This window comes from Nostoc sp. GT001 (genome assembly GCF_030382115.1).
In the GTDB taxonomy this organism is placed as follows: Bacteria; Cyanobacteriota; Cyanobacteriia; order Cyanobacteriales; family Nostocaceae; genus Nostoc.
The window spans coordinates 115343-173013 of sequence record NZ_JAUDRJ010000002.1 but is presented as its reverse complement, the minus strand read 5'-3'; the positions used below and the strand labels follow the sequence as shown (position 1 = coordinate 173013).

At 40.5% G+C, this 57671-nt stretch carries 55 protein-coding genes and 2 pseudogenes (2 of these 57 running past the window's edge); 24 read left to right on the top strand and 33 right to left on the bottom strand.

Features of this window, described 5'->3' with window-relative positions; translation table 11 throughout:
• Together QUD05_RS02445 and QUD05_RS02440 are read right to left on the bottom strand one after the other, a co-directional pair.
• Nucleotides 1-930, bottom strand: partial view of a heavy metal translocating P-type ATPase gene (locus tag QUD05_RS02445; RefSeq protein ID WP_289794610.1) — the 5' portion only. Its footprint begins 1332 nt before the window's first position; 930 of the gene's 2262 nt are visible here — the first part of the coding sequence; it begins with the start codon at nt 928-930; the stop codon falls past the left edge of the window.
• 279 nt (nt 931-1209) lie between these two features.
• A complete protein-coding gene (locus QUD05_RS02440; RefSeq protein WP_289794609.1) occupies nt 1210-1578 on the bottom strand; it encodes a four-helix bundle copper-binding protein in 369 nt (122 codons plus the stop codon).
• Nucleotides 1579-1953: 375 nt separating this feature from the next.
• On the opposite strand from QUD05_RS02440, the gene QUD05_RS02435 reads away from it, so the two are divergent.
• The 6 genes from QUD05_RS02435 to QUD05_RS02410 all read left to right on the top strand — a co-directional run bounded on the left by QUD05_RS02435 (nt 1954) and on the right by QUD05_RS02410 (nt 7329).
• Nucleotides 1954-2679, top strand: coding sequence for a DUF305 domain-containing protein (locus QUD05_RS02435; RefSeq protein ID WP_289794608.1), 726 nt, complete (start codon nt 1954-1956; stop codon nt 2677-2679).
• A gap of 309 nt (nt 2680-2988) precedes the next feature.
• A complete protein-coding gene (locus QUD05_RS02430; protein ID WP_289794607.1) occupies nt 2989-4239 on the top strand; it encodes an MFS transporter in 1251 nt (416 codons plus the stop codon).
• A 9-nt stretch (nt 4240-4248) separates the two neighbouring features.
• On the top strand, nt 4249-4887 hold the full coding sequence (locus tag QUD05_RS02425) for a plasmid pRiA4b ORF-3 family protein (RefSeq protein ID WP_289794606.1): 639 nt from the start codon (nt 4249-4251) through the stop codon (nt 4885-4887).
• The gene (locus QUD05_RS02420) at nt 4884-6302 is read left to right on the top strand and encodes an ISKra4 family transposase (protein ID WP_289794605.1); all 1419 of its coding nucleotides are present in this window, start codon (nt 4884-4886) and stop codon (nt 6300-6302) included. Before QUD05_RS02425 ends, QUD05_RS02420 begins: the two co-directional genes overlap by 4 nt.
• Nucleotides 6303-6453: 151 nt before the next feature.
• Entirely contained in the window at nt 6454-7086 is a 633-nt protein-coding gene (locus QUD05_RS02415; RefSeq protein ID WP_289794604.1) for a tyrosine-type recombinase/integrase, read from the top strand.
• Between the two features lie 12 nt (nt 7087-7098).
• Complete coding sequence (locus QUD05_RS02410; RefSeq protein ID WP_289794603.1) at nt 7099-7329, top strand: hypothetical protein; 231 nt, start codon at nt 7099-7101, stop codon at nt 7327-7329.
• Between the two features lie 240 nt (nt 7330-7569).
• Here QUD05_RS02410 and QUD05_RS02405 read toward each other — a convergent pair whose 3' ends face one another.
• The gene (locus QUD05_RS02405; RefSeq protein WP_289794602.1) at nt 7570-9795 is read right to left on the bottom strand and encodes a hypothetical protein; all 2226 of its coding nucleotides are present in this window, start codon (nt 9793-9795) and stop codon (nt 7570-7572) included.
• A gap of 558 nt (nt 9796-10353) precedes the next feature.
• The gene (locus tag QUD05_RS02400; protein WP_289794601.1) at nt 10354-11538 is read right to left on the bottom strand and encodes a ParB N-terminal domain-containing protein; all 1185 of its coding nucleotides are present in this window, start codon (nt 11536-11538) and stop codon (nt 10354-10356) included.
• Between the two features lie 521 nt (nt 11539-12059).
• Between QUD05_RS02400 and QUD05_RS02395 the strand changes: the two genes are divergently transcribed.
• Entirely contained in the window at nt 12060-12515 is a 456-nt protein-coding gene (locus QUD05_RS02395; protein ID WP_289794600.1) for a helix-turn-helix domain-containing protein, read from the top strand.
• Between the two features lie 82 nt (nt 12516-12597).
• Here QUD05_RS02395 and QUD05_RS02390 read toward each other — a convergent pair whose 3' ends face one another.
• The 15 genes from QUD05_RS02390 to QUD05_RS02320 form a co-directional block, all read right to left on the bottom strand.
• Nucleotides 12598-13104 (bottom strand): hypothetical protein, encoded by a 507-nt coding sequence (locus QUD05_RS02390; RefSeq protein ID WP_289794599.1) that lies wholly within the window; start codon nt 13102-13104, stop codon nt 12598-12600.
• Nucleotides 13105-13374: 270 nt separating this feature from the next.
• Nucleotides 13375-14640 carry a hypothetical protein gene (locus QUD05_RS02385; RefSeq protein WP_289794598.1) on the bottom strand — a complete coding sequence of 422 codons (1266 nt, stop codon included), beginning with the start codon at nt 14638-14640 and terminating at the stop codon, nt 13375-13377.
• A gap of 270 nt (nt 14641-14910) precedes the next feature.
• Nucleotides 14911-15399, bottom strand: coding sequence for an ATP-binding protein (locus tag QUD05_RS02380; RefSeq protein ID WP_289794597.1), 489 nt, complete (start codon nt 15397-15399; stop codon nt 14911-14913).
• Nucleotides 15400-15424: 25 nt separating this feature from the next.
• Nucleotides 15425-15883: a RusA family crossover junction endodeoxyribonuclease gene (locus tag QUD05_RS02375; protein ID WP_229484593.1), complete on the bottom strand. Its 459-nt coding sequence runs from the start codon at nt 15881-15883 to the stop codon at nt 15425-15427.
• The gene (locus tag QUD05_RS02370) at nt 15873-18074 is read right to left on the bottom strand and encodes a DNA translocase FtsK (RefSeq protein WP_289794596.1); all 2202 of its coding nucleotides are present in this window, start codon (nt 18072-18074) and stop codon (nt 15873-15875) included. Before QUD05_RS02370 ends, QUD05_RS02375 begins: the two co-directional genes overlap by 11 nt.
• On the bottom strand, nt 18055-18882 hold the full coding sequence (locus QUD05_RS02365; RefSeq protein WP_289794737.1) for a glycoside hydrolase family 24 protein: 828 nt from the start codon (nt 18880-18882) through the stop codon (nt 18055-18057). Before QUD05_RS02365 ends, QUD05_RS02370 begins: the two co-directional genes overlap by 20 nt.
• A gap of 26 nt (nt 18883-18908) precedes the next feature.
• Nucleotides 18909-19559 (bottom strand): M23 family metallopeptidase, encoded by a 651-nt coding sequence (locus QUD05_RS02360; RefSeq protein WP_289794595.1) that lies wholly within the window; start codon nt 19557-19559, stop codon nt 18909-18911.
• A gap of 4 nt (nt 19560-19563) precedes the next feature.
• On the bottom strand, nt 19564-19905 hold the full coding sequence (locus tag QUD05_RS02355) for a hypothetical protein (protein WP_289794594.1): 342 nt from the start codon (nt 19903-19905) through the stop codon (nt 19564-19566).
• A complete protein-coding gene (locus QUD05_RS02350; RefSeq protein WP_289794593.1) occupies nt 19905-20396 on the bottom strand; it encodes a hypothetical protein in 492 nt (163 codons plus the stop codon). Before QUD05_RS02350 ends, QUD05_RS02355 begins: the two co-directional genes overlap by 1 nt.
• A 22-nt stretch (nt 20397-20418) precedes the next feature.
• Nucleotides 20419-20988 carry a hypothetical protein gene (locus QUD05_RS02345; RefSeq protein ID WP_289794592.1) on the bottom strand — a complete coding sequence of 190 codons (570 nt, stop codon included), beginning with the start codon at nt 20986-20988 and terminating at the stop codon, nt 20419-20421.
• A gap of 4 nt (nt 20989-20992) precedes the next feature.
• On the bottom strand, nt 20993-21835 hold the full coding sequence (locus QUD05_RS02340; RefSeq protein ID WP_289794591.1) for a phage terminase large subunit family protein: 843 nt from the start codon (nt 21833-21835) through the stop codon (nt 20993-20995).
• 10 nt (nt 21836-21845) lie between these two features.
• Nucleotides 21846-22064, bottom strand: coding sequence for a hypothetical protein (locus tag QUD05_RS02335; protein WP_011316696.1), 219 nt, complete (start codon nt 22062-22064; stop codon nt 21846-21848).
• A 61-nt stretch (nt 22065-22125) separates the two neighbouring features.
• A complete protein-coding gene (locus QUD05_RS02330) occupies nt 22126-22386 on the bottom strand; it encodes a hypothetical protein (protein WP_039744742.1) in 261 nt (86 codons plus the stop codon).
• 8 nt (nt 22387-22394) lie between these two features.
• On the bottom strand, nt 22395-22946 hold the full coding sequence (locus QUD05_RS02325; protein ID WP_289794736.1) for a hypothetical protein: 552 nt from the start codon (nt 22944-22946) through the stop codon (nt 22395-22397).
• A gap of 22 nt (nt 22947-22968) precedes the next feature.
• A complete protein-coding gene (locus tag QUD05_RS02320; protein ID WP_029631351.1) occupies nt 22969-23367 on the bottom strand; it encodes a hypothetical protein in 399 nt (132 codons plus the stop codon).
• A gap of 434 nt (nt 23368-23801) precedes the next feature.
• Between QUD05_RS02320 and QUD05_RS02315 the strand changes: the two are divergent.
• Nucleotides 23802-23912 (top strand): annotated as a pseudogene (locus QUD05_RS02315) (ISKra4 family transposase); the annotation flags it as partial.
• A 39-nt stretch (nt 23913-23951) separates the two neighbouring features.
• Here the strand turns inward: QUD05_RS02315 and QUD05_RS02310 are convergent.
• Nucleotides 23952-24539 (bottom strand): HNH endonuclease family protein, encoded by a 588-nt coding sequence (locus tag QUD05_RS02310; protein ID WP_289794590.1) that lies wholly within the window; start codon nt 24537-24539, stop codon nt 23952-23954.
• A gap of 5 nt (nt 24540-24544) precedes the next feature.
• Nucleotides 24545-25789, bottom strand: a complete 1245-nt coding sequence (locus QUD05_RS02305; protein WP_289794589.1) for an AAA family ATPase — start codon at nt 25787-25789, stop codon at nt 24545-24547.
• An 85-nt stretch (nt 25790-25874) separates the two neighbouring features.
• Between QUD05_RS02305 and QUD05_RS02300 the strand changes: the two genes are divergently transcribed.
• The 3 genes from QUD05_RS02300 (at nt 25875) to QUD05_RS02290 (ending at nt 27590) form a co-directional block, all read left to right on the top strand.
• Nucleotides 25875-26675, top strand: a complete 801-nt coding sequence (locus tag QUD05_RS02300; RefSeq protein ID WP_289794588.1) for a peroxiredoxin-like family protein — start codon at nt 25875-25877, stop codon at nt 26673-26675.
• Nucleotides 26676-26904: 229 nt separating this feature from the next.
• Entirely contained in the window at nt 26905-27240 is a 336-nt protein-coding gene (locus tag QUD05_RS02295; protein ID WP_289794363.1) for a DUF5674 family protein, read from the top strand.
• Nucleotides 27240-27590 carry a hypothetical protein gene (locus QUD05_RS02290; protein WP_229500699.1) on the top strand — a complete coding sequence of 117 codons (351 nt, stop codon included), beginning with the start codon at nt 27240-27242 and terminating at the stop codon, nt 27588-27590. The genes QUD05_RS02295 and QUD05_RS02290 overlap by 1 nt, the downstream gene beginning before the upstream one ends.
• A gap of 199 nt (nt 27591-27789) precedes the next feature.
• Here the strand turns inward: QUD05_RS02290 and QUD05_RS02285 are convergent, their stop codons facing one another.
• The 6 genes from QUD05_RS02285 to QUD05_RS02260 all read right to left on the bottom strand — a co-directional run bounded on the left by QUD05_RS02285 (nt 27790) and on the right by QUD05_RS02260 (nt 32073).
• Nucleotides 27790-28722 (bottom strand): GIY-YIG nuclease family protein, encoded by a 933-nt coding sequence (locus QUD05_RS02285; RefSeq protein WP_289794587.1) that lies wholly within the window; start codon nt 28720-28722, stop codon nt 27790-27792.
• 178 nt (nt 28723-28900) lie between these two features.
• A complete protein-coding gene (locus QUD05_RS02280) occupies nt 28901-29104 on the bottom strand; it encodes a hypothetical protein (protein ID WP_289794586.1) in 204 nt (67 codons plus the stop codon).
• Nucleotides 29105-29288: 184 nt separating this feature from the next.
• Nucleotides 29289-29774 (bottom strand): hypothetical protein, encoded by a 486-nt coding sequence (locus QUD05_RS02275; RefSeq protein WP_289794585.1) that lies wholly within the window; start codon nt 29772-29774, stop codon nt 29289-29291.
• Nucleotides 29775-29982: 208 nt separating this feature from the next.
• Nucleotides 29983-30624 carry a hypothetical protein gene (locus QUD05_RS02270; protein ID WP_289794584.1) on the bottom strand — a complete coding sequence of 214 codons (642 nt, stop codon included), beginning with the start codon at nt 30622-30624 and terminating at the stop codon, nt 29983-29985.
• A 169-nt stretch (nt 30625-30793) separates the two neighbouring features.
• Entirely contained in the window at nt 30794-31078 is a 285-nt protein-coding gene (locus QUD05_RS02265; protein WP_502911373.1) for a hypothetical protein, read from the bottom strand.
• Nucleotides 31079-31461: 383 nt separating this feature from the next.
• Nucleotides 31462-32073 carry a hypothetical protein gene (locus QUD05_RS02260; protein ID WP_289794583.1) on the bottom strand — a complete coding sequence of 204 codons (612 nt, stop codon included), beginning with the start codon at nt 32071-32073 and terminating at the stop codon, nt 31462-31464.
• On the opposite strand from QUD05_RS02260, the gene QUD05_RS02255 reads away from it, so the two are divergent.
• Nucleotides 32059-32655, top strand: coding sequence for a hypothetical protein (locus QUD05_RS02255; protein ID WP_289794582.1), 597 nt, complete (start codon nt 32059-32061; stop codon nt 32653-32655). The genes QUD05_RS02260 and QUD05_RS02255 overlap by 15 nt on opposite strands.
• A gap of 217 nt (nt 32656-32872) precedes the next feature.
• Here the strand turns inward: QUD05_RS02255 and QUD05_RS02250 are convergent, their stop codons facing one another.
• From QUD05_RS02250 to QUD05_RS02240, 3 genes are read right to left on the bottom strand one after another with little or no spacing between them, the layout of a single operon-like run.
• Nucleotides 32873-33724: a hypothetical protein gene (locus tag QUD05_RS02250; protein ID WP_289794581.1), complete on the bottom strand. Its 852-nt coding sequence runs from the start codon at nt 33722-33724 to the stop codon at nt 32873-32875.
• A 14-nt stretch (nt 33725-33738) separates the two neighbouring features.
• Nucleotides 33739-34533: a hypothetical protein gene (locus tag QUD05_RS02245; RefSeq protein WP_289794580.1), complete on the bottom strand. Its 795-nt coding sequence runs from the start codon at nt 34531-34533 to the stop codon at nt 33739-33741.
• A gap of 20 nt (nt 34534-34553) precedes the next feature.
• A complete protein-coding gene (locus QUD05_RS02240) occupies nt 34554-35498 on the bottom strand; it encodes a glycolate oxidase subunit GlcE family protein (protein ID WP_289794579.1) in 945 nt (314 codons plus the stop codon).
• Between the two features lie 305 nt (nt 35499-35803).
• On the opposite strand from QUD05_RS02240, the gene QUD05_RS02235 reads away from it, so the two are divergent.
• From QUD05_RS02235 to QUD05_RS33905, 6 genes are all read left to right on the top strand, one after another.
• Nucleotides 35804-36394, top strand: coding sequence for a hypothetical protein (locus QUD05_RS02235; protein WP_289794578.1), 591 nt, complete (start codon nt 35804-35806; stop codon nt 36392-36394).
• Between the two features lie 73 nt (nt 36395-36467).
• Nucleotides 36468-37697, top strand: a complete 1230-nt coding sequence (locus QUD05_RS02230) for an Alr2735 family protein (RefSeq protein ID WP_289794577.1) — start codon at nt 36468-36470, stop codon at nt 37695-37697.
• 48 nt (nt 37698-37745) lie between these two features.
• The gene (locus QUD05_RS02225) at nt 37746-39005 is read left to right on the top strand and encodes a DNA cytosine methyltransferase (RefSeq protein WP_289794576.1); all 1260 of its coding nucleotides are present in this window, start codon (nt 37746-37748) and stop codon (nt 39003-39005) included.
• Between the two features lie 17 nt (nt 39006-39022).
• On the top strand, nt 39023-39373 hold the full coding sequence (locus tag QUD05_RS02220; protein WP_289794575.1) for an Alr2735 family protein: 351 nt from the start codon (nt 39023-39025) through the stop codon (nt 39371-39373).
• 55 nt (nt 39374-39428) lie between these two features.
• The gene (locus QUD05_RS02215; protein ID WP_289794574.1) at nt 39429-39761 is read left to right on the top strand and encodes a GIY-YIG nuclease family protein; all 333 of its coding nucleotides are present in this window, start codon (nt 39429-39431) and stop codon (nt 39759-39761) included.
• A complete protein-coding gene (locus QUD05_RS33905) occupies nt 39730-39939 on the top strand; it encodes a DUF3155 domain-containing protein (protein ID WP_354666108.1) in 210 nt (69 codons plus the stop codon). Before QUD05_RS02215 ends, QUD05_RS33905 begins: the two co-directional genes overlap by 32 nt.
• Nucleotides 39940-40245: 306 nt before the next feature.
• Here the strand turns inward: QUD05_RS33905 and QUD05_RS02210 are convergent, their stop codons facing one another.
• Together QUD05_RS02210 and QUD05_RS02205 are read right to left on the bottom strand one after the other, a co-directional pair.
• Nucleotides 40246-40620 (bottom strand): hypothetical protein, encoded by a 375-nt coding sequence (locus QUD05_RS02210; RefSeq protein WP_086834092.1) that lies wholly within the window; start codon nt 40618-40620, stop codon nt 40246-40248.
• A complete protein-coding gene (locus QUD05_RS02205) occupies nt 40617-41720 on the bottom strand; it encodes an XRE family transcriptional regulator (RefSeq protein WP_289794573.1) in 1104 nt (367 codons plus the stop codon). Before QUD05_RS02205 ends, QUD05_RS02210 begins: the two co-directional genes overlap by 4 nt.
• A 76-nt stretch (nt 41721-41796) precedes the next feature.
• Here QUD05_RS02205 and QUD05_RS02200 point away from each other — a divergent pair, with 76 nt between their 5' ends.
• From QUD05_RS02200 to QUD05_RS02180, 5 genes are all read left to right on the top strand, one after another.
• The gene (locus QUD05_RS02200) at nt 41797-42096 is read left to right on the top strand and encodes an HNH endonuclease signature motif containing protein (RefSeq protein ID WP_265277335.1); all 300 of its coding nucleotides are present in this window, start codon (nt 41797-41799) and stop codon (nt 42094-42096) included.
• Nucleotides 42097-42391: 295 nt separating this feature from the next.
• Nucleotides 42392-48766 (top strand): HTH domain-containing protein, encoded by a 6375-nt coding sequence (locus tag QUD05_RS02195; RefSeq protein ID WP_289794572.1) that lies wholly within the window; start codon nt 42392-42394, stop codon nt 48764-48766.
• A 176-nt stretch (nt 48767-48942) separates the two neighbouring features.
• Entirely contained in the window at nt 48943-50103 is a 1161-nt protein-coding gene (locus tag QUD05_RS02190; RefSeq protein ID WP_289794571.1) for a restriction endonuclease-related protein, read from the top strand.
• Nucleotides 50100-53492: a pPIWI_RE_Z domain-containing protein gene (locus QUD05_RS02185; RefSeq protein ID WP_289794570.1), complete on the top strand. Its 3393-nt coding sequence runs from the start codon at nt 50100-50102 to the stop codon at nt 53490-53492. Before QUD05_RS02190 ends, QUD05_RS02185 begins: the two co-directional genes overlap by 4 nt.
• A gap of 5 nt (nt 53493-53497) precedes the next feature.
• Complete coding sequence (locus QUD05_RS02180) at nt 53498-56287, top strand: pPIWI_RE module domain-containing protein (protein WP_289794569.1); 2790 nt, start codon at nt 53498-53500, stop codon at nt 56285-56287.
• Nucleotides 56288-56525: 238 nt separating this feature from the next.
• Here the strand turns inward: QUD05_RS02180 and QUD05_RS02175 are convergent, their stop codons facing one another.
• Nucleotides 56526-56666, bottom strand: coding sequence for a hypothetical protein (locus QUD05_RS02175; protein ID WP_289794568.1), 141 nt, complete (start codon nt 56664-56666; stop codon nt 56526-56528).
• Between the two features lie 475 nt (nt 56667-57141).
• Here QUD05_RS02175 and QUD05_RS02170 point away from each other — a divergent pair.
• Nucleotides 57142-57671: pseudogene (locus tag QUD05_RS02170) on the top strand (AIPR family protein) (it continues 676 nt past the right edge of the window).

Here is a 57671-nt window from a genome sequence, read left to right as displayed (position 1 = left end):
AGTTTTGTTAATGGTAGCTCCAATCACTTCATCGCCTGGTTGCTTTTTGACAGCCACACTTTCTCCTGTCACCATCCCTTCATCAATTGTGGATGCTCCCTCAATCACTTCCCCGTCAACAGGAATTTTCTCGCCAGGGCGAACCAGTATCACATCTCCAATAATTACTTCTTCAATTGGGACATCTACTTCTCGTCCATTGCGAATCAAACGCGCTGTTTTAGCTTGTAACCCAATTAGCTTACGGATAGCTTCTGAAGTTTGTCCTTTAGCGCGATTTTCAAATAGTCTTCCTAGCAAAATCAGGGTAATGACGACAGCAGCAGTTTCATAATATACATCTGGCATTAACCCCTGATTAATGAAAAAGCTGGGGAATAAGGTGGGAAATAGCGAATAAAAATACGCTGCACTTGTACCCAAAGCAATTAGGGTATCCATTGTGGCAGCATGGCGTTTTAAAGCTTTCCAACCATTGATGTAGAAGGAGTAACCACACCAAAACTGTACTGGGGTAGTTAGAATTAGCTGTACCCAAGGATTGTGCAACCATATAGGGATAAAGGGTAAGTGCAACCCTGTCATCATGGGCAGTGAACCTATGACCAACACAGTGCTAATAATGCCTCCTACCGCCACCTTTCGCATTAAATCGCGGGATTCTCTTAAGCGATGTCTTTTTTCAGCATCATCTTCTCCCGCCATTAGGTTTTGTTCTTGGAGCGGGTAGGCGGAATAACCTGCTACATCTACCGCCTCTTGAATAGCTTCTAAATCAGTTCGTCTAGGGTCATATTTAACTGTTGCCTGTTCTGCTCCAAAATTCACTATACATTCATTGACACCGGGGACAGAATTAATCGCATCTTCAATGCTGTTGGCACAAGAGGCACAACTCATGCCGCGCAGTTTGAGTGTGGTATTCTCCATCTGACTACTCCAATGACTAAATGGCGCTAACTAATTTCATCTTGAATGCTCCACTACACTGGAGAGTCAAGAGTCGTGCTGAAATTTTTTTTTAAGCGCATATTGATGCAGCATTATCAATGCTTACACTTAGAGATGTAGATGGTGAATATGTGGCTCAAATTGCTATCAATACCAGCAGCGAAATAAAGGCAAATACTAATGGAACCAGCTGACTGCCGCATTTCCAAGCCACTTTGTGACAATAATATCTACACGGCAGCCAGATATTGCAATGACTTATGCAGTTGCCATTGCCATTTGCCGACAAGAATCCGCGCAGCGACGGCACATTTGAGCGCAGGCTTTCATTTGAGCATCATCACCCATGCCATCGCACTCATCTGCACACCGTTGACACAATTCAGCACAAACGCCGCAGGTACGAGAATGTAAGTCAGAAGCTCGAAGCATGAAATTAGCACTTGTGTTGCAAATTTCAGCGCAGTCTAGTAGTAGCCGAATATGAGCAGGCTCGGCGTGATGACCACCCTTTTGTAGGCAGTAGGTAACGGTATTTAAACAGATACTGTGGCAGTCTAAGCAATTTTGAATACACTGTTGCATCTGTTCGTTCACTTGACTCAAGGTGAGTTCTTGTATAGCCATTTCTTCACCCTCTTGAAATTTTTTGGATTTACTAAAGGCGTTATTGCCTTTGGACTCACCTTAAAGATTTGCGGGTGCGATTGCGTCATTCCAATGAGGTAATAAATATTTCTACCTACTGAGGTATAGGGATTTCATGCAGATTTCATATTGATATGCACTCTTACATTTCTACAACTAGCACTAACCCTTGATTTCATCCTGATTTCATATTTGGCTGTCAAACTATATAGTAAGTGCCGCAGTCGCTTTGTGAATAACTAGCTATCTGGACAACTTTATTACCCAAGCAAAAGATAGATCACCTAAATGATTAATTCTCCAGCTAGCTAGAGATTTTAGAATTGAATCAGGAAATTATCTTAGATCATCCCTATGCAACTCCTTACTCTGAAAAACAGCTTTTTGACATTTGGTTTAGTAGCGATCGCTTCTTTTTCCAGCAGCGTTTTGACAGCCTGTTCTACGCCCACTTCCCAAAACCAAAGCCAAGCACCAAACCCTACTAACACTGCTATCGATACTAGCGATAAGCAACCGATGAACCATGACGGCATGATGAATCAGGGTAGTGGCATGATGAACCACAGCATGGCAATGGATTTAGGCCCTGCCGATGCTAACTACGATTTGCGCTTTATTGATGCGATGATTCCGCATCATCAGGGAGCAACGGTAATGGCGAATGTTGCACAGCAGAAATCGCAACGCCCTGAGATCAAAAAGTTAGCAGACGAAATTATCAAATCACAAAACCAAGAAATTACGCAGATGAAACAGTGGCGTAAAGCTTGGTATCCAAAAGCGGGAGATAAACCAATGGCTTATGATACCAAAATGGGTCACATGATGGAGATGTCACCTGAGCAAATGCAGTCCATGATGATGAACATGGATTTGGGTGCAGCTGATGCAGAATTTGACCTGCGCTTTATTAACGCGATGATTCCTCACCATGAATCAGCTGTAGTTATGGCGAAAGATGCCTTGCAAAAGTCTCAACGTCCAGAAATTAAGAACTTGGCTCAAGCCATTATCAAAGCCCAAGAAACCGAGATTAACCAAATGAAACAGTGGCGCAAAGCTTGGTATAACAAGTAGTTTCAAGTTTCAATGTATATTGATAAACGGGTGCAAAGTTTGCCGACGCAATTGAGAATTCTGGATGTCAAAGAAAGCTAGTTTCTCAGTTTTAAATGGCAAAGTACCAAAAGCAGTTTTTGAGCAATGATGGTTGCTACAGGAACATCACAGCTATAACTAATAAACACTACACTCCTTCAAGAAAACAGCAGAGTGATGAAAATGGTCTTGGCAAGGCAATTTTCTAGCTTTGAGAAATATGCCCCCTCCCCCCATTTCTGTTAAAATCTTGATATAAAAGACTTGTGTAACTATGCCCCCTGATAAATGAATACCTTGACATTTTTCCGCAGCTTGAGAAATCCGGTATTTGCAAGGCTGTACACTGCTCAGACCACTAGTTTATTGGGCGATGCACTTACTTGGGTGGGTTTAGCCCTTCTGGCCTTTGAGTTAGCTGGAAAAAATGCTGCGGTTGTGCTTTCAGTAGCTTTGACTCTGCGTGTCACTGCTTTTGTATTGCTGTCTCCCCTTGCAGGTGCGATCGCAGACCGACTCGACCGCAAGAAAATCATGGTTGTTACCCACATATTCAGAATGTTAATTGTGGGTATGTTGCCTTTTGTGACGCAGATTTGGCAAGTTTACGTATTAATATTTGCACTCAACGTCTTTAATGCTTTCTTCACCCCAACTTACCAAGCCACGATTCCATTAGTCACGAGTGAGAATGACTATGCAGGCGCGATTGCTCTTTCGGCTGCTACTTTTCAATTACTTGGTGTACTTGGCCCTGGTATCGCTGGGAGTGTCGCCGCCTTCATTGGTGCGAGACAAGTTTTCTTTTTGGATGCTCTCAGCTTTGCGATCGCGGCAGTCTTAATCTTCACCCTACCAGGTCGCCTCGTCGTTGCACAAAATCAACAGCCTTCCAGGACAACACGCCGAACATGGGGAGACATTAAAGACGGTACAACTCGCCTGCTTACAGATGCACCTATCCGTTACGCGCTAGGGATGCAGTTAGTCGCATCAATTGCCGGAGCGCAGATATTAGTAAATACTGTTGGCTATGTTCAAGGTACACTCAAATTGGGAGAAGTGCAGTATGGATGGGTGATGGCGGCTTTTGGGATTGGTGCAACCCTGTGTGCAGTTGCGGTTGGTACGTTCAATAGAAGTTTGCCACGTACAACGTTTGTTTTGATTGGTGCAATTTTGATCACATTGGCTTTGTTGCCCGCTAACTACGCAAATTTAGCACCACTGATGCTGTTATGGTTTGTGGCGGGTGCAGGGCAAAGTTTAGTAAACTTACCCACCCAGACATTAATTGCAGACCGCATCCGAGCTGGTGTACAAGGACGAGTTTATGGCGCACACTTTGCCTGGAGTCATCTTTGGTGGGCAATCTCCTACCCTCTTGTAGGTTGGTTGGGAAGTAACTTTGCTGAACGTGAGTTTCTTTACGGTAGTTTAATTGGCTTCATGCTGCTAGTAGTACAAATTACCCTCTCACCTCAGGAGCATGAAGGAGAGCGATTTTTTTCGGGGGAGATGGGACTGGCAATACGGTAAGATGACGCAATGTCAGATTCTGAGCAACTTGTCATCTACCAGCTTCATATTTTTATCCTGGGCATCAGCCCCATGATTTGGCGTAGAGTCAAAATCCGCAGCGACAGCACGATCGCCGATTTGCACTACATCATCCAGATAGTAATGGGATGGACTGATTCCCACTTACATCGTTTCATAATCCACGGTAAGCATTACGGGATTGCTCAAATTGGGGGAATGTGGTTTTCTGACGATCCTAAAGTTGTCAAACTATCAGATTTTGGCTGGCGAGGTAGAGAGCGTTTTTTATACGAATATGATTTCGGTGATAACTGGCAACATCAAATTAGAGTCGAAGCAATTCTCACTCCAGAATCAAATTGCTTTTATCCAGTGTGCATTAGTGGTAAACGCGCTTGCCCTCCAGAAGACTGTGGTGACTCGTGGGAGTTCATGGCACAAAAGCAGGAATACTCATTAAGATACATAGCTTCTCGGTGCAGTGAAATTCTGGAAGAAGGTGATATCCCTGGCAATATTGAAGAGATGTACGAACTACGCCAATGGTTAATGGTTAACCATTTTGACCACCAAAAAGTTAACCAACGTTTACAGCAATACGCGGCTGGGGATAAAGAGATGTTATTTGAACAGGAAATAGTGTGAAAGTCAAAATCCAAATAGTCGTGGAGTCAGATAATGGAGATTCCCAAGTTGTGCAAGAAATTATGCAGATTGAACGCGGTGCTTTACAGCCAGAAAACTTGGGACTAAAACTAGCGGAAGCCAAAACATTACTACAAAACCTCCAACACACCCTAGCCGAGCAACAAGTAGCAGAGTATTCTCAACAACAGGAGTTATGTTTGCACTGTACCAAGAAACTGTTGCATAAAGACAAACGTACAATTGTATACCGCACATTGTTTGGCAAGTTGCATCTCCAATCCCATCGACTATTTCACTGCCCGTGCCAGAAACAAGCAACCCGTAGCTTTAACCCAGTAGCCAACTTACTACCAGAACGCACTTCCAGAGAACTATTGTATCTGGAATCCAAGTTTGGGTCTTTGATGTCTTACGGACTCTCTGTGAAACTATTGCAGGAAGTACTACCAATAGAAGGTGAAATAAATACTACAGCAATACGGAATAACTTACACACAATTGGTCAACGCTTAGAAGACGAGTTGGGTGAAGAAAAAGGAGGATACATTAAAGGCTGTCCAAGAGATTGGGAAGAATTGCCCCGACCTGATTTACCCTTGGTGCTGGGAATGGATGGCGGATATGTTCGTTCCTACGACAAAAAATCGCTCTCTAAAGGTAACTTTGAAGTTATTGTGGGTAAGAGTATAAAAGCAGATGGTACATCTAAGCGGTTTGGGGGAGTTTATTGCTACGATACCAAACCCCAACGTCGGATCTTCGAGGTGTTGACTTCTCTTGGAATGCAGATGAATCAGCAGGTAACTTTCTTGTCAGACGGTGATGAGAAGATACGCGAACTACAGTTTTATCTCAATCCCAACGCAGAATATTTACTGGATTGGTTTCACATCACTATGCGGCTGACAGTGATGACTCAAACAGCAAAAGGACTTAGCAAAAAAGATACCGAATTAGATACAGACATACCCAAGGAGCTAGAACGGATTAAGTGGTATCTGTGGCATGGAAATGTGTTCAGAGCATTGCAACTGGTAAAAGACCTTGTGGACGACCTAGAAATCGTAATTTTTGATGGCAATAGCCCGCTAGAGGTAAAAAAACTGTTTAAAATGGTGCGGGAGTTTGAGAGCTATATTTCAAACAATGGGTCTTATATTCCCAATTATGGAGAACGTTGGCGAAACGGCGAAGCCATTGCTACTGGATTCGTGGAATCGACGGTTAATCAAGTCATTAGCAAGCGGTTTGTCAAAAAACAGCAGATGCGGTGGACTCCTAAAGGTGTTCATCTTCTGCTCCAGGTCAGAATTTTGCTTCTCAATGAAGAGTTAGAGAGCAAATTCCAGCAATGGTATCCTGGTTTTAGAGTAGATAGCAAGCCTTCCCAAGAAATACCTCATGTCGCTTAAATTCTCAGTATAAAAAGTAATTTAAATTACTTTTAAGTGACAATTCTCTGTAAAATGCTGGTCTGTTTTTATGTCTATGTGCAAATCCAACTTTAGAGCGTAAGTTGGTAAAATTAGCTCATATACCCCAAGGTTTTCAGGGGGTTGAGTTATGACAGCACAAACCGTCCAACCATCGAAAGTTGGTAAAACCGAAAAACAAGAGCGTCAATCGCCTAACTTTCGCAAATATTCCGAGGTCAGAACTAGGGAGTATTTGTTACCAGAAGAAGTCTCTGCAATGCGGTCAGCTATCAAAAAATTCAAGGGTCGCCACGCTCACCGAGATTCAACCCTAATTCTGTTGATCTACCGTCACGGATTGCGAGTGGCAGAGGTGGCATCTTTGCGATGGGAGCAAATAGATTGGAATGGTGGCACAATTTACGTGAAGCGAGTCAAAAAAGGAACACCCTCGGTTCAACCACTTTCCGGTTTGGAGATTCGCTCTCTCCGTCATCTGCAACGAGATTATCCTGCTAGTCCCTATATTTTCCAGTCTTCTCGACTTGGCCCGTTGGCACATGATACGATCGCCGGCATTGTTGAGCAGGCTGGTGAATTAGCTGGTTTGCCTTTCCCTATTCATGCTCATATGCTGCGGCATGGAACAGGTTATTATCTGGCGAATCGAGGGATTGATACCCGAACAATTCAGAGTTATTTGGGGCATAAAAATATTCAGCATACTGTTCGTTACACCGAACTTGCATCTACCAAGTTTCAGGGGCTTTGGGATGATTAATGTTTAAACCCCTTGATTAATTCTTGCCCATCTCCCCCGAAAAAAATCGCTCTCCATGAACACGAACATCTCCACTATCCTAGTGTGCATGAACATAAACACATCCACGATGAATACCATCAGCATAACCACGATGAGGGGATAGCTATAGGCGAACCTCACAACCATCTTCACGAACACACGATGATTATCTATCACAACCATCCTCACAAGAGAGATATTCACCATCGCCATAGTCACTAAATTGCTGTTACTACAACTGCACGAATTCGTATTAAAAGAAATGAGTACATATCAAAGAATGTCAAAAGGACTGGGAGAAACTACTCAGACTTAATAAATCAGTTGTAATAGAATTAAATGGCGGATATTTCTGTTTTCAAAATACTGTTAATACAGAATACATTCCATTGCGGCAAACTGTTTTCAATCCCATGTACCCGTATAGGCATCCAAATCACTCTCACCTGTGAAATTCAGCCATTACGTCTCACCTTCTTGAAACGCTAACTCCAACGAAAACGGTAGGCACCCAGGATTAGCAGCTGCCCACTCGTTGGCTTCTGCAATTAGGGTTTTGTTACCTGAATCGAGATAGAATTGCATTTTGGCACTCTGCTCCAGTCTTTCGCGTTCCCTGCCTCCTATCAAGCGTCGCGCAATTAGGCAATACTCTCTAGCTACACGTTTGGCGTGGGATGCTGCTTGGAGTCGCAACTTAGTCAGTTTCTTCAGTTCTGCCAAAGCGAGAGCGGCTGCTGAGTCGCCTGAAGGTGTACTTTGCTCGCTAACTTCGGCTTTTTGTGAGATTTCAGACGGCACAATTGCAGCTGTAGATGCAGTAAACAGAATACTGGCAGAATTGATCAATAAGTTTTTGTTATTGTAATTTTCAGCCGCGCTGGGGTTAGAAAGGTATTTAAAATCCTTATCTGAAGTACTTTGATTAACGTTTTCAGCTAATTGTATAATATTTGAAGAAACTGATGAATTATCAGAATTATTGGCACCTGAAGTTAAAGACAAATCTTCTGGTTGTAATAAATTCAATTCTTTGAAATTAGTATTAATTTCCTCAGATTCATCTTGTACCTGTGGTACAAACAATTCCCCTACAGACACAGCAACTTCTTCAAAACTTGCTACCGCCTGCTGCCCTGTAGGGGCATCGGCAGCAGGCGGTAAGCAATTACAAAAAACCTTCATATAGAAAAAATGACCGTAATTCCCGATTTGATAACGGTTTTCAGCACCTTGTTTTGCAAATGAGTTTTGAAAACTATTAAATTGCCCGTCATTGCTTGATTGATAAGGGTTTGAGCTATTTTCTGCCCACGGATCTAAGATGTAGCGCGTAGGATGCCACAAATGCAAATGTTTTTGTAGTGTCTCTTGTGAGATAGTTTTGTGAAAGCGGCGCTTGTACTCAGCACGTATCGCTTTTCCTCGTTCAGTAGGCCCTGCTGGTAAGCCTCTATCCCACTCTATTGCCCTTACTACTATCTGGATGCGTTGTTGGGCTTGTTGGCTGCGTTCCCAGTTCTGTTGCTTACGACGGTCAAATGGGATTACGTTGTCTTTGGGTTTATGGATGCTGCTAATGCCTGCGATGGCTTCTGCAAAGGTGTTGGCGAATGTACCCAACAACCTTTCGGGATAACTAATGTAGGCGCTGTACCATTTGTTGCTAATTGTGGATTCTACCCAATGCCGCACTCTAGCTTCGATTTCGTGTTGGTGTCGGCAATATTGGCTGTAGCCAGGGGCGTTAATTGCGGTAGTAAGGCAAAATTCGACTAATTTATCACTCTCTAAGTCTAAAAAGACGATTCCGTACCCTACGAAGATTTGTAGGAGGGTGTTTGTTTGTCCTTTTCCTGTCCAGCCTGTGCTGATGATTTCTTCCCAGTTGGCACGCCACTGTACAATGTTAGCAGATTCTTGCTTGTGATATCTCTCCCGTGAAATTTGTTTTTTGGCTTTGTTCGCTACCCGTTTGAGTTTGGTTAAATCTTGCCGACTTGCGGCGCGATCGCAATAGTCGAGGAAGATAGAAACTGAGTCGCTAATTGGTTGTAGGTCATCATTAAGTAAAAATGACCCGCTACCCGGTTGCATGGGGCAACGGATGGCTTTGTAGTTAGTTATTTGTTTGCCACTATATGGTTTGGTATTGGGGAAGATTTCTAGGTGTCCTTGACGCAGTATAAAGCCTGCACTTCTCAAGGTAATCTCTAGGGCGCAGGCTAGGGCAAAAGTGGGCAGGGAGGAAGCAAAGGTTAGGATCAGGTGATATCCGCCACTAAAGCTGGACTGGAGGATGATGATATCGACTATGCCGATGTCCTCTAACGCTGCTTTGATGCGATTTATGGATTCAATGTTATGGTAGTCGCCTTCTAAGTCTAAATCGATTGTGGCGTAACGAGTTGTGTCGTTAAAGCGCAGACCTACTAGTTTCGACTTGTCTTGGTGCAGGTTCCACAGTTGGGAGGGTTGGAGATAATAATCGATAGTGCGCCATGCTGGTTTTGCACCTTCTACTAAAGAAGGTGCAACTATCGCCCCAAATGGATGCCAAAAGCGTTCTACGTAGCGTTTGCCCACGGATTCGGCGGGCAGGTGGGGTTTGATTTTCTTTTTTGAAGGCTGTGAAAGACTTAATTGGGGCTTGTTCTCGACATCTGAAGAGAAATTTTCTTGGAACATGAGTGACTGTCCTGATGATTTTTGTGCATCAGGTAGCCTCGCTGTTGGTCAAAATGTGTTAGCCTAAATTTGAAATTTTTATGTTTAAGCGGTTGGTTATCCGCTTGTTGGAGACGACTGGTAATCGTCTCGTGGTTGAAAGCAAACAAAGGTTTATACTTGTTTAGGCTTAGACATACGTAAGCTTAGGCTAAGATTTAGTCCAACACGCTTCACCAACAACAATGCGACTACCCAACTTTTTTTTGGTAATTATTTAAATGAGGCAGTTCTAGCGAAGTTGTCACTAAATCGACAAAAGAGTTTTGGGATGACAATGCAAAGCTAGTAACACCCACAAGTGTCACCCCATATTGGCTCTTGTTAGTACAACTGGTGAAGATGAAATTACTCATACTCCACCACCGAGTTAAAAAACAAAAAACAGTCAAATATCTTTATAGGAGTTCAGCACTCAAAAAAGTTAACTTGTACTGTAATCAGTATTGAGATGCTAATCTAGTAAGTAATGTTAAATTGTGGGACAAATTATCTACTAAATTAGCAGCCCACAGCTACCTATGCAGCACGAATTTTATCCTTTTTTCTATTTGTAGATACTTCCATTCCTTTCATTTGGGTCTTATAATCCTCCCAAGTTTTTTCAAATACGTCAGACTCATACATCCGCAACAGAACCTCCTCTTTCTCAGTTAAATTTGGTAGTTTCAATAACTCCGCTAAAGACACCTGAACTGGGAAAACATCACTAAACTTTTGCATTAAGTGAAATATTCTCTTCCTTTGTGACGCAGATGGTTCATCCTGCAATTCTGCATCAATTTGTCGCGGACGTAGATTCACAATTTCTAAGCTCATATTCACTAAATTCCTCAATCCAAACACAACAAACTCATTAGTTATATCAATAACCCGTCCCACAATTTCCAATTCGGGCCGCAGTCTCTTTTTGAATTGATATACTTGGTCAAGCTGGAAACGCCGAAACGGATTGCGATCGCCATTCAGCATCCAAGCAATACCATCGCCTATACTACCTATCTCATCTGCTTCAATCAGGTCTATTACCTGGTAACAGATATCTTGATTGCAAACAAATTTGTACGCTGCATCAATACTTCGGTTAAACTCCATCTCCAGTGCAACAACTGCCTTAAATTTTTCCAGTTCTCGTAATTGAGAAATTAATTCAAAAACTTTCTTGCCCTTGTGATAACTACCAACACTTATATTTAGATTCTCCGAGACCTCCCGAATCACGGGTTTACCCTTCTTTAATTGAGACTTACTCTCATTTATCGAATGATTCAAATTTGAACACTTCGATTCATTCAAACGACGAGCACTCTCCCTTTGTCTTTCTTTCGCTTGGGGACGAAGTACGCTCTCCCAGTACTGCCCCTCGTGAAATTTCTGGTAATGAGTCTTCCCACCTTCCCGGTGGAGATTAAAGTCAAGCACTAGTTTCAAATCTTCTTCAGGCGAACCAGACTCAACAAATTCCACTTTCACAGAGGAAATTAAGAGCTTGCGAGCTATCTGCAAGCGACACTTACCTGCCAATACCACATTCACACCAGTACGTGCAGATACCTTTAAAGATTCAAGAATCCCTTTTTCCGAGATACTTTTTTCTAAAGCGGGACGTTCCTCATTCTCACCATATATTTCTATCAGCTTCGGATGAACAACCAACTCCGTAGGCGAAATATATACGATTGCCGGATTCTGCACAAGAGACATATTTATACTCCGGTTCACAAATTGTCAGTCAAAAGATAATTTTAAGAAGTGAAAATCCCAAAAATAAAGCAGGAAAAGCCTATACAGCAACATTTGCAGCGCTTCTATCTCTTGGGAAAATTGATTATTTTAAAAAATAATTAATTCTTGTAAATACCAAAAATTACCTACCAGAAGATTCTCTTTGAGAGATTTTCTCCCGCAGTAACTATTATTCTCAACCCATTGACAACTAATACAACTGAAGAGATATTTAAGGCACTGATATTGGCACAAAAAGCATCTATCCGAAGAAAGATTTGTAAAACTGTGTAAACTCATGATATGATGTCTCTAGATAACNNNATTGACAAAACAAAATTCCGTCCTGTCTTAGTAACAGGTGGGTTTGTTTTTTCTCAAAGCTCTGTTTGCACCAGGGCTTTGAGTGAATCTTTAGGAAAAATGGACTCTACAAAAAAAGTATATCAGGCTTCATTCCATTTGGCAAAATTGTACAGTAAAGAGGGGTAAATTTTTAGATGCCTCGTCTTCAAATACTAAATTCTATTGAAAAGCAAGCACTAGAGCACATAGCAGCGACCAGCAGCGATGAAGTTAGCAAAAGAGCGAAAATTCTGCTGGGACTAAACGAAGGCAAAAAATATGTAGCTTTAGCCCAAGAGATTGGCGTAACCGAAAACTCAATAGCAAAGTGGAAAAAAAGATGGACATCAAGTACCATCTTGTCAGAAACCCAGGAGGGGGCGATCGCAAAAGCTAACGAGGTTTTAGGTGTCAACGTCGGTAGACCTAAGAAGTGCAAAAGTACAGAGGCGAGCAAAATCGTTGAAATCAGCGAATGGAGCAAGAACCGAAAACCCAGTCGTTCAAAGCACCATTACCATACGCAGGTAGCTGAGGAAGCTACTCGGAGGGGATTACCGACATTATCGCCAAGAAGTATAGGACGCATCTTGGAAGCTCAACCTCAATAGAAAGAATTATCAAGCAAACACCATCCTATCTCAAGGAAGTAGTTTTGAAATCCCAGTTTTTACCGAGGCTTTTCATCAAACTCTAAGCAAGCATTTCCACAAACTCGACCACTTGAGCAGAAGTCACTTGTTGTGCGATCAGAAAGTCAACGAGTCCATCGAGTTTTTTACGGTTATAGACGGTAGAATAGCCTTGAATCTGGCGTTCCTTGCAGAACTGTCGCAGCTTCCGCGCACCTAAATCTAAAAGCTTCTTCCTCTCTTCGGTAACGTCTACTAGCACAAGTTGTCTGGCTTCATCCGTAAACCTAGTTTCAACAAGTGGCGGTGCAGTTTCAATAATCGAAGATTCTGGTTCAGAAAATTCTTTCTCATTAGAAACAGCACCAACAACAGTCAAATCCCCCTGAGTTTCCAAAACTGGCGACTCTTCAGAAATCACCGCAGCGCTATTACTAACTTGAAGTGATGCTGATTGAGCAGGGATAAAAATCACGTACAAGATTGGGAAGATAATCAAAAACAACTCGATTGGAAACAAAACATCGTTAACAGATTGCACAAAAGGTGATATTGCAAAAGCAGACATAATGTGATTCCTCCATGAATTACTGATGGGCGGCGTTGTAGCGGCTTGCCACCCAGTAGCGGGGGAAACCCCCGTACTGAGTGAAAGCTTTTACACCTATCCCATCTACCAGCAGGAGGAAGGAGGGTAAATTGCCTTTAAGCAATTAGACGAACCAAGTTTTCCAAAATTTGTAGCTGTTGAATTTTAGAAATTACCAATCCAAGATACAGAAATTGCAAAAATGCGATTTTTCCGACTTGCACCCGCAGCTTTTAGAAACTTCCTTATTCATCCCAGCACTCCAGATTTTTTACTCTTAAGGTAGTTGACGTAACTAACCAAGTTGTAGTTATATTTGAGTTCTTGAGGAACAAAAGTTGAGTAAGGATGCAGCGCTACACCATCACGGCGAAAGCGGTGACAAGGCGCATATATATCAAAAAAGATAGATATCTCATCACCATCAACCTCGATTTTAGCTATGCCCTTAAGTTCCTTCGTAAACTCCGAAACTCGCCCTGATGCTACGTAGTCAAAGACCACTATATTTCGAGTGCGGAAATACTGGATGTAGGAAAGAAGTCTCGCTTCCGTACCAAGCTCAAGCAGTCTATCAGAATGTTTCAGCAAGATACCGGAATAAGAAAAAGAAAACCTACGATTAGCGTATTCATCCCACAAAATAAGGTCGCCGTAAAACTTGCAAATATTCGCCTGATTGGACGATATTTCTCTATTTAAGCTTTCGACAACAGCATCATCTTCAAATGGAAACAATGCCTTACGTTCATCCCATTGCTTATCTGGACAGCAACCATCTTCAAACCATCCGTATGGATGAATGCCACAAACAATATTATTGGCACCATACAGTAACTTACACCCAGCACACACTTGCAAATAGCAAGAAGTAAATTCTTCGCTATTAACTGCATTAACATAGCGTCGGTGTATATCTAAATGTTCCTCTAAAGCTTCACAAGGTAAAGGCTTATATGAGGAAAAGGTTTGTCCAATTAATTTGTCTGGATCAATTTCATCACAGATTACTGTCAAGTCGTCAATGTGGTGAGAACGTAATTCCTCGTAAAGTACCAATTTCCGATACAGTTCTTCCTCAAATCTGCAAACAACCAAGCCCTTTAAATCAGAATACCCCTCAAAATTCATCACCGTGTAAGTGTAAATTGAAGGCAGACAATCAGATTTTTCAAAGCTCTCAGGTTTGGTTAATACAAGCGGTTTCGTGTCAGCTATTTTTGCAGTTTCTCTACTCGAATTAGTTTCCCCCAATTCTTCAACAACACTTAAGAAAGCACCGCCCAAGGAAGCAAAAATAATTCCGGTAAAGCCCAATACAATAGCACCAGTGCCGATAGAGGCAATTTGTTCAGAGCGTTCTTCCTCAACAATTGGAAATCCGCCCCTAGCTAAGTACAATAAACCCAAACCAGAAAAAGTTGCTATAGCGCCCAAACCAATAGCAGTCAAAGACACCATTCCAAAAGCAGCATTAAAGTTCCTCAAGCAATTAAACGCAAACTTCTTCAACATAATTCATCCCTCCAAAATGCAGGTTACAAGGTTTTTAATTACTCTTGCCCCGGCATGAATTGGGATTTGCTGAGAACTACACTACTAACCTACCCCTTACTCTATTAACAACTCCAAAACTATTTAATAGATATGTACTTGTTAATTTTCAGTCTCAGTAGTAGTTTCATTCCCAATGGTGATAGCAAGAGTCGAACTTGCTTTGTTGCTTAAAACAACACTCCACCCGGAGTAAAATATCACCAAAAACGATATTTACAAACAATATATCTACTGTCCAAAAGTCCAAGTATTAGTTTCGTTCAATTCCAATTTTTCAAAATAGTTAGCAAAATCTGGAAAATGGAAATATTCTAGCGGCATACGAGATATTAACAGTAAAGAAAAATTTTCTAGTTGAGCTAACTGTTGTAATCGGAATAAGTCGTGGCTAAAAGTATTGCTAACAAAATGCAATCTATCAAAATTATCTATCACCAGCAGCCTATTATAACCATCAGATAATTCGCTTATGATATTTTGCCAATCCTGCTGGTAGTAAAAACTGAAGCTAATAGGAATAGCGTTGAATAGATGATCCACACTAAAAGGATATTCAAGATTGAGGTAAACAGACTCTAAGTTAATATCCTTGAGTAAACAGTTTTTAACAGTAAGAGTCTTACCAATATTTGGCTTGCCCCATAGGTTAATATTCTTGCCTGCATTTACCCGATCGATTAACTGACGGTAGTCTTTATAACGTAACATTATCGTCATCCTTTAAATCCAATATATCTATAAGTTAAATTGACACTAAATATGTGATTTTTTGGCTATGCTTTTCTAAGCTGTTTCGGGAAAATTGGTTAGATACAATAAAATTATCTAACAGAAAGTCAGGTGATTGTGAAAGTCTCAACAGCACACCATCATCACCACTACTACGATGATAATAATGAACTACAGGTGATTGGATAACTGTCAAGTTATCGTTACGGATTGCTTGTCCTGTAACCAGACCATCCATGATAAATTTGGCGGCAGCAGCTACGTTATCGCTATCTCGTCCAAAATTTTTGAGATACCAATGAAATTCAATCCAAACTGCACCATCTAAACAAAATTCACATTCTCGAACAAATTCACCAATTAAGTTTGTCCAGTACTTCTTAAGTCCAGCGCTGGCTTGCCAACCTGACCGTGCCTGGTTAATAATCTCGTTCATACTAGGAGGTAAAGGCATCGTTAATTCAAATATCATCTTCTTCACCCCCTTTCAAGCTATTTAAAAAATCCTCAACAACATTTCTAAATTTCTTGTACGATCTACCATCTTGACGGGATAAATTGAATACCGCTTTGACAATTTCATCAAGTTGATAGCCTTTTTGATGCAAATTCAAAATTGAGTTTCTTGCTTCCTCATCAAGCTGTACCTTAAAGTTAAAACTGCCCTCAAAATCGGTCTTGGACTGTTTAGTTTTAGTAACAGCAGTAGCTTTAGATTTACCTATGTCCTTACTATTGCTCTCACCATACAAACTAGCGACAAATTCATCAAAGTCTAACCCAGATTTCCATGCAGTATAGGGGTCGTTTTGATTTTTAGCTTCTAGGAGTAATTGCTGGAAGTATTCAGGGTCTTCATCGTCAGCTACATAAAACGCCTGGAGTCGCACCACCTCAGTCGTTTTGTACAAGAAATCTCCGTATCCCAGTAAATAAACTGCACGTTTGTCTTTATCGTCCCCAAGGATAATACAACTGTCTTCAGGGCGAGTCGTAACAAAGGCTGTCTTGGCTGGAAAGTTTGAGCGAATCAACGGATCAATCACGTTTTTATCAGGTCGCTGGGTGTACAAAAGTACGTGAATCCCTGCACCACCCGCTTTTGCAAGCAACTTCATCAGCGCAGTCTCAATGCGATCGCAGTAGTTATCATCAGAAAGTAAATCAAAACACTCGTCAATCAGACAAATGACTCGCGGCATGACAAAATCAGGTGCAAACCGTGAGTTGTACTGTGTGATCGTTTCAATACTGCTGTGGCACTCAAATTCTTGGTAGCGCAATTCCATTTCTTCTACCAAGTAATCAAGCAAGTTAGCGGTAGACTCTGCATCACGCGCAACTGGGGCAACAAGATGGGGTAGCCCATCAAATTTACCAAAGGTCACGCGTTTGACATCCGAAAGTGCCAACCGAACAACAGAAGGTGCATATCGTCTCACCAAATACAAAATTGCTGCTTTCTCAAACTGCGACTTACCACCCCGCGTCCGCCCACCACCCAGGATATGAGTCACGTTGTCGCTATAAAGCGGAATTTCCACATAGGTGCCATCAACATCAACGCCACCGGGGATAGACACCGAATGAATGTCAGGTTCGCCGTCAAAAGTAAAATAATCACGGAAATAAGCAAATTGTCTGTCTAATCGGGGTATGTCAAATACAACTCCTCCAGGCACTACACTCACCATTGGTGCAACTTTTAAGTTTAACTCTTCACCAAGCTGCTGCACTAAGTCATTGCCAATATCTTCTACTTTTTTATAACTTACACCTCGTCCCAGTTTTACCTTAATGCGGTTGAATGTTGGTCCCGTTTTAGCATCAACATATTTGGCATTAATACTAAATTCTTCGAGAGTATCGACTAATAGTTTCCCTGCCTGTACCATAGTTAAAATCTGTGAAGCAACAATCTCATTTGCACCAGTATTTCTATCTAAAGATTTAGGCTCTTTTAAAATCACTGAGCCATCTTCTGTCAGCTTTAAATCTAATGGTTTACCCGTGGCACGCGCAACAAGCACTGCCGTTCGGCAGCAATAGTTTTTAATGAATTTATCTCTAGATTTATTAGCTAAATCAGTAAAATAACTAGTTTGTTTATTGCTTAAAAATAAATTATAAAGATTCTCTTGAACTACTTCATATCCAATCTGCTTAAGATAAATATTTTTGATTGATTCAATGTATTCAAATAAAGATTCAATAGGTGATATATTAACTATCTCAATTATCTGATGATATACGTTATTTTGCTCCCACTGCGATGGCATCCGATTGAGATGAATATATTCAAGTGCATAACGTGCAAACTCGTACTGGTTTAAAGTACAGTGTTCTGCACATATTGATAATATTTCTTCATCATTTGTACCTGCAATTACTGATTCGTATATTACCTGAAATAAAAATTCTAAATTAAATTCTCTAAGCGGACGTGATAATTTTGCTCTAAAATCAATTTGTTGTAGAACAGTTTCAGTATAAGAAACCATTGAGGAAGGTAAAGCTTCTCGTACATTCTCCATAATCTCTTCATTGCTTAAACCATCTTGCTTTGCTTGCATAATTGCAGCCAAAACTTGTTGTTTTTGAGATTCTATCTTATCGTTGTGGGGTACTAACATTAGTAAATATTCACCTCCTAGAAATTTCATTTCTTTGTAATTGCTGCTGATAATAAATTCTCAACTGCGCTAAAGATTTTGGATTTTGATTATACGAGTTACAAATAAGACTGGCCCATACCCTACCTACTTTACATATCGCAGTATCAAACCTTCCTGCTTCAACATCACTTAAGGCATTATTACGACGAATATATTCAATTGCCATCTTGTCCTGAGAAGCTGGACTAAAATCCTTTAAGTTTAACTTTGGCTGAAGGTCATACCAACTTTTATCCAACATTTGATAAGCACCAGCCGCAGTTGAACAAACATTTTTACCATTAATAGGAGCGCACTGTTTCTTTAACGGGTGTGTAGAAAAATTATTAAAAGTTCCATTAAATACTAACTTGCGATAACTTTCTGTGTCACTAGTTCCTGTTTCTGCCCAACGAATTGTCGCTAAAAAAGCACTCAAACGTGGTGAATAAGGATGTGGTGAGTAAGAACCTGTACTAACTCTTCCTGTTAAACTATTTGACGACCCTGAAGAAACACCAGTACTTTGAGAAATTGAGAAATAAATACCCAAAGTAATTAAGGAAGCAGTTGACAGATGAATGGGTTTAAAACGGGATATAAATTGATGGCGAGGACTCAAAATAAACCCAACCAAACCACCAACAATAAACCCAAATTTCCAACTATCAAGTGCCTTACCAAAGCTACGTACCTGACAAATAGTATCCGCACCCTTTGATACCAATCCACATGGCAGTGAAGCTACTCCATAAGAAAATGCAACAGAGCAGGCTGCACCAACTACACCTGATATAAAAATCGGTACAATTTGCATTTCTTTTGCCAATAGCTAAATAATCTTTAACGGTTAGCTAAATATTCGTGTAAATAAGGACGGGGGTTCTGCGCTACACCATAAGAGCGAATTTCAAAATGCAAATGCGGCCCCGTCGAAAAGCCCGTACTACCTACTGCCGCAATCATCTGTCCACGCACAACTTGTTGTCCCTGCTGTACATACAGCTGACTGGCATGACCGTACAGAGTAGATAAACTTCCCTGATGCTGAATAACAGCCGCTTTGCCATAACCACCCTTGTCGCCTGCAAAAACCACTCGACCAGCATCAATCGCATAAATTGGCGTACCCTTGGCTGCACCAAAATCAATCCCCGCGTGAAACTTGCGATCGCCTGTAATTGGGTGTATCCGCCAACCAAACTCTGAGGTAATAGGAGTACCAGCAGCAGTTGGAAAGACAATTCGACGATTATTTAAAACCTGATTACTACGAATAGTTTTTGGTAGTATTAGACCTTGGAGAGATTTAACTAACAGTTGAGATTCAATCCATCCAGAAACCTGGGGAATGACCATAGCTGCAATTAAAACTGAGGTTGCGATCGCATATCTCCAATTTGCACTCGAACTAGTATCGACCGTCTCATTCAAACTAGTTACAGTCGAATTACTAACCTCCTTGTCACCGTCAGTTTCAAAGATTATTCGCATTCCCTCAACGCCTTTTCGCATTAGCAGGAGAAACCTGCCAACAACCAATCTTTACAGTACTCAATACTTCCTCAAAATCATTCCTAGCCACACGGCAATCAGGAGAATTTAGGCCATCCCCAGATGTTGCAGGTTCCCTTAGTTGAGGAGAATAGCGTTTAGGAACAGGAGTAGAAGATATATTCACGCCAGGTGCAGCAGTGCGTACAACAGCCGACGATGAAAACTGAAGCTTTTGTACCAATGCCACAGCATTACGCCAGTTATAAAACTGCAAATATCCCGGTTGTAAAATATCTGCAATCCATACCAGCAGTACGAACCAAAAAATTGCCTTTACCCACATTAATCCAACTGCTTAACCACAGGCAGGGCAAAAGAGGGAACTTCCTTGGGTACAACTTCAATCTTCTTCCCAGACGCATACCCCGGCCCGGTGTAACTGCCATTTAGGAAAAAATTCAACAGCATTATTAACAACCACACTCCCACACCAGCTACACCCACAGGAGATTTAATTACATCTGATAAAAAATATACTGGATACCAGCCAAATCTCCAGGGATTTTGCGGATGGAGCCGATGTGCTTTCCAAATCTCAATGTAGGGAATCTCTATCTGAGGAACCCTCGGCTTATAGGCAGTAGGTGCATTGATATATCTAACTTCTACTGGCTGAGTCTCATAAGTAGTCATGGGAGAAACGTTAGGTTGCTGATTTACTATTCCTCCTTGTTGCTGTACCTGCTGCAACATATTTTGCAAGCGGTTTACAGGCACAATTGCTCCACCTTCAGAATAATCAACATCAAAGTTGCGGCGCTGATTTCTGCTCATAATATGACCTCAAATTAAGTAACTAGCTGGCGGGTTTATCATTTACCTGGGAGTTAGTATCTTCCCAAAAATCTTCATCCTGAAGTTGGGCATAAAACTCTTCTGGAGATAACATTCTAGGTTGATTTTGCACTCCATCTTCAACAAATTGGCTACTATGTACTCGCCCTAAGCCAGAAACACTAGAACGAGGAGAAAATTGAACTACATTCTTGGCAGAGAATTCGCTATTTAATCTCATCCCAGAAGAAGGTGATACTGGGGGCATTAAAGAAGGCTGAATATCAGTATCAGAAGCACCAACATGAAGTTGTCGATTGCCAGGATTAGCCAAGTTATCAGACAGTTCATCTCTTTCTTCAATTGCATTGTTATAGTCAGAAATTCCCCAGCCCAAAAAACAAGCAAATCCAGCCAGAAATATAACTGCACTTATCCAATGCACTCCTGAATTGGGAGATGGCATCATCTCGACGGTCGTGCGAGTTGAACCTTCAAGGGTAGTACGAATAGGGGTACGTTTGACTGCCGCTACAACATTGAGCGAACACAAAGCTATGCAAATTATCGCAGCAGCAAACTTGGCATACATAACATCACCCCCCTGATTTATTAACAGGCTGTTTATTAGGAACTGGCTGAGGTAATTGCTTCTTCATTTGTTGGATATACATCCGCCTTTGCTCCTCCCGTTGGTGTATTCTCTCGCGGATGTCTGCCACCTGTGCCATCTGCTCTACTGGATCTAAATACCCCCGCGCTCGTAACAGCTGTGCCTGTGCAAGAGAATATGGTTCTTGAGCATTCTTAATCTGAATTAGCATTTGATTCAGATCAACCGATGGTTGAGATTCTAAGTTTTGGGCGTAATCAATTGCCTCTAATTTACCCAAAATCAAAACAGCAGCCGCCCCAGTTGGTATCTTCTCCTCAACTTTCGTACCATCGGTTTTGCGGTACCCCCAGTAAAAAGTATTATTTCCAGAAGCCGCTTCTAGTAAAACATCCAGCGAGTTGAATTTAACTATCTCCAGTGCAGGCATATAGTGAAGGCGGTAAAACCCAGATTTATCATTAGCCTGCATCCTGGATATTTCACTCCGTAATTGCTGTCCCCACAATGCTGCCGCCAACTGTCGCCAGCCTGTAAGAGTAGGCGCACCTTCTACTGAGGAGTAACTGGAAAGATGGTCTATATTGTAGTCAGTACGGGAAAGCTTTTCTAAGTACACTTCCCGAATTTGGGAAACTTGCGCTTTTACCTGTTGTACCTCCGATATTTGATTACCTGGAACCTGTTGCTTCCATCCAACCATCAATGCAACCGCCCCTATAACAGACAGCGCACTAACAGTTGAACAAACCGTCCACAGGGTAACATTTACCTTTTTCTTTCTGCGACTTGGCTGTTTATTTCGCACAGGTGTAGGAGTAAACATCGTCCACCCCTTACGTATTATCAACAACCAACTGCAATTGAGGGCGCTTGTTTAACTCTCGCGCGATCGCAATTCCCGCACCACCGACAACTATTCCAGTAAGTAGCAACAGAGGATGCAAGGCAAGGGTCGCCCCCACTCCCAATAATTGTCCCACCATCCCAGAAACACCCAGGTTCATCAATAAACCGCCTGCTGTGTTAACCAAAAAGTCAAATGCTGCACTCATAACTGCTCCCTGGCAATAATGCGACTAAAATCAGTAATTCCCTTGATGAGAGAAAAGTTGATTAGGTTTTTTGTTCGTCCCTGGTAAACCAAATTATTACTAGTGCCAGAATCAAGCCAACTAATTCGCCTATACCCACACCAATCAAAATTGGCTGAATACTCGGAATTTCTTGTCTCTCTTGAGTTGGGGGGACTGCTACCCACGTCCCAATAACAGTACCAGCTACTACCGAAAGTAAATTTATACCAACTGCCTGGGTAGATGTCTTTCTCAAGTTGAGTAAACTCTCATCCCGTATTTGATAGCAGATGGGTAGCATTTGAGCTACTATTTCTTCGGAGATTGCCCGGTTTTCGGCTGCGAGGACTTCAACTGTCTCGGCTGCTGTGTCGATGTACCGACCAACAGTGGATGAGTCTCTTCCCCCCAGTTCACTTTGCCGAAAAAATCGTTATTAATGCGCGAGTTAATTCGCTCTTGCGCTTCATCGTAACCAGGCGGAACGGAAGTATCACCTTCAGCAGGCGAACTGCTCCCATGAAAAACAAATTCTTCTAGAGCAAGTGTCGAAGATTCAAGCACCACCTTATGGCGTAATTCCCCTAACTGAATACCCCTATCTGCATCTCGGTAAAGTATTCCTACAAAGCTGTCGGGCGAAGCTTGTTCTGGGTCTATGCCAAATCGCTGTTTGATATACTCGCGTTTGTCGAACTTATGTTCGCCTACTTCTGATTTGCGATCGCGCATTGCAATCAAGTGCTGGGCAGCTTCTTCAAGGGACATACCTTCACCAGAGGCTGTCTCTTTAAGTTGAACTAATTGCTGTTCAATTGTTTCATCAAGCGTATCATTTGGCTGCAAAGCTAAATCTAACAACCGACAGCAGGTACGTACTACATCAGGCGACACCTGCAAAGTCTCTGCCACTTTGTTGATATGCTTCATTTCGCTCAATTCTCCTAATTACTGCTTGCACAATTGGGTTATTTTTTTCTTCATCAGATATATGCTTAGTCAAAAAGTCATAAAGGCTTACGTCATTGACTTTTTGTAAATAAGCATCTAAGCCACCAGCAGGAATTACCTGCTGTAAGTATTCTTCACAAGTCAACCGCCGAATTTTGATAGCAACGTAGAAAACATCCGCAATCTCGACTGTTGTTGCATCAAAATATCCTCCCCGCTTTCGGGGTTTGACTATACCAGCATAGGGATACCACCGTTGTAAAGCGGCAATGGAAATCCCGTATCTTTCGGCAAGTGTTTTCTGGGTGTAGATAACGTTCTCACATATCATCAAACTCTATTCCAACTGAAAGACTTCATCAATTGAAAGCGAATTAAACTAGCACCTTGCAAAACTGTTTGTAGATTAAAAAATAATTTACAAATCATGTCAGTTTAGTACAGGTATAGCTCAACTCAAATAAAACTCAATTTCAGTTCATGTCCTAATAAACTGCACAATAGCCAAGTTACATACTGCCTATTGATAATGCAAGCACGTTTGTATATATGAGTAAAAAAATAGAAAAATAACTCTTTTGGTAAGAAACTGCTCTAACAGAAATATATAACGTGATGTGCTACTTAATAGTCTGTGACAAGTTCATTGAACTTTTACCCATTTATCTTGCCGTATCGTGTTATGAAAAGGGAGCATCCACTTTTGGAAGATATACAAAATCTGGGAGAATATAAGAACAGATAAAATAGTGTGCATACCTAACTATGAGCCAGGATAAACAGGAACGGATCAAAGCCTGCTTAAAAGAATTGGCAATACTGTTGTATGAAGAAGTAAACAAAAGTAAGCTGACAGACCTTGAAGGCATAGAAAAAATGAAAATACTTGACTTCACAATCTGATGACTGCAAAGCTTATTCTTCTTGAGAAATAGCCTGCTGCTGTTTCTTTACCGCGCGCGCTATCAGAGGAGCTTTTTTTTCTAATCCTTGTAGAGTCAAATCCCCATCCAAATAAAGTTGATACCATTGTTGACGCTGGCGCAAGACTCTTTCATCATCCCGTAACCGCAACCGTTCCAAAGTAAATTCTGCCTTTTGACGTTGTTGCGGAGGAACTTTATCTGTTAGTACTAATTGTAGAGAAGGAAGCAAAATTTCAAACCAATCTTCTCCCAAATCAAAAGGGTCAAGTACCTGGTCATCAAGTGTACCTTTACTACTATTAATCCAAGCAGAAGCAAAGCGTAAATTGCTCCATTCGTAAGCTAAATTGCGATAATTTTCACGGCTGCGATAATGGTCTACTGTACCAACTGGTTCATACATAACGCTATAGCCACACAGATTATTAAATCCATCAGCTAAATCACTTTTGAAAGGCGACCAATAATCTCTGGTTCCTTTTTTAGGGTTTGGATTTTTTGCCAACCAAGCATTTCCTGTTTGTCGCACTTTTTTATCAAAATCAGGTGGTTCTGGAGGAGGATTAAATGGCATCATCTGTGTTATACCCCTGATAATCCAGAATTTCTTTTCTCCGTTGTAACTATCCAACGGGGCCAAAATGGGTCATGTCCTGGTAAAACTCTTTGAAGTTCCTGATGAATTTGTGTTGGTATTCTCAGATTTTCTGGAAACGTATTCATATCATCATCACGCATCCAAGCCTCTGCTGCTTCAATTGCGATTTCTGCTTCTTTGGAACGGGCTTGTTTGAGTCCAAAAATGTCTGAGGTTAACCATCCAACTATGTCCCCTTGTTTTGACCAAGGTACTTCGTCAAGGCTAACCTCTCTATCTTGTAATTTAAATAAAAATAGTTGATCTTCTTGCTCATTAAAATTTGGTTCTAATGAAGCAAGAACAAGTGGAGAATGAGTAGTTACTAAAGCCTGCATCTTCATCCTGGGTTGTAATTCTGTCACCACAGACAAAATAGCTGGTAAAATCACCCTCTGCCAACGAGGATGTAAATGAGATTCAATTTCATCAACTAGTAAAACTATCTGATTTACTGGCTTTTGTTGTCGCAATTCCGAAGCTTTTTTATGTTCGTACCAAGTCCACACTAGTAAATAAGCTAGTCCCAGAATACGCTTCATTCCGGCTGATGTTTGAGTAACAGGAACATTCCCGTAAGGTAGGTTAACTGTAGGAATATCGCGCACGTCTTCAATAGAAACTCGCGTTGTTTCTCCCACTTCTATCCATTCGGAAGGGTGAGGTGCAAGTTTTTTAATGACATTAGAAAAGAGTTCAAATGGATATTTATTCGGTTGATTCTGCCATGTAACCCAATCTTGAATTAGACCATTACAAATAACTTTATCTTTTGACTTTAATCCATTCCAAAGTGTATTTGGATTAAAATTATAAGCAATATCGCGTTGGCGAGCTGGGTCAAAAACAGAAAAACTACCATCAACCCGCACATAAATAACTACCTCTTTTAATAAAGGAGGCATTTGTAAATTACGCCATTGCTGTTCAGAAAAATCAAAGTGGCTCTGATATTCTCTTATATTTTTTTTATTGCTAACTACGGCTGTAATTTGCGGATTTTCACCTCTGACTCGCTGTGGGTACGCTGGTTGCTCTGCCCAATTTGTAGTCATCACCCACCATGCAATATCAAGTAAAAAACTTTTACCTAAACCATTATCACCTGTAAATATATTGAGCCTATCGGCAAATGCGACATCAAAATGGGCAGCTGGACCAACTTGTTGGAGGTGAAGTTCTTTTAACATTTGGCTCTCATACACAAATTTATATTGATCAACTTACTTCTTATAAATTAAAATTGGATAGCTCAATAGCAGCTAATCATTTTTAATGAATCCCTACAAGATCCTTAATCAGACTGAACTTCAGTGTGTTAGTGATGGCATTACCCGACCCTTACTAGAAAATTGCGAGACTGCCTCACATATCCTGATTTTAGTCTGGCCACAACTTGGGGATTTTGATAGCCTTGAATATGCATGGTGGTTACAGCGCAAAGCTAAAAAATTGCCTCCTGAAAAACTCGCTATTCGTGCAGTGGGAATTGGCTCACGCACCTCTGGAACAAGATTCTGTCAATATACAGGATTTCCACCCGAAAATTTATTTGTTGAACCCAATGCAGAACTACATCACCAACTTAAACTTTATTCAGGTCTGAATCTGACTCTACCTGGACTTTCTGTGTCTCATCAAGCTTGGCTAAATCTAATGTTAATGTGTGCAGGGTTTGGAAGTCCAGGAACGCTAAGAGAAGTTTTTCGGGGATACAGGGGAGATCGTCAAGCGCCTCAACTCATTGAAGATGATGAAATTATTCAAGGTACTCCTCTACCTGCTTTTAAAGGCTCGTTTTTCCGATTAGCTGGCCCAAATGGTTTTCAACGTCCCTTTGAATTAGCAACTCTACGGCTACGTAATATGGTGGAAGTTCTGAGCAATTGGTACACTTATGTACCAAATTCTGCCTACTTAACTCAGCGTGGTGGAACTTTTTTGTTTGATAGCAAAGGCCAGTTACTTTACTCTCATCGAGATCCAGGAATTCTGGGCTTTGCTGCTAATATGAGTCAGCCTCTATCATTTTTATCCTTTATCGAAGCAAATAGCTTTACGATGGGTGATGCGTAAAGCCCCCGAATGCGCTTTGCTAAATTTGGGGGATATAAGCGAAAGATAAAAACGCCCACAAAGTTACTACAAAGTACTTTAGTAACTTAAGTCGATTTCAAGAGTGTATTCTCCATGTCTTGCCACAACACCACAGATAAAATTACTCAGTTGGGGATGTTCAATTGTTTAGCGTGATTCACTAATCTATGGAATGATCTTGTTAATTGCCGCTTGGGACTAAATTCAATTGATTTTAATAATCCGTGAGCCTGCTAGTCGTGAAGAAATAGACGAAATGGTGAAAACTTGGGATGTATTCATTAAAATAGCAGTAGACATCGAACGCAAAATTCTTGCAGGTGGTGGCGTTCGCCATTACGAATGCGAACAAGAGTTACTCAAAGACGGTAGCAGACAACGAGATATTTGGGGTGTGGATTGGTCTCCTTTGACTCAAGAAATCGTGTTTGAGTCAATCATCAACATTCGCCCAAGCCAGAATAACCGTAGTATGATAATACAGTCTAACCAAATTCGAGAACAAGTTAGCCAAATTACCAAGCAATTGCTAGGAGGATTGTAATGCCTAACTGGAGTGCAATTGAAGCGAGTTTTTTACGTCAACCCCACGCGCAACAATTAGGAGAATTGGCAGCTAGTTTGGCACGCCTTAACTCTTGGTCACAAAAGAGTGCAATTCGTGAATTAGTTCCAATATTGTTGTCAGAAAGTTTGTTGTACGTGTCTTTAATACAACAAAAAAGTGAAATAAATAATGTTGAATTAAATCAACTCCAAGACTTATTACAAAACTGGATTAATGTTTGGGACAAATCAATGGAAATTACAGATATTGCATCTGTTGCGTCTACTTGGTCACAGCGAGTATTGGAGATGTCGGGTTTGCTAGCTTCTGAATCTATGAGTGCATAGTCTCAAGTAATGCACTTGACCACTTGACCACTGCGATCAGCTACGCTGGGCGGTTACGCCATCGCTCCTCGGTAAATACTGCTGTATCAAGAGTCGGCATTCGCCTTATCATCAGTGGTAGAGTATTTAGAGATATAGCAATAAAATAATTATTTTTATTTGGTAATTAATTAGATTTTGCTACGAGATTATGAGAATACTACACAGCAATTTGCTCCCAGCTAGAATTCTCCTCAAGAATATTTTTTTCATCTTGAGATAGTATTTTAGGTTGCATTTGCTGTAGGTCACGCAGTACCATTTCGGTATCCTCAGCATTAAATTTATAGTACTCAGTTAAACTCCCTATGGGATGATTAAAGCTTTGATAACGGTGTTTGAAATATAATTCAATATTTCCCCTGTGTTCCCAAGTTCCTAATACTTTAATAGCAGCACTCGAATAATGAGCAAGCAAATTAATTTTTACTTCTGCTACTCGCTTGAGAACGGGTCTAGTGGTTACTCCTATTTTGTAGATAATTTCAATATTAGTTTCAATCTCTAAAAAATACAGACTAGAAGATAGAATACGTTGAAGTTGAGCGCGATACAGCTTCAAATCAGTAAATCGATATGCTAAATCTGGAGCATTTTTGTATTCGGCGTGTTTAAAAGCTAGCTCAAGTTTCAGCAGTTTTTTAAGTAATAGTGGCTCCTGTACATCATTGAACCGCGCAAACTCTAGCGCTCCAACGGGAATTTTACCTAAATCACTAAATTCATACTCAGGTGGGGTTAAGTATAGGTTTTTTCTTAACACTCCTGCTTTGAGTAAACCAGAAGTAATTAAGTAGGAACTAATAGGGTAATTTTTGGCTCCGTACTCCTGCCAAAGCAGCTTTAACTGTGCCAAATCTTTGCCAGATAATTGAACGTTGAAATTGTCATAGAGTGGCAGAGTAGGGAATTCTCGGTTAGCTATGGGGCGGCAGGTTTCTTCATTATGAGCAAAATGATGCTCCTTCACCTTGCCTTTTTTAGCAGTTAGACTGCTATTACAGTAAGGACACTTAAGTGAAGTCTTGCCCCTGTTGATATCTTCAATACATATCAAGATACCTTCTTCATTTACACCATATTTTAGCCACATTGCCACACCATTACTGAATAGTTAAAGTTGCTCTTACTAGTGTGCTTTAACTTTTCCAATATGTCTCTATTTTCTGGATTAATATAATGTTGATTTTAATAATTAATGCACCAATTAAAAGCCCCTGCAAGGTTGGAGAGGTAAAGTAGTTTTTCAAAGTCTGTACTGAAACTATGCTTTATTCAAAGTTGCCAATACCCATCATGTAATAAGCAATAATAGCAGTACCAAAGGGTTGCAGGGAATTGATATTTATGGGATTACTGGGTAAAGTAATTGATGTTTCACTTTTGTTATAAGTAGCTGTTTGATTGTTAGCGATTCTAGGTAGTAAAATAGAACCAACAAGATTTGCAAAATTGAGCGGGTTAGCGAGTTTCATAGGTGATTCTGTGTTGGTTATTGAATATATATATTTAACTGAAATAATCTAACAACTTATGCATCACAGTTAATCATTTGTAGGTGCGATCGCTCTTTTTTCGTCTCTACGAGACGCTACTCGCGTTCGCTTCAATGAAGAGCGATATAGCTGGCGCTTACCACAATTCCTGTTATTCAATTTTTTATTCCTGAACCACCAACTCTTGCAGCAAGGTATCATTTATCCTTTGTGCCTCTTTCCCAGTACTTTCCTTGATGTCAAAAGCCTGCTGCACCACAGCTTGAACTGACTCTGGCAATGATTCAAATTTTTCCGAATTGAGTATAACGATGCGGCAACCTAGGTAAGGCATAAAATCAGTAAAGGGTTCCATCCCCGATGTAATCAGAGTTTTGCTAAGTTCCGCGATGGGATGATGAGGCTTTTGGTTGTCCTCACTGCGGTTTATTTCTGATGCCATGTAACCGCAAAACCAACTCAAAGTGTCAATATCTTTCTGCAATGCTGCCAAAATACCCGTTACTACTCGTTGGTTGAGGTTGACAGGTAGATAATCAAAGATGCTGTCTAAGGCTTCTGGGTGTCGCTTGTGGCAATAACGCACCGCAGATTCAATAAGTTTATCGATTTTAGTAGGTTGAGATTGCCCAAATCCCTTTGCACACATGGCACTGCCTCAAAATTTACGTGCTGGAAGACGCGATTTTAACAGAATTAGTGGGGCGATGAGCAGGAGCCGGGAGTACATTTATTATCGTTGATTACTTAAGCAAACCGCACCTAAGTGCGTAGGCGTAGCCCGCCGTAGGCATCGCTTCTAGACGCAATCATTGTCTAGCAAAAGCCAAGTCACTTCAACGATATCATCAAAGCTGTCAATCTCCTGAACAGTCTTCTTCATCTATCCAATCTTCATCCCAGAGAAGTTCATTGTAAACCTTAGTAGCTTGAGATATTTTTAGGTTGTGAGCTGCTGTCACACAATTTCTTGGTTGCCAGCCAATGAGGGCATATCTCCCATGTAAATGTCTGACAGCATTCTTGCAGTCATTAATTACTGGAATATCTTCTTTGATGTATTTCCGCAATTGGACTCCTAAACGAATTGCCTCCATTTCATAATTTTGAAAGTAGGGTTCTTCAACATCAGGTGTAGAAATCAGCAATGCTCTCACCCAGGCATGATTTTTATAGATAGCCTTCGCTACAACTAAATTGACTTGTTTTGGTGTCCAGTTGCTCCTTTGTAAAAATTTATCTATTGCTGATTCATCATCTAAATCTATATCTACGTTAGATTCTGAAAGTATTTCCGAGATATCTGTATTTTCTAGAAACAGTTCGTACCATTCTTGAAATGTTTCGGGACTAAATAGTTTTCTCGCTTCTTCAAATGAAATTTTCTCCCATCCAGCATCTGTAACTATTTCGTTACCAGTCTTTGCAATGAACAGATTTTCTTCTTCTACCATCCAAGGGAAGGATGTATTGTAATGTTTTCTCTTTCGTTTACCCATTGAGCCATTGCAATGTCTATCGCCTTGCCGCCTAAACGTCTACGCACTCAACTTTAATGCTATCGTTGATTATTTGGTAGGCTTCTTTACCAAAGAGCAACTCCTGTTTGTGACAGTACGTACACTACAAGAGTAACGTATTATTTTTTGCCTATGTTTATCAGGAGTATCACCCACAAAAATCATCCACCCGGATATCCCGCCAAATGTCAGAAATCTGCCAGCCAGAGTTGCCAACAGACTGTACTGGAGGATTGTCAAAGAATGGAATATAGTCAGGAACTCTAGCCACTGGAATTGCTGCTGGTTGCTCATCAACCACAGGGGCTGAAGAATTGACGGTATCAGCTTGAAGATTTTGGTCTTCAGCGTGTTGGATTTCCATCATTTTCTTCAGAGTCAGCTTGTCGGATTTTTTGATGATCTTCATGTCTATTCTATTAAAAGTTTTCATTCACTGCTCCCCAAAGGCATTGGCTGAAAATCTGGATGACAGCAAAGTTGTGAGAAATTGGGTGTTAATAATTGCACGAAATAAACAAGATACAGCAAATCTATGGAAAATACGAGTCCCTTGCTGAGGAATTTATCTTTTTCGATACAAATTTCTTTTTCGTGCAGATGCCACAATATTTTACACAGATGTTTTGGGCACTCTTTAGCTTCATAGGAACCATTGATTCCCAAAATCAAACTGGAAAGGATTTTTTGCAGACAGGGAATTTTGATAACAAGCGTAGGTGATGATGATCCCAACCCACAGTCTTTTTAACTTTGACTTGATTTTAGTTCCATCTAAGGTATCTGGCTCAAAGTGGCTTTGTTACTGAGATAAAATTATTCAAGTTTATTTAAATTCAAAAATTTAATTACTCCTGGTATATCTAGCAAATAATTGCTAACCATCTCTAGAGAATACACTTCTGGCAACGCCCTCTGAAACTTACTTAGACGATATTCTGGTAATTGCGAAAGGATGAAGCGCTGGGTAGCTGGAGCTTCCCAAAAGGTAGGAGTACTCATCTGAGCGATCGCTAAACTTAAAGTTGCATAACCAACACTATCGCCTTCAATTTTTAACTTGAAGTTGTCAGAGATAATCTTCCAATCATGGTGAAATTGCAGACCGTATTTAAGGGTGTGATTAACTTGTCCACCTGCGAAAGTCCACCACAGCGCCCGATCTGTTTCTAATTGGATGCTTGATTGAACTTCTGTCTGAATCATGTGTTTGATCAGTATTTCAAATTCTGAGTGGGTTATGCCTGAAAAATCAGGAACTACTGAGAGTTGCCCCCAGCAGCGTTCTGGGCTAATGCCACCAAATTGGAGAGTAAGTGCTAGTAGCTGATGTACAAGTACGGCCCATGCGCGTGTCTGATTCGGTATAGATTCGACCCAGCCTTTCTTCGCTAGTTCAATGATGGCGATCGCTTGCAAAACGGCCATGCTCAGGAGCGTTCTTTATTTGATGAGGTACTACCAACTGTTGAAGAAGATGATGTTTGGATTGCAGATCGTAATTTTTGCACACTCAAGTTCTTATTCGGTGTTGCCGCTCACAAAGGCTACTTTATTATTCGACAGCATCAAAGTATGCCTTGGCAAGCAACTGATGATTTCTGGTTAGTAGGTCAAAGCGATAGTGGTACTGTATTTGAGCAAAACATCGTCTTGAGTGCCGATGATGGTCAACTGTTAAAAGCACGACGAATTAAGGTCTGTTTGAAGCAGCCTAATCGTGACGGGGACAGAGAAATTTTAATTCTGACAAATCTGCCGTCTGAGGTTGCAAATGCAATGTTGATAGCGATTCCCCCTGAAAAATGGTGTGTTTTTCAGAACATCACCTTCATAGAATTATCGCAACTTCTCAAACATCTGGCAGGCCATGTCAAGCTGAGGGCTTTTCGTCGTCATCCGCGAGGTCTTAAAAAACCTCAACCAAAGCGGACTTATCTCAAGAATCGACCTCATGTCTCAACTTTTAAGATTCTAAACCAGAAAAAACTGGAAAATAACACACCTTGAAAGGGCTAGTCCTAATTTTGTTAACTGCAAGTAGAATTATTTACAAAAATTTTGCAGATATATTTAAATCCTCTGCTATCTAAAAGATATAGCTTCTGGTGATGGAGTGCTGATTTGAAAATCTGAATCGTAAGGCGGGAATTTATGCGAGCCTCTCAAAGGGAGGAGCTTCGTCGCTAACGCAGATTCGTTGATTAACTCGATTCAAATGAGTATTCTATCGTTGAAAAAATAACAACATTCCATGTGGGTTATCTAAAAATACATCTTTATTACTATTGTGATTTTGCGATTCATCCCCTTGCAAATCTTGACTTGAAAGTGAGTACACATCAGTTGCAACAAGCTGATATCCTTGAGTATTGAAATAACCAACTAGTTTATCAGGCATGACATGAGATGCGCCGTAACTTGGTAACAAATTATGTTCAATTTTATCCTGGTCTAAAATATTTAATTGCACAACACCTGTACGACAAAATATATCAAAATCAATCGACTCGATTAAGCCACTTGTAGTAATTTCTATTGAATTTAATTCCATCGCTAGTTGCTCTATACTCGCAAAATTCCGCGACCACGGGTTGCCCATTAAAAATAGCCTTATCGATATTGCTTCTGGCTGCACCTTCACGATATCAAGTAATGTTGTTGTAACCGTATGTGGTTGTAAGTAATCTAATACTCCATGAACCGAAACTAGCCGCAGGCTATTTGGAGCGTAAAGTTTTGTCAATTCTAGTTCTGCTAGATTGCGATCGCAAAAATAATTTAACTGTAGGTTTGGGTATTGGCTGCGTAAAGCTAAAAACTTTTCTGGCGGCTCAGTAGCAATGTCGTAACAGTCGATTGTCGGAAGTTGGTAGCGCGTCAAGTCAACTCCCTCAAAACCAAAAAAAACTTCACGTTCGGCAAAACCTGCACCCAAGATAGCTGCACTATCACCGTTACCTGAAAGAATCGCTTCCCAAGTCAGGGGATAAACATTGGGGGTAAGCTCCAAAAGTCTAGCTCGACTAATCTCTAGAATATTGCCACTGCCCTTGTTTTCTAGGAATCTTACTGCCATAAAACCTCGCTATATTATGAAACAACCTTGGGACGACTGATTAGGGTGATATCTTTACCTTCGCCCAAACGGTACACTTCTGTGCGATCGCCAACATCAATTTCAAAAAACCGATAGCTTGTAGTAAACCGCGCCCACGGTGCCAAAGGATTAATTTTTGGGAGATTGGTTGTTGCTTGGTAAGTAATTTCAAACCCCGCTCCCCCATCTTGCTTGAACATCTGCAAAAAACATTCGTAGTCTCTAGCGTGCCAAAAATCAGTCGTTCGGCGACGCACCACATCTTGTGAGTCAGAACTCATCGCCCGTGCTGCTGATGCGGACACGATTAATTGCAAATTGTCAGACATTCGCGTTAAAGCAAGTTTCTTGTCTGGGTTTGAAAATATTTCATCAACAATTGGTATAAGCTCAGGGTGCAAACAAGTTTCGGCAATGTAAAACCCTGAATACTTGCTGATATCATTCTCAAATTCCCGATCAACTAGTCTTTCTGAATCACAACTAACCGACTTTCGTAAGCTCGCAAAAATCAAGTCTTCGTATAACTTCTGCTGCGATGCTGGCGTTGCTGCAATAATTTTGAATGCAGACCCACGCATCCCCTGAATTCCTATCAAAGCACAGGTACAATCGAGGGATGCCGCCCACATTGCTAGAAATTTTCGATAGTTGGTATAAAGCATTAATGCTTCCTGGTAGTCAGGAGCTTTAATTTTGAGTAGATGCTTTACTGGGTTGGGTTTAATTTCCCATCCAGGCTTGCATAGTAAAGCCCATAACGCAGAAGAATCTTCAATGGCATCCATGCATTTATGCCCCAAGCTTATTAATGACAATTATTGGTCTGTCCGTTTTTGTCAAACCTCATGCGGGATATCAAATCCTTAAGATGCGCTGGATCTACACCAAACCTATGAGCAATGTCATACTCCTCATCTTCAGTTGGCGGTGCATTTAGTGTAAGTAAATGCTCCAAAAAAGGTTGCGACCCCCCTAAAGGCAAACCATCATCCGTAAAAGGTAACCTATGTTCGTGCATTGACTGCTCAAATACCGCAGGGCGGGTATTTTGTAGCCACGCTACAACCTCACCAGGTTTTGGCGGCTCTATCCCCAGTCGATCGCATTCTTCTAATAACTCGTTTGATAATTGCGATTCTACTGCGGAGACGCTGTGCGAACGCACCACCAAATCCTGCAACCACTCTTGTAGCTTTCCTGTCTCTGGCAGTTGCCAACCCAGCGTCTGGCAAGCAGCTACAAACTCTTGTCCAATAACAGCTTCCCTATGCAAATTTTTCAGAAATGCAGCATACTCGTCTTCCGATAAGACATTAAGCTGCTGCTGAAAAAACTTTTGAATTTCTCGACTTAAGCGAAATATACGTGATGCCTGAAAATCATTGTCTTTCTTGATACCCTCAATATCACCCAAGCCAAGGGAGAGATTATCTACAAACCAAACCCCTACCTGGCCCACTTCTGGTACTGATAAACCCAAGGATTCACACGCAAATATCAGTTCTATGCCCAAAGAGGTATAACCAGAAAACATCTGCTCCAAACTACCCGGTTGAGGAACCGACTTACCACTTTTTTGAGCTAGGTCAACTAAATCTAAACCCAAATCAACTAAACGCCTTAAAGCTTTCGCCAAAGTGCCACCCAATATCGGCAGTAAATCATCTACCTTTTGCCGCACACCGGGCGCAAGGGTAAAAGATACTCGGTCAGTATCCCCTCCAGAAAAGCGTTCGCGCTGATTTGACACACGTTTTTTGAACTTGGTTTATCGAGGTTTCTCTTCAGTTTATAGAAACAACAGGGGTTTTAGTTACAAACCTTAAGTTTTATATCAAAACCTATATCGCTAGAACAAATAAACACCTCACCATCAATAAACCTTGTAATTTTAGTGATGCACTAAATCTAATTAGTACATCACTAAATGTTAAATAATATTAATTTAATGCATCACTAACTCGGCAAATCGGTAAACTTTACCTAAAAAGCACAAAAGAAGGGCTTGAGATAAATCGAGCTAACTCGGTAAAAATCGTGCAAGAGCTAATAAAGATGCCAAAGAACTACAAAATACTAGAAGTACTACCAAAACAAGGACTAAAACCCAGACAATTTCTACGCCACTGTTTTGATATCGCTGAACTCACTCCCAGAGAACTGCTCGAAGAAGAAACCGACTCACAATACCGCAAAAAATGTATCACTGTACTATGTGCAGTCTTAGGTGTACAAAGACCAACAGTTCGCAAGTGGGGAAGTGATCTCAACTTTGATGGGATACCCAACTACTCCAAAGTTTCACTTGCTTACATTCACGCTGCCGAAATCGTGCCAAAGCAGCTAAAGAGCATCTTGAGAGGAGAATACAACGCACCGGAAGTAAATGCTCAAACATTTCTAGAAAAAATACTCCTTCAAGGGTTAACTGAACAACAAGTACTACAAACTGTCTCTCACGCCAATTTTCGCGCAACGTGTGTCAAAACTCTCACGCAAGTATTACATATTGGCACCAAGTCAGTCCAAGATTGGGGTCAGGATATGTCGTTTCACAAAATGCCCAAAATTCATAAACACACCTTGGGCTACGCCTTGGCTGCTATCTCCAAATCATCATCAAAAAACTTGCAGAAAGCAGCTTGACTTATTTAACTAGTCGAATTAGCAAACTTGGTCTTAAAGATAAGACCGCGCATATTAGTGCATGAACAACATCATGACTACAACAACTTTTGCAAATAATTCATACATCGAGCAGCATCAGGTAGACTCCAATCCTACCACCCACATAGAGCAAAGTACCCTAGAGTACCTCCATATGGCTTTCTTACTCTACGAGTACAAGCAGACTTACACCAAAAAAGAATATCGCGCACTGTTAGAAGAGTACGGTTGGGATAAGGGCAGTGGTGAGGAAAGGCGATCGCTCCGAATTGCCGAGAATTTTCAAGCATTTATCAGTTGCCCGGAACACTTGGCGGTTTTACCAATATCGCTACTACTTCGGTTATGTTCTGTGAACTACAAAATCCTAATTGATGAATTGAAAGATATTTCTATTGGTGGATTGACTTGTGGATTAGTGTTAAAACTGATTGAGAAAAGAAGATTGTTTCTCAAAGCCATGAATCAAGAAAGAAAAGATGGCAACTGGCGAGCAACACCAGATGGAAATAGATACTATACCTTCGGCAAAATTATGGAGGATGACCACCAAACAGGAGTGTTTACCGAGAAGTTAATAGAGGAATTGGGATTGTCACCGCAGCGAATTGTCAGAAAGGCGATCGCTGATTTATATGAAAAGCATCAAGCTGAGATAGCCAAGAATGAAATCGGCTCTTTTGAAGAACTAATCCCTTGTGAACAACTCACTGACACCATAGAAGAATTGATTGCTGTCAACGATGAAAATATCGTCAACCCAACAAACCTTGAGGTAATGCAGCGAGAACTTGAAACCTTGTGGCAAAGGGATACAGAAGAATATGACTGCGAAGAATACCTGGAAGAACCTGAAGAGTCAAACATTGACTTTGAAGAAGATGAGATTCAGGCAGTAGAAAGTACATTGGCTGGGATGTTCGGTACAAATGAAGTCCCAGCAACTGATGCAGAAGTCCTCGCAGACATATTGCGGAAAGCTTCAGATTATTCCTCAGTGCGCTGGGGGCTATGGCAATATCAACAAGCTAAAGAAGAAGCTTGGAAGATCCTCTCGGATTCGGAAAGGAAATTTGTATGGCAGATGCTTCCAGAAGCAATCAAAAAGCTTAGTAATGCCAAGCGTGAAGGGTTGATTGTCAACTTTTATGAGATGGAGTCAGGAGGAGTATATAAAGTCTTTACTACAGATTACCCACTAATAGAAGAAACAGTTAGTAATAGTCGGTTAGACAGATGGCTGGCAGATTTGAAAGTCAGGCATAACTCCGATTGTAATTGACATGTGTTAAAAGCCAAGTGCAAAAAATTAACATTAATTAGAATCTCAATGAACTCAACAGCAGCAAACAAAAAAATAGCTGTTAGCCTATTCTCCGGGGTGGGTGGATTTGACTTGGGATTTAAAGCAGCAGGATTTGAAATCGCGATCGCTATTGATAACAATCCCATCGCCTTAGCAACATACCAACATAATTTCCCGCATGCCACAGTCTTGTGCAAAAACATTCGGGAAGTGACAGGGGAAGAAATACGCGCCCATATTCAGGCGAAGTACATCAATTGGGACGGGGAAATTCATGCCGTTTTTGGTGGCCCACCATGCCAAGGATTTAGTGTTGCCGGACTGCAAAATGTTGAGGATGAGAGAAACTCGTTGGTAGGGGAGTTTGTTCGGCTAGTGTTGGAACTCAATCCTCTAGCTGCAATCATGGAGAATGTGCCGGGGATTGAAAATCAGAAGTTTGGCTGCATTACTGCTAACCTCCAAGCAGTGCTAGAAGAACATTATTTCCTTAGCAAATGGAACCTGAACGCTTCAGATTACGGGGTTCCGCAAGCTAGAAAAAGGGTGTTTTTTGTTGCATCTAAGTTTGGAGAAATTATACCGCCAAAGCATCAACCTCAACATACAGTTAGAGATGCGATCGCGGACTTGTTGCCAGTCCCCCTACTCCCCAAGCAAAACACTCAAGAATGGCATCCAGATTGGGTGAAGGGAGAATATGCTAAGTATCTTGAAAAAATATTCCCAAATCTTGGTATAGTAACTAACATTAGAACGGGATTCACAGCGACAACACATACACCAGAAGTAATTCAGCAATTCATCAACACTCCCCCAGGTGCGAGAGAAGCTAAATCTAAATCAAAAAAGCTGCAATGGGATGGATTCTGCGTGACGTTAAGAGCGGGGAGTGGCAACCGCACCGCATTACGTCCCCTTCATCCAGAACAGCCACGAGTTATCTCAGTTAGAGAAGCTGCTCGCTTACACAGTTATCCTGATTGGTTTAATTTTAGTGAGGCAATACTCCACGCCCAAAGAGAAATCGGAAATTCGGTACCCCCATTGCTTGCATATGCTGTGGGAATGCAAGTTAGAGAACATCTAGAATGTAATACCAGTTATCAGATTAATTGCCAAAATTGGCAAAACTGCCTATTTTTACCAATTTCTTGCAATTTTAAGAATATATCGGTTTTTGTCAATGAAATGCTGTCTTTAAGCGGGTTAAGTAAAATCAGCAAAGAGCGATCGCCTCCACGTCTGGCTAAAAGAAAGCAAAANTTTGTTACTTGTCTGTAGGTCTGACGAGATAATAAATGATTATTTTAACCGCGAATTGTGTGCGTCACTCTGGGCAAGAAGACCACCAAACAAGGGTACTCAGACAGGAATTAATTGATGGATATGGGCTACTTCCCCAACAAATTCTCCGTGAAGCGATCGCAGATTATCACGCCAAAATCAAATCCCAAGAAAAAGAGCAGTCCCAGGAAGTATTAGCTCTAACAACAGCCAGAGAAGCAGGTTTAATTATTGACTACTATGAGTTGGAAAATGGCTGGCTTCAAGTATTTATTGCAGGTGAAGATAAGCCTGTAAGCATTAGTAAATCAAATGTAATTAGTTGGGTACAAGAACAAGAAAAACTCAACTGCGTAACTACGTAAACCACCACAATCAGCTAACGCCTCAGGTTTCAAAATAATCCTAAAAAAAGCATAAATGGAATTGTCAGGAAAAATACCCTCAATTCCTTGCTGCTACATGATTGAGCTATCTCGTCCACTTGGAAATGAGAAACATCAAGCTCGTTATTACTTAGGTTCATGCGCGAACCTCAAGAAAAGATTTCAGCAGCATCTACAAGTATCTGGAGCAGCATTTACTCGTGCTGCGATAAAACGCGGCATCGAATTCAAAATTGTCCACGTGTGGAAGACTTCAAGTAAACAAGAAGCCCGTCAGCTTGAAATTCAACTCAAACGATATAAAAACCACGCACAATTATTAAGGAGAGTGCAAAATGTCAAAACGAATTCCACAAAAACTAGGTAGATACAATTTAAGACGCAGATTACGCGGAAAAGTTTTGCTATCAAAGGTTACAAGCTTGATTTGCTATCAACATAACCATCAAGAAAAAACCTGCACAACTGCAAGGAAATTCATTCGCAATAACAATATTCAACCACCATGTGTTATCACAGTACTCAAGATATCGGGTAGTGAATAAAAATTTTTCTTGTAAAACAATGGATTGTTTAGCTATAAATATGCCATTGAAAATCACAAATTATTCTCACCGGAAATAGCGTCAGTTGCTAGTTAAATCAGCTATCACTTAAATCTACTATAGCCTGCCATATCTGGCAGGCTAAAAACTGTTGTAATCTTTATTAAAGATGCAAAGACTGGAGGTGTACCTAGAATTGTTACTGAATGAATAATTACAAATACCCAGTAACACTAAACTAAAACTGGAATTTTATAGGTCAAAATGCCAATTACAGTCATGTTATATTATCCTATTGATATTTAACTAACGAGTTAATTGTTTAATTAACCATGATATTTGTTGATTACTAATTTTTTCTTGCTGACATTTGATCTGTAATGGCTTTTCATCAGTAACCAAGATTCTCTCGAAGGTTTTGGCGTAGTGGAGGTTTAGAGCATCTTGAACGCTGAGTGTGCCGTCACGATATTTTCGAGCAGCATTAAACCAAGTAGATTCAGTTTGAATAGTTTGAAATCCAAAGTTATTGATTATTTTTATAAAATCGGTATAATTTGGATGCTGAAACTCCGAAATCACTACATCAAGAACTTCAACAGAAGTTAGTTGGATAAATGCTGAGTGGCGATAAGCTTGTTGTAACTCAATCAGAGCAATAGTATCTAATAGAACAATCACATTGTATCCTCCTCACCTTGTTTTAACCATTCAGAGAGTTTTTCCCGTACAGTTAAAACATGTTCTCCTAAAATTTCGGCAGATCGAGATACAGTAAGTTTCTTTTCTATTAATGCCGTATAAACCAAGCGTTCCAAACGATTCAGCCTTTCTGGTAATGGTAGTTTCTCTGGCTCATCTTCTGGACCATATTTCTTGTTGAGTACGCCTAACTGTTGACCCTTTTGCTGCTTTGTAATTAATTCAGCTTGTTCTGCTCGATACAATATTGTGCGAAGACTGATGCCGTAACGTCGCTTGATATCTTTTAAGAGCGGTTCAGGAAGCCAGCGATTACGGTAGGCATGAAGCTCTCGTAAGACAGCACCTCTAGGCATCAGTACTGCACCTGCTAAATGATTAGCAGCTTTTTCTCGTGGTTCAGTTGGACGAGAACGGGTTTGGGGTACTTTGTATTCACGACGATGAAAAATTAAGTGTGCCACTTCATGAAGGGCAGTAAAAAATTTTCTTTCTGTGGGATGATCTTCATTGACAAAAATTACCGCACCCCAAGCCTCAGTATAGGCGGAGAAACCAGAAACTTTTGCTGGTAGCAAGTATGGGATAACTTTAAGACCTTTTGATTCTAATAAAGCTAATACGTCACCAATAGGTGTTAATTCTCCTACTCCTAACCAGTCTCTTACCTCTGTTGCTAACTCTTCTACAAGTATTTCGTCATAACCTTCTAGGGGACGGAGTGCAGGTATTGCAGGAACCTCTCCTAGCAACGCTTCTACTTCAGCATAGTCAACAGCTTTTTGGGTTAAATGGTCTCGCACATAGGGGGTAAGCGCAGATGGTTCATCAGATCGGAAAAGCAAGTTAACTTCTAGTTGCCCAATCCCCTTTAGAGAGTCTGTTGGTTGATCAAGTAGAAGTTCTAGCGATACTCCTAAGACTCTAGCAATTTTAGAAATTTGTAGCAGTGATGGTTCGCGTTCGCCTCGTTCCCATGCTGCGATTGTTTGCCGAGTTACGCCTATCTGTTCTCCCAGTTGTTCCTGGGAAAATCCTGTTTGCTCTCTATAAATACGAATTGAGTTAACATTTTCCATTTGCAATTTGACGATTTATGATGTTTAAATGTTATATTGTGTTAGACTGAGTTAAATTTTTGACAAATAAACAGTTATGGCCATTACTACAAATACTGTTGAGATTGTCTGGTGCCAAGCTATGGTTGTGCCTCATTACGACCCTCGTGTTTGGCGTAAAGACCAATGCGGTGCTTGGATTAATAGATACGAATATGGCAATAGAAACTCCCCTTATGGCTGGGAAGTAGACCATATAACACCTGTTGCTTTGGGTGGTAGTGATGTATTATCAAATCTCCGTCCCCTTCAATGGAAGAATAACGCTAGTAGGCAAGCGGTTCGACTCGTCTGCTCGGTAATATCTGTAGGAAATCTTAATATGGTTACTTACTAGTAGACTGTTATGTTTCTGGATTACATGACAAATAGCGACAGATAGTTGGCGGAAAACAAAGTATTTTTGTTATTTATTTTTAACATTTATCAGGTGCAAATGTCGAAAAAAAGGAATTAATATGTAGTTTCTTAGTCAGAAATGAGTTGCGAAGGTAGCAGGAGAATGCCTAATTAGCAACAACTGATAGTCAGCAATAATTATGCTGTCACAGGATAACGAGTATTGATTGTTACACTACCCTCTGTTAAATGTTCTAAGTTTATTCAATAAATTTTAAATAGTAGAAGTAGTAATGGTATTTCCTAGAGTTAATCCAAACTTGCCTCCCAACTTTTATGAGCTTGATGAGTACACCTTTCAGGACTTGTGCTGTGATCTGCTCTCAGAACAACCTAGAATCGCTACTTGTGATGTTTATGGCACACGAGGACAACAGCAAGATGGAATTGACCTTTTAGCACATTGTGATGATGGAATTTACACTGAAGTGGGACAGTGTAAATGTTATAAAGATTTTCCACCTCGGAAGATTATTGATGCGTCAGATGAATTTTTTCAATACATCGACTACTGGCTAAACAAAAAGGTTCGGCGATTTATTCTATTTGTTGGCTGCGATCTCAGTCAAACTCAGCGACAAAAACAAATTGAGATTGAAAAGCAGCGCTTTGCCTGTTTTAACATTCAGTACGAGGTTTGGTCAGCAAGCACAATACGCCAAAAGTTAGCACCTCACCCTGAAATTGTTCTTCGTTACCTGCGATCGCAGGAATGGGTAGAAAAAATTTGTGGTCGTGCACCTCGACCATACCCTCAACTTGCTGAGAACTCTAGAGCTACAGAGTTAACGTTTGGGGTTATTAGTTCAAAACTTGAACGTTTATCTTCTGAATTATCTAAGACAAAAGCCAAACAACTAGAAGAGTACCGGGAACTTTATCGGCAAGGACGCTTACAACAAGCTTACACTTGCCTTGAAGCCCTTCGAGGCGATGAAAGCTGGGATGTATTCGATAAACCCTTGCAGGCGCAGATTTTACAGTCCATGTCAGGGTATTTTCTTAGTGTAGAGCAGAATATTGAGAAAGCTAAAACATTAGCGGTAGAGGCACGCAACATTGATCCAGAAGCAGATAATTCTCTTCTACAAAGTTTGATTATTTATCACACAGAGGATGCAGAAGCTGCATTGAAGCAGATTGATAGCACGTCCAGTATAGATATTTTTAATCTCAAACTTGGGTTGTTGCTAGAAATACAACGCACAGATGAGGTTATTACAATGCTGGAAAACCTTCCTCCTGCTTTGGAACCGGATGCAGAAACTAACCGCATACACGCTTTAGCATTTTTAGACATAGGGGATATTACTGCTGCTCAAGTAAAGATTCAGCAAGCTTGTTATGAAAAACCAAATTGGGAAAAGATTCAGATATCTGAGGCTACGATCAATTACTACAGTGTACTCTCACCTGCTGTCCCTAAGCGTTTAATCAACTACCCTCAGCCTGTTGACTGGTCATTAATTAAGCGAGACGACGAAAGTTTAAAACGTCTACGCATGGCAGCAGATAAGTTTAACCACTTGGCATCTCAAACTGAGCGAGGAGAGAAAGAACGCCAGTATTGGCAAGTGTGGTATTTAGCTTGTTTAGCTAACGACCCAGACCGTCAGTCAGAAGCTCAAGACTTATGCCGTACCCTTCTTGCTGAAGACCCAACTAATCCACAAGCAATTGTTTGGGGAACTGTTCGCAATTATGAAATTGATTTAGTTGCCAGTCAGCAAGTATTGGAAGTATTTGTGGAAAAGTCAGGCAACGATATTGAGCGTATTGCGGCTCTGTTTGGAATATATATTTATTTTGGGATTACTAAGCAAGCCTTAGAGTTACTAAATCGTAACAGAGAGAAATTTGAGCAAACTGGAAACCAAGAATTATGGCTTTTTTGGCATATTCAAGCTTTAGCAATAAACGGAGAGTTTGATACTGCGTTTCAAGAAGCCGAAAGCTGTAGCAATCTCAGTTTTCGTCGCAGTATTCAAGAAGGTATCCGTAGAGAAAAAGCGCGGATGAGCGGTGAATGGCAGGAATTTGCTGAATATCTAGATAAAAGCTGGCAGGAAAGCCGTAATGGTCAATATTTATGGGAATCTTGTCAGTTGCAAGCTAGTTTACAAAACTGGGCTTATGTAGCCGATAAGGCAGATGATTTAGTAAACACAGTAGGAACAGCAGATGCTCTGGATCTGGCAGCACAATCTGCTTCACAGGCTGGTCGCTATGAGCAATGCTTTCAACTTTTGAATAAGCATCAACGGCTTTTCCCTGGTGGGAACTTACCTCCATATTTGCGTCGCTTCAGAGCCTATTGTCAAGCCAAACTAGGGTTGATTTCACAAGCTGTCGCTGAGGCAGAGGATTTAGTGCGATCGCAAGAGACGGTTGAAAACTTAGTAACCTTGATAGGACTTCAGCGAGATCAAGGAAATCTTCGAGGAGTAGCGATTACAGCTTCCCGACTATTAAGGCATGAAAATGTTCACCCAAATGCCCTGTTGCAGGTAGCAAGGTGGTTATTATCAGAAGATCCTGAATTGTCACGTCAGTTATGGCAGCAGGCAATTACTGCAACAATTGAACCCGAAATTTTAGGGGAAGTGATTACATTAGGATACAACTTGGGATTAGATCGTGAAGTCCAACCTTTTGCACAACGGGCAAGGATTCTTGCTATAAGCGGAGAAGGCCCATTTCATGCTGTAGAAGTGCATGAACTTCTTGAACTACAAAGAGAATGGGCAGAAAATGCGGCTTCAATGAATCGCAAATATGACAATGCTGAAGCTCCGATCCATTTAATTGCCCAAGCGCGTAGATTGGCACTCACTAGCATTTTCCGAGTTCTTCTCAATGAAAATGCTAACAAACCTAATCCCCATATTCAGCCAGCAGTATTGATACGCTATGGGGTCCGTCCCTTTCCAGAAGAATTTGCAGACTCCAGCAATCAATGGCGACTGCACCTAGACATATCAGCCTTTTTGCTAGCTGCTCACCTTGGTATTTTGGATGTAGTGGAACGACGATTTAGTCCAATTCGGATTTCTGCAACACTACCAATTGCTCTTTTGCAAGAGTGTGAGTACTTCCTACAGCATCAACCTTCTCGGCTAGCAAATCACCGCGAAATCATACGACTGTATCAATCAGGACAATTACGAGAACTATCTCAGTCTCCAACACCAGAATTTAATGAATTAATCGAACAATTGGGTGAACAATCAACTATTTTGCTGGAGCAAGCTCGTGCAGAAAACGGTTTTGTGGTTGAGTTCTTGCCGTTAGCACGACTAGATAACAACGATGTAAAACAGCCCGTTACGCTTGATGAAGCAGATCAGCAACGAATGATCAACTGTCGTGCGTTGGTCGAAGTGTTGAAACAAGAAGGCATTTTATCCAGTAACTCATATGAAACGGCATTGAATGATCTTGGGGATCAAAGGTATCAAGATTTGCCACCAAAGTTACCAGCACGGAATGACTTGATATTTGTTAACTCTGAGTTAGCTAATCTCTTGGCTGGGTCAGATTTACTGGCAAGAGTCTGTCGCCATTTTCGAGTTTTTGTAACACATGACTGTATTCGTGAAGGACAGGCAGCAATCAATGCCTATGAGCATTCATCTGAAGTTATAAGATGGCAGAGAGGGCTTATTCAGCGTGTTTCAACTGGATTAGAGCAAGGAAAATATGAAGCGATCGCAGTTGCAAATCCTGACTCCGAACAAGAGCTTGAGTTGCTGCATTCATGGAAAGAGAATGGATTAACAGTATACGACTTATTTAGATATACGCCTCAGCCAGGAGATGTTATTTGGATTGACGATCGCTTCTTCAGCAAATACCCGAATCGAGATAACATTGTGCCAATCATTGGTGTGTTAGATATTTTGGAGGCATTACGGGTAAAAGGGGATCTAAATGAAACAAGTTACTACAAGAAAATTTTACAACTCCGCACTAGTAACATTCGGTACATTCCCATCAACAGTAAAGAAATTATTTATCATTTGAAGCAAGCACAAATAGAGAATGGAAGAATTCGGGAAACGGAAGAACTAACAGTCATTCGTCGCTACGTCGCCTCTTGTTTATTAGATTTGCATAGACTTCAGCGTCCTCCGCTACCTGAAGGCTCACCTAGCCCTGACGGTGAAATGATGTTTATCTTTGAGTGCTTACGCGCAACACAAGATTCAATCGGCGAAATTTGGGTAGATACCAATTTTTCAGAAGAAATAGCCATTGCTTACTCTGATTGGATTTTAGAAAATTTATATACTGGTATTTTTGGTGTTCGACATTTATTGCCCAATATTGATCTAAATAGTGATGGGCTTGATTTTATCAGCCAAGACATTAGCACTTTGTATTTTCAAGGTCTTAAATTTTGGGAAATCGAAATTAACGCTATCAATGAGACTCCCAATCGTTGGCAGAAATATTTTGAGTGGCTTGAGCTACGAATAATAGACAGACGTTTTAAAGCCAACCCAGAGTTAAGTATTTCTGTGGCGCAATTAATCAAGAACATTATTCTTTATCTGGGGCGAGAGCAAGAAGGTGATGAATCACTGCAAGACTTGAACCAAATAATGTTGCAGCAGTTTTACCGGGAGCTTCCAGAAATCCTAAAGGATGAACTCAATACCGATCCTGAATTGATGGCTTATCTTCAGATTCAAATGGTTGAATCTATCAATCTCACATTGCCAGGTTCGCCCAGTTCTCTCGTATTTCCGGTATTAGAATTTTTACCAGCGATCGCAACAGCGATTAATGACCAAGATACTATAATTACAGCATTACAGCCACAAACAGCTTTTAAAATTCAGGCAGTTCAGAGTAATTCTTCCATTCAACTCCGCTTTATCAATGAAGCAGACTCAATAATTTATGTGTGGCAAGACGATGTAATGCTTCTGGCATCAGATAATCCTAATGTACGCGAACAAGTTTTGCGATCGCATCATTTCTGGTTTGACTGTGATAATTCTAGGTTTGAAAAGGTGATTGGCGAAATTCTATCCACCACAGACCTCCGCAGACGTATTGACCAAGCAAATGTATGGCGTAATCAATCAGCAGCAGTTTTTTACTTATCATTTGAGCAGAAATTACGTCACGCTCATACCTTTAGAATTGATGAGTTAATCCCTTCATCAGGTGCTGGTCTGCTACGACATTTTCATCTTGAACTATGTGCAGCAGAAAATTTGAACTTTCATGAAAAATTAAACAGGGCAGCAGAATCCTTATTGCTTACCGAAGGACTTGAGATTTGCCTAGAACGTCTTGCTTGTCTTCCGGTGAAACTTCCTATGCAAGTAAGAGAAGCATTTAGCCAGTTACCATCAACCGAGAGACAAGCTTTGCTACATAGGCTTGTACCTCAACTAGCATCTCCGGTATGCAAACTACATCTGATTGATTTAGCACTGCTTTGTCCCGACTCAGCTGGCTTAGTTCAAAATATCCTTGACGAACTTTTTGATGAACTGGGTGAAATTCACTTCCGATTATTTAAAGCGATTCTTAATCTCTTGGGTAGTGAGTTTAGTTACTGGAGTGAGACGAGAGAATGGGTATCGTCTATTCAACTAGCAATGATTTGGGCACATGCAAGTAAACTGCATAATCTGCTCTACCATCCCACAATGCAATTAGAAGAGTTGACTCAAGTCTTAGAAAGGAATACTAGGTTTCTCCCAATGAGTGCCGACATTCTTGATCGCAATCCAGAATTCTGGAATGATGTTCTCCACCCTCGGCGACTTAGCAGGATGAATCTGGTAGTTCATGGACTGGCAGCAATCTTAGTAGAGCATGATTCAGAGTTTCTCAAAGCAGTAGAAGTTCCAGCAAAGATAGCTGCCTTTGCTGTTAAAACTGTTGAAGGTCAGCAATACCTTGCTACAAAATTATTTCATGATGACTCATCTCTGGCTCAAAATAACTTGGGATCTCTACTAGGCGGAGAACGCAGCGACTACTTAACTCCTTTACTTGGAACAGACTTAGGACATCAAGTTGCATCTAATAATTTAAAAGCATTGGTAGAAAATGCTATTGATACTCTTTCTAGTGAGCCTCTATCTAAAAATGAATGGTTATTGATTATTGGAATAATTCTAGACTTACCAATCTACAAAGATTTAACAGATAAACTTAACAGTCTAGTGACAAATCTCAATGTAGTTGAAATTTATAAGAACGAACCATCTACTGCAATGTTTGCCCTGATTGTAGCGTCAGATCATGCAGTCAATACTGGAAACAAAAGTTTATGCTCACGATTAGAACAAGACTTAATTCAGATAGCCAGTTTAATTAATATTCAAGAAAAGATAGAACAGGTAGATGATGGGATTTATGCCAATGTCTTAGAAATTGCTCTCAAACTTGCTATAAGACCAAACGATCCACGCAGGACAAGCCGCTCCCTAAATATTCTACTGGACAAACTTTTCCTTACTTGGTTACGTTTTGCGAGTAGGCGCGTTAATGGATTATTCACTGTAACTCAAGATTTACCTGCTAATCAACTACATGGATGCTGGAAAACTATCTTACTTTTTCGAGCTTTATGTACTGAATAATGCGGATACAAAATGCTTTTAAGTATTTACTATTGCCAAAATGATATGTAAGACTCATTGCGATAATTTTAGAGATGTAACCCAGTCATTCTATTACCTTTTTTAAAAAAGAATATTAACCTTTTGTTAGTTAAATTCAGATTATAAATTAATGTACATTTAGCCCACTGATAATTATGTTCAAATCATCAAATATAGAGACAGATAAAACAATACAAGCGAAAAAAATTCTTACTTGCATAGCAGTAGGACTAGTAGAACAACAAGAACAAATCACTAAAAAAAGTGTCCCTCCTATCACTAGTCCTAACGAACATATTAAATCTGGACTTGAACAATTATCTGTCTTGTGCATCAGCTACAAAACCATGCCACCTTTGCATCATAAAGAGGTAGTAAATTGGCTACACCAACCTGTAGAAGATTGGTCTGGAGTCGGGGAATTAATGGCTGATGCTAATCTTTTCGGCTCACTTTTATTTCTGGGACAACCTACAGATTTAGCTTACGAGTTAAGTGAAAGAATACGCTCAGGCAATCCTGACATAGAAATTCAAGACATTCCTTTCAAAGAAATTCTGGAATACTGTTCTGAAAATAAGTTAGATGAGCAATACATAAAAGCTAGGCTATTTCTAGTACAAAATCCTCATTTAGAGTGGGGAACCAAAATTATTAACAGCGATTTAGATTGGGAACCTGAAATTCGCTCCTTATTATGTGCCACTTATGAACGTATCCCCCTAACTTGTCGGGTTAAACAAAATGGGGTTGAACAGATAGCACTATGTCCAAGATGTGGATGGACTTTGGAGTGGCAAGGCTCTTCACGTCGTCGTGCAGTTTGTTACAGCGATTTGTGTTCCCGACTTGTTAATCTAAACGCTCCCGAAAAGTGGATTCCATACCGTCCAGAATCAATGCGAACTATTCGCGGTATCCAGGCTTCTGTAGTGGCTCCAGAACGGTCATTAATCCAATTAAGAGATACTCTAGTCAATCTAGGCATAGATTGCTCCCTTTACTCCAGTGTAGATAATTATGATTTAATGATTAAATTTCCAGATGGGAAAGTTTGGGCAGTAGATATGAAAGACCAAGCAAATGCTAGACAACTGGCTTGTTCTTTAAAACCTTTCAAACAATTTCCTGCATGGAATAAAGCTTTTTATATTTTTCCGGATTACAGATACAAAGGTAAATATAAAAAAGTATTTCAAGCTGTTTGGGATGTGAGATGTCAAGAAAACTCTGCTCTCAGAGATATAGGTATTTTCTCGCTGAAACAGTTTCTTGGTCAAGTTAAAAATTTTAAATTCTCTGAGGAGCAAAAATGAGAGATTGGCAAGATTGGTTAAAAGAGATTAGTAAAGAACTCCTCCGATTAGGACAAGATGATTTAATTCCTGTTACCTTTACCAAAACAGAAAGTAAAAGATTCTTTGAGGTTGAATTAGTAATAACTCTCCACGCCGAAATTTATCAAAGTGCAAGCAACAGTAATATTAAAGAAGCCTGGAGTTTATTAACAAACTTCATTCCGACCGAATTAATGAACAACCAGAAGCTGATAGAAGCTTGCACCAGAGTACGTCATAGAGTCCGGTATATTCGCACAGCAACAGCTTGGAACAAATCCCTTCTGTGGTATAGTCAACAACCTCTAAGCATCAGGCTCTTTGACGTATCTTTAGAGTCAGGAACATACACCAGGCAACCTGTAGTTAATTATGTTCCGCTGCGTGTAGAAACTATCAACAAGGCATTAAATGAACCAGCCGAGCATAAGCCCATATCGCGAAATTGGGCGAAATCAGAAAAAGAATATTGCTTTTATATTAATTCACAAGCAGTTTCAGTAGTTATTCCCACTAAACTAATTGAAGGAATTAAGGAGTGCTTATCTAACATTAGCACCACTGCAATACCAGTTAGTGAGCAACCAAGACGCCCATCTCCTTTATCTCCTTTGACAATAAGATTATGCGATTTAAGGGAATCAGCAATAAAACTTGAAGAAAAACTACCAGGACGAAAATGGCTTGAAAGATGGGAGCAGTTAAATTCATCTCTATCTTTAATAGGAGAAAACTTAGAGCCTACTGATGAATTAACAATAAATGGAATTTTTCACTTATTAGGACCTACGGGTTCTGGCAAAAGTACTATTATCTATTTGTCGGTACATGATTTGTGTGAAAAATATGCAATATCCGACAAAAATTTCCGTATCTGCATTATTGTTAATACGGTGACTGATGCCATCAATATGGCAGCTGATTTCGTAAAGATGGGCTTANNNGCTGCTCCAATATTGGGAAAAGCCAGAGGTTCTCATCAGTATCAATATGGAATGGCTCACGCCAACAAGCTACAACCAGAAGATTTATACCAACCCTATGATCCAGTAGAAGACACTCAGAATGCAGAATTATTAGACAATCCTGCTCTTCCTTGGCTAACAGGAAAATGTATCCTTTCCGGACTACTGGGTGAGGGTTCCATTCCGGAGAGTCAAGAACCCTGCCATAGTTTAGTAAGCCCAGAAGACATCAAAAAACAAGAAAAAAATTCCTCAGACAAAGTTACATATCATAGTTGCCCATTTCTTCCCATCTGTCCGGTTCACCAAGCAAACCGTGATTTAATCAATGCCTCTGTCTGGGTGGCTACTTCTGCTGCTTTTATTTACACGGCAATGCCTCCGGAATTAGTAGGAACTGAAATGCGGGTACTAGAAGCTGCCTATCATTACTGCTCCTTACTAATTGTAGACGAAGTAGATAGAGTACAAGTATCAATAGAAGACGACTTTGCTCCCTCTAACGATTTAGCTGGTTCTCAAACAGCCATACTTGATTTCATCGAACATACTTTAGCTGAGAAAGCTTTTTATTCAGGAAGAACACAACTTAATGACCCTCGTTACCACGAACTCAGAGGAGTTGCTAGGGAAGCCTCGCGATTATCAGACGCAATATTTGTCCGGCTATTTGAAAAAATACATTTACGGAAATGGATAGGAGAGTGGCCTCTTTATAATTCTTTAATTTACTATCAGTTAATTGATAATATACGCTCATTAGCACAAGCTGATTTCCCTGAAGCAGAATTATCAGGAATTTTATCCTTTTTAGAAGATGAATTTAAAAAGTACTATCTACTCCGCCCTTCATCAAATGGGTTAGAGGATAGTGAAATCAGCGAAAATGATTTAGAAAAGTTAGTCAGCGATGTCCGAAATGATAAAGGGGAAAATTTAATTAAAAAACTGAGAATTTGGCTACAACAACGTTTACCTTGGCACCTTCCTCAATCAGTACAAACACAACAGATATTAGAAAGATTAGAATTTAGTGTGTTGCTAACAGCAATGGATCGACAGGTAAACGAACTGGTTCGTTACTGGCTCTTAGCGACAGCGGAACTAGGCAAAGGACTTTCTTTAAGCCAAAATCCTCCAGATGAGTACATAGATTTAAATGTAGAATCACCTCTCGGTCATCTGTTAGGATATCAATTTGTAGACCAAACAGAGGAGAAAACTCCAAAGGGCTTACTAAGATATTTAGCTTGCTTCGGTTTGGGGCGTTATTTGCTATTGAAGTTTCCATACTTGTATGTAAATTTAACTGGCGACTATGGGCCTCACACACTAATAACTAGTGCCACCTTTGAGTCGCCTGGAAGTCCCCAATTCAATATTGGGATTAAACCCCGTGCAATTCTATCTCCACCCCCTGAAGCAGTGGAAGCGCTGTCTAACAGCCATTTTGAATTCATCCGAGTTCCAGATCGTACAGGAGAAGCAATAATAGTTAGCGGACGCTCTGGGAGAGGACGAAAAGATAGTCTACTGCAACTTACTCAGTATCTAGCTTTTGGCAGTGGTGGTAAAGACCGGATAACACAAGAGTTAGAGTACTGGGATTCTCTTGGCACACCAAGAGCTGTCATTCTAATTACAGGCAGTTACCCAGAAGCACAGTTAGTCGCTAAGGAATTGCAAGAATCTAGCAGGTGGAGAAATCGGGTAGATTGTCTTCAATCAGACAGAGACGAAAAAATTGCTGAATGGCTCCTACGAAGAGGACAAGTTGAACAATTTTCAACAAGAGGGCGTGATTTATTGGTAGCACCTTTGGGAGCCGTACAACGCGGATATAACATTTTGTCACCAATAACCAACAAAGCCTACTTGGGCAGTGTATTTTTTTTAGTACGCCCTTACCCAGTGCCAACAGATTTCGGTAGGCAAATTAGAGCGATAAACCGTTTGGTATTTGATGATATTTTACAAGGAAGTAATATTTTACCGTCTAGCTTAGGAGAAACGGCAGCAGAAGCGATCGCTAAATTGCGAAGCCTGTCTTACAAAAACTGGCATCGACGACTCAGAGCTTCACATCATGGCTCGGCTTCCATTGATGTTGATTTTTGGCATGAACTTCTTTGGGATCAAGCTGTTTCTATAGTACAAGCTTTGGGCAGAGCTACCAGAGGAAATGTTCCTACAAGAGTCTTCTTCTGTGACTCAGCATTTTATCCACAAGGTGCAGAACGTAGTCTCCTGAAAGGATGGGTAGAAATTTTTGGAGAGTACCTTTCTCCTAATAGCAATAAACCCCAGGTAGAACAACAATTAGCCAGAATTTTATATGGGTCAATTTATGACCGTCTAAAAGCTCTGGTAGAACATTTAGAACATAATAGCAACGGACGGTAAATAAAATGACTCAAGCACAAGAACAATTACCTCCCATTGACAGGCTACAGACTTTAGCTTGGTTATTCAATAATAATTTTGACCCTTTAGTCATGGGAGAAGTGTATGGATTAAGACGCTTAGTAACTTGGATAGACATTATAAAAGGTCTAGCAGATGTAGACCATACTCCTCCCATACTGAGTCTCTATGCAGCTTTAAGAGGTTGTGCCTCTGACATTCTCTACATTTTTCCTAACTCCTTTTCTCGCGTTCCAGAAATTAGACCAGAGTATTGGATAATTGTTCATGCTTATAGTGGTTTAATTGATTTAAACCAATTTTGGGCAATTATACAAAATTGGTTGTCAGTCAACTATGACCTGAAAGTAGTCAAATCCGTCCTAGCTGAGATAGAGTCAGGCCGTGCCAAATTAAATTGGGAACTCATAAATTTAAAAAATGCTCCCTTTGATGTTCTAGAAGTGGTCTTGCCTGAACTCATAGCACGCTGGTTAACTAGAAAGGGATTTCAGTTAGGTTTAAGGAATGCTAATGGTCATGAAGAATATTGGCCTTTAGTGGTGTCTCCATCTACTGGCAAAGAGGCTTATCTAGTTACCTGGCCTCCTATCAACTATTCACCTTCCAATAATGCTGAACAAGTAGCTAGGTATTCATATTACTTAAAGTTTTATATCGCTCCTCCTAACGGCAAAACTCCCTACTTGTTGCTATTTCAAGCAGGTATTAGACGCTATATTTCTAAACCTATGACTGCTTGGGACAATCCGGGAAATCAACCACTTCCCGGTGCCAGACAAAAAATATTCCTGCCGAAAGGAGAAGACAGCAGCGTTTATGTAGCAATGGAAAATTTAGGATGGCTCAAGCCAAATTCAGATCCAAGTGTAGAACGAGAAACTACTCTAATCAACCTCAAGTTAATGCGACATGACTCGGTTATTTGGAAAGCTAGAATTGACAAAATTTTGACGATGATAGCTCCTCATATCGATATTCCAGAACCAATGCAGTTTTTAAGCGACCCCGCAAAATATGCACCACAATATTTACTATCACACAGAACGCGACTAGGTTCTCACCCAGTAGGAGTTGGGCTAGAACCAGCTGATAGATTTGAGTTATTTGAAAGATTAACAACAGCTTTACCGCCTGGAGTAGTGGCAGCGCCAATCATCAATAAAATAGACTTTAGTCATTGCAGAAAACGGCGACTTTCTAAACCTAAAGAAACATTTACCATCAGTGAGCAAGTCTACCGCATTAGGATTTCGTCTAATTCAGTAAACACTTTGTTAGAGGTGTTTAGAGAATTTTTAGAAAGCAAACAAGTACAAGGAACTGTTCAAGAAATAGACAATGAAACTTACAAATTTACCAACTGTTTAGGAGAAAGTTATTTATTGAAAGTAGACAAAACTCCCTTGCCTAATGAATGGCTTTCTCCTTTATCTTTAGGTGGTTCTTATTCTGGTCAAGCCAAAGCAGCCGCCAGCAAAAACAGAGCTAGACTAATCGAACGCCAACTGGTAACGCAGCCTAAACCTAGTAACGAAAAACGAGGTATTCTTATCGAGTTAGTTGATTACCGGAAATTCGACAAGCAAAGGAGGTTAACTGACCCAAAAGCAGCAATTCGTTGGGGACACGCTTATGCAAGTTGGGTAAGTCAATTTTTACAACCAGAAACGGAATATATCAATCCAGAAGACTTTGCTCCTATAGATTCTAATGACGAAAAACAAGTTAAAAACTATGAAAGTAAAAAAAACAAGTTAAATACNACAAAAAAAGCTTACAAAGCAAGGTGCTTAAATGCAATTTTAGATTTAATGCGTCAGTTAAATTTTCCTTTAGGTATACCCTTTTATACGGGGTTTTATCAAACATCACTGCCTCATAATTTAGATATAATTGCTATCAAAATAATTCGCCTCAACGCTCGAAATAAAGGAGAAACAAAGGTAGTTATCCCTATACTTATCAAAATCCCTTCAGAAAATAATTCATCTCAAATGCAGGTGTGTTTACCAGGGGATTATGGAGTGACTTGGATGCCATATGATGAAAGTTTATTCACGGTAGCCATGTTTGAGCAGAAGTATAACTCAAACTATACCTCAGAGCAGATAAAAAACTTTGTGGGCNNNGCTTTTGCAGATTTAGAAATAAAAAATCCAACTCTACTATTATTAGATGACCAAAATCTCCGCCAAGACCTTCCTTCACTTTTAAAACTTGTGTCAGGAGACGAGGCGAAAGACCCAAATAATCTTTGGCATCAAAACAAACTTCTTTCTTGCCAAAATCCGCAACTTCTGCGTGTAGCTAGACTACGATATTCCAGTGATGGTTTGGTAGCTCACGTTTGTCCTATATCTGGGTTTAACAGGTATAGTGGCATTTATCATAACCCGGATTTTAGCTCTGCCTTTTACTCAATAGGTCGTTCCCCTCAATCTGCAAAAAGACCCGCAAATTCAAGGCAACGTGATAGAGTATCAAAACCAGGATGGAACCAATCTGCGCTAGAAATTTCTTGGTTATCTCTCCAATCAGAAGATAAGCCAGAAGAATGGACATTAATAATACATAGACTGCGAGAAGCCTCTCCATTTATCGATGCAGAGATAGTAACTTTATTGCCACAACCAGTTCATTCAGGTCATCAAATTTCTGAATATATATCACGATCAAATGTGGAGGAAGACTTCGATGATTTTGAGGATGATTTGTTAGATGAATCTTTAACTGAGCAAGCCCCAGAATATATCCAATTGAGCTTATTTTAGACTTGATATTCTGGTTAAGAGTTACTTGTATCGACTATATGGATGTAAAAAATTCAAACTAGTAATTAATTGAAGCTAGTAAAGCAATAGCCAGAGGTTGACGCAAGCGTTTGATTGGGGCATTTTCTATTTTTATTGGTTGCGTACAATGTGGCTCTAAACCCACTGGTGTACAGACCCCTTCAAGTCAAAAATAACACAAAAGATTAAAAGATTGTGCGGTCAGGCGGAAAGGGAATTAAGACCACCTCCGTTGAACTAGCGCAGATCCAGCCGCCGACCTTTGCTCTGGAGTAGAGTTAGGGTCACGTAGAACTTTACCAGCGTTGCTAGCAGCTTTTTGGCTGGTGCGTCTTGGGCGGAATTGTTGGGTAATCATATTCTTGTCCGTTGTAGTTTAGTTAGTAACTCCAACTTAAACAAGGAGTAAAAATAGACTTCAGTATAGGTAAACAGCAAATAGCCCACGCAAAAGCGAGTCCTTAACCTTTCGGTTATCTGCACTCAAATTCGCATGGGCTATCTACTGAAACTATTATAACCCGTATTTTTAAATTTGGGTAAATTAGTGAAAAATATTGTCAAATTTAGTTAGATGCCAATAAAAACTACGGTTTACAAATAAGCTTAATTGTAGTTTGATACTAAGCTACTCATAATTCAAATCAGATTTGAACTCCCAAAGCCCTATCTAATCTGCTTTTCACCCTTAGCGTACAATGCAACCCGTTTTGGCACTGTAACCTCAATTGCAACAATTTTAGACATAAATTACAAAATATAATCTTTAAGCGCGAGCTTCTTCCCACCAGAAGAATAATTGAGAATGTATCGCTTTGATGCAGAAACCACCCATGCCGAAAAACTGGATTATTAAAGTAGACAACTATTTCCATGCAAACCCCAATTGCATCATCGCCACCGCCCATGTGGACGGCTTCCCGACAGACCTACCCCTAGAACCCAACATCCGAGAACCTAACCGCAAAAGTGCGACATACCGACAAATCTTTGACTCTGTGACGACTCAACCAGAAAAATTCTTCTCTCGTCACAGTGGAATCGTTCTGTCAGCGAATAAAGTTAAACCTAGCAAAAACAAAACCGAACTGGAACTAGAAGTTTTAGAAGCTAACGAGGGGGGTAGCGATGGCATTATCAATGGAGGTCACACAGTTTTAGCATTTGAGCAAGCTAAAAATTACAAATATGACCTCAGCCTTGCCAGAGTCAAAGTTACCATCCACATCGGACTCCAGGAAGAGGAGGCTAAAGATATCGCTCTCGCATCCAATACCACATCGCCAGTGGATTCTCGCTCCAAAGTCAACGCCAGGGGAGATTACAAATTTATCAAGCAGTATTTAGCCCAGTTAGAAAGAGC

What these genes read in the sequence shown, in the direction of transcription:
- QUD05_RS02440 (WP_289794609.1), bottom strand. Translation starts at nt 1,578, where the DNA reads ATGGCTATACAAGAACTCACCTTGAGTCAAGTGAACGAACAGATGCAA.
- QUD05_RS02435 (WP_289794608.1), top strand. Translation starts at nt 1,954, where the DNA reads ATGCAACTCCTTACTCTGAAAAACAGCTTTTTGACATTTGGTTTAGTA.
- QUD05_RS02430 (WP_289794607.1), top strand. Translation starts at nt 2,989, where the DNA reads ATGAATACCTTGACATTTTTCCGCAGCTTGAGAAATCCGGTATTTGCA.
- QUD05_RS02425 (WP_289794606.1), top strand. Translation starts at nt 4,249, where the DNA reads ATGTCAGATTCTGAGCAACTTGTCATCTACCAGCTTCATATTTTTATC.
- QUD05_RS02415 (WP_289794604.1), top strand. Translation starts at nt 6,454, where the DNA reads ATGACAGCACAAACCGTCCAACCATCGAAAGTTGGTAAAACCGAAAAA.
- QUD05_RS02405 (WP_289794602.1), bottom strand. Translation starts at nt 9,795, where the DNA reads ATGTTCCAAGAAAATTTCTCTTCAGATGTCGAGAACAAGCCCCAATTA.
- QUD05_RS02400 (WP_289794601.1), bottom strand. Translation starts at nt 11,538, where the DNA reads ATGTCTCTTGTGCAGAATCCGGCAATCGTATATATTTCGCCTACGGAG.
- QUD05_RS02395 (WP_289794600.1), top strand. Translation starts at nt 12,060, where the DNA reads ATGCCTCGTCTTCAAATACTAAATTCTATTGAAAAGCAAGCACTAGAG.
- QUD05_RS02390 (WP_289794599.1), bottom strand. Translation starts at nt 13,104, where the DNA reads ATGTCTGCTTTTGCAATATCACCTTTTGTGCAATCTGTTAACGATGTT.
- QUD05_RS02385 (WP_289794598.1), bottom strand. Translation starts at nt 14,640, where the DNA reads ATGTTGAAGAAGTTTGCGTTTAATTGCTTGAGGAACTTTAATGCTGCT.
- QUD05_RS02380 (WP_289794597.1), bottom strand. Translation starts at nt 15,399, where the DNA reads ATGACGATAATGTTACGTTATAAAGACTACCGTCAGTTAATCGATCGG.
- QUD05_RS02375 (WP_229484593.1), bottom strand. Translation starts at nt 15,883, where the DNA reads ATGATATTTGAATTAACGATGCCTTTACCTCCTAGTATGAACGAGATT.
- QUD05_RS02370 (WP_289794596.1), bottom strand. Translation starts at nt 18,074, where the DNA reads ATGAAATTTCTAGGAGGTGAATATTTACTAATGTTAGTACCCCACAAC.
- QUD05_RS02365 (WP_289794737.1), bottom strand. Translation starts at nt 18,882, where the DNA reads ATGCAAATTGTACCGATTTTTATATCAGGTGTAGTTGGTGCAGCCTGC.
- QUD05_RS02360 (WP_289794595.1), bottom strand. Translation starts at nt 19,559, where the DNA reads ATGCGAATAATCTTTGAAACTGACGGTGACAAGGAGGTTAGTAATTCG.
- QUD05_RS02355 (WP_289794594.1), bottom strand. Translation starts at nt 19,905, where the DNA reads ATGTGGGTAAAGGCAATTTTTTGGTTCGTACTGCTGGTATGGATTGCA.
- QUD05_RS02350 (WP_289794593.1), bottom strand. Translation starts at nt 20,396, where the DNA reads ATGAGCAGAAATCAGCGCCGCAACTTTGATGTTGATTATTCTGAAGGT.
- QUD05_RS02345 (WP_289794592.1), bottom strand. Translation starts at nt 20,988, where the DNA reads ATGTATGCCAAGTTTGCTGCTGCGATAATTTGCATAGCTTTGTGTTCG.
- QUD05_RS02340 (WP_289794591.1), bottom strand. Translation starts at nt 21,835, where the DNA reads ATGTTTACTCCTACACCTGTGCGAAATAAACAGCCAAGTCGCAGAAAG.
- QUD05_RS02335 (WP_011316696.1), bottom strand. Translation starts at nt 22,064, where the DNA reads ATGAGTGCAGCATTTGACTTTTTGGTTAACACAGCAGGCGGTTTATTG.
- QUD05_RS02330 (WP_039744742.1), bottom strand. Translation starts at nt 22,386, where the DNA reads ATGCTACCCATCTGCTATCAAATACGGGATGAGAGTTTACTCAACTTG.
- QUD05_RS02320 (WP_029631351.1), bottom strand. Translation starts at nt 23,367, where the DNA reads ATGATATGTGAGAACGTTATCTACACCCAGAAAACACTTGCCGAAAGA.
- QUD05_RS02310 (WP_289794590.1), bottom strand. Translation starts at nt 24,539, where the DNA reads ATGATGCCATTTAATCCTCCTCCAGAACCACCTGATTTTGATAAAAAA.
- QUD05_RS02305 (WP_289794589.1), bottom strand. Translation starts at nt 25,789, where the DNA reads ATGTTAAAAGAACTTCACCTCCAACAAGTTGGTCCAGCTGCCCATTTT.
- QUD05_RS02300 (WP_289794588.1), top strand. Translation starts at nt 25,875, where the DNA reads ATGAATCCCTACAAGATCCTTAATCAGACTGAACTTCAGTGTGTTAGT.
- QUD05_RS02290 (WP_229500699.1), top strand. Translation starts at nt 27,240, where the DNA reads ATGCCTAACTGGAGTGCAATTGAAGCGAGTTTTTTACGTCAACCCCAC.
- QUD05_RS02285 (WP_289794587.1), bottom strand. Translation starts at nt 28,722, where the DNA reads ATGTGGCTAAAATATGGTGTAAATGAAGAAGGTATCTTGATATGTATT.
- QUD05_RS02280 (WP_289794586.1), bottom strand. Translation starts at nt 29,104, where the DNA reads ATGAAACTCGCTAACCCGCTCAATTTTGCAAATCTTGTTGGTTCTATT.
- QUD05_RS02275 (WP_289794585.1), bottom strand. Translation starts at nt 29,774, where the DNA reads ATGTGTGCAAAGGGATTTGGGCAATCTCAACCTACTAAAATCGATAAA.
- QUD05_RS02270 (WP_289794584.1), bottom strand. Translation starts at nt 30,624, where the DNA reads ATGGGTAAACGAAAGAGAAAACATTACAATACATCCTTCCCTTGGATG.
- QUD05_RS02265 (WP_502911373.1), bottom strand. Translation starts at nt 31,078, where the DNA reads ATGAAAACTTTTAATAGAATAGACATGAAGATCATCAAAAAATCCGAC.
- QUD05_RS02260 (WP_289794583.1), bottom strand. Translation starts at nt 32,073, where the DNA reads ATGGCCGTTTTGCAAGCGATCGCCATCATTGAACTAGCGAAGAAAGGC.
- QUD05_RS02250 (WP_289794581.1), bottom strand. Translation starts at nt 33,724, where the DNA reads ATGGCAGTAAGATTCCTAGAAAACAAGGGCAGTGGCAATATTCTAGAG.
- QUD05_RS02245 (WP_289794580.1), bottom strand. Translation starts at nt 34,533, where the DNA reads ATGGATGCCATTGAAGATTCTTCTGCGTTATGGGCTTTACTATGCAAG.
- QUD05_RS02235 (WP_289794578.1), top strand. Translation starts at nt 35,804, where the DNA reads ATGCCAAAGAACTACAAAATACTAGAAGTACTACCAAAACAAGGACTA.
- QUD05_RS02230 (WP_289794577.1), top strand. Translation starts at nt 36,468, where the DNA reads ATGACTACAACAACTTTTGCAAATAATTCATACATCGAGCAGCATCAG.
- QUD05_RS02220 (WP_289794575.1), top strand. Translation starts at nt 39,023, where the DNA reads ATGATTATTTTAACCGCGAATTGTGTGCGTCACTCTGGGCAAGAAGAC.
- QUD05_RS02215 (WP_289794574.1), top strand. Translation starts at nt 39,429, where the DNA reads ATGGAATTGTCAGGAAAAATACCCTCAATTCCTTGCTGCTACATGATT.
- QUD05_RS33905 (WP_354666108.1), top strand. Translation starts at nt 39,730, where the DNA reads ATGTCAAAACGAATTCCACAAAAACTAGGTAGATACAATTTAAGACGC.
- QUD05_RS02205 (WP_289794573.1), bottom strand. Translation starts at nt 41,720, where the DNA reads ATGGAAAATGTTAACTCAATTCGTATTTATAGAGAGCAAACAGGATTT.
- QUD05_RS02200 (WP_265277335.1), top strand. Translation starts at nt 41,797, where the DNA reads ATGGCCATTACTACAAATACTGTTGAGATTGTCTGGTGCCAAGCTATG.
- QUD05_RS02195 (WP_289794572.1), top strand. Translation starts at nt 42,392, where the DNA reads ATGGTATTTCCTAGAGTTAATCCAAACTTGCCTCCCAACTTTTATGAG.
- QUD05_RS02190 (WP_289794571.1), top strand. Translation starts at nt 48,943, where the DNA reads ATGTTCAAATCATCAAATATAGAGACAGATAAAACAATACAAGCGAAA.
- QUD05_RS02175 (WP_289794568.1), bottom strand. Translation starts at nt 56,666, where the DNA reads ATGATTACCCAACAATTCCGCCCAAGACGCACCAGCCAAAAAGCTGCT.